Origin of the sequence: Natrinema hispanicum (genome assembly GCF_900111485.1) — an archaeon.
GTDB classification, from domain to species: Archaea; Halobacteriota; Halobacteria; order Halobacteriales; family Natrialbaceae; genus Natrinema; species Natrinema hispanicum_A.
Genome location: NZ_FOIC01000010.1, coordinates 1 through 56,692, shown reverse-complemented (window position 1 = coordinate 56,692; position 56,692 = coordinate 1). Strand labels below are relative to the sequence as shown.

The following is a 56,692-nucleotide window of genomic DNA, read 5'->3' as shown; positions in this document are numbered from 1 at the left end:
GGTGACCAGCCGTGCGACACGGCTCCCGATTCACCGGCCACTGCTGACGTGGGACAAAGCAGACATCGTCGCGAAAGCCCGCGAGATCGGGACGTTCACCGATTCGACGATCGATGCCGGCTGCAACCGTGTCACACCTGGCCGCGTCGAGACCAACGCCCGCCTCGAGCCGCTGCTCGCAGCCGAGCCCGACGACTTACTCGAGCGCGCCGCGGCAGCGGCCGCGGACGCGACGCTGGTCACTCTCTAACGCTGGTTCTGGCGGATGCGTCTTACATCCCGCTGATAAAAGAAACCGCGAGTGAAATCGCAATCAGCCGCCGATTGCGCGCGTTACGTGTACGACAGCTCGAGGTCGCGAGCGCGCTCGAGCAGGTCCTCGTCGTAGTATTCTTCAGTCTGTGCGGGGCGGGTCTCGTCGATCGCACGGACCTGCTGGACCGTGTTGCGGAAGACCTTGAACGTCGCTTCGTCGACCATCTGGCCGTCGAGCGTGACCGCGCCGGTCCCCTCGGCTTTGGCCTCGTTGAAGCGTTCGATCTTGCTCACGTCACGCTCGAGTTCCTCGGGCGTGGGCATGTGGACGGTGTTGGCCTGGATCGTCTGCTTTGGGTACAGCGACCAGGAGCCGTCGAGGCCGAGGTGGGCTTCGTGTTCGACCTGGTCGGCATAGGCGTCGGCGTTGTAGTAGGTCAGGCCGGCGCGTTCCTTGAACAGGTCGTCGAAGGGGCCGCCGATACAGAGCAGGTCGGCGGCGCTGGCTTCGTTCGAGAGTGCCTCGAGGAGGCCGTCCCAGCGCGGGCGGCCGTCACCGAGGTCACGCGCACCCAGTTCGGCCGCGTAGTCGACGGGGCCGAAGACGAGAGCGGTGAGCCGGGAGTCTTCACCGAATTTGGAGATTTCACGGAGGTCCGAGCGGGCGCGGCCGGTCTCGATGATGATCGAGAGTTTGATCGAGCCATCAGCGTAGCCGTGTTCGGACTCGGCTTCGGCAACGGCTTCGGCGGCGCGTTTGACGTCCTCGACGCGGCCGACCTTGGGGACAACGACGCCATCGATCTCGTCGCCGATTTCGCCGACGAGCTGGTCGATCTGTTCGCGACCGCGGTCGCGGAACGAGGCGTCCTCGTAGCTCCACTCGACGCGAGGCCAGATCTCGCCGGGGAAGTCGTAGTCCGGGACGAGATCGATCGTGTTCTCGAGGCCCTCGTCTTTCATGTTCGGCGCGGTGCCGTCTTCCATGTCGGGGACGAGCCAGTCGGGGGCCTGGAAGCCCTCGGCTTCAAGACCCGAGCGCAGATACTTCGCGGAGTCGTCTTTCGGAACGGCGGCCGGTGCAGTCTGGAACGTACGGCAGAGTCGAATGTCGTCAGTCATGATTTGAATTGGTAGTCGTCTGCGGTCGTTTGTAACGATCGATCGTGTTAGTTAGAACGCTTTCGAATCTCCGCGGTTCGCGTTCCCGAGTAGACAGGTTCGTCGTCCTGGTTGAACGCGATGTGTTCGAAGGTGACAGTACCGGCTTCGTCGCTCGAGGCGTCGTCTTCGGCCTCGAGGACGCGCGTAAACGCGTAGACGGTGTCGCCGACGGCGACGAACGTATGGAACGATTCGTCGTCGAAGCCGACTTCACGCCAGGTCTGCTCGTCCGAGCGAGCGTGGCCCAGCGCCGTCGAGCGGGTCACGTCGCCGTAGGTGACGATGTCACCGGAGGGAGAGTCGGACATCACGTCGACGTTGTGGTGTTGTTTGGCCGTGTTGAGCGTCGCCAGCGGCAAGGAGGCGACAGTCACGTCGTCCTGCGTGCGGCCGCGTTCGTGGCGATAGGCGACGGCGGCGTTTTCGTCATCGGCTTCCTCGAGCGCGGCGACGAAGTCCTCGAAGTAGCCGCCTTCGGGGGCGATGAACTCGTCGGGGAGCTCGGGTTCGTCGTCTTCCTCCTCGGCAGCGGCGGCTCCACTGCCGTCAGTCGCGACGGGCTCGCGACGCGGAATCATGTTCGTGCGCTCGTAGGAACACAGCACCTCGCCGGTTTCGGCGTCTTTCCCGCGGGTCCGCCACGAGACGATGCCGTACTCGGGTCGGGAACTCGAGGTAGCGCGGTTGACGACCTCGCTCTCGACGTGGAGTTCAGTACCCGTATAGACCGGCGTGCCGGGGAAGCGAACGTCGGTGCGACCGAGGAAGTACCCACCCTTCTCACTCAGGTCTTCGACGGTGATACCGAGCGTTGCCGCGGTCAGATAGTCGGGGTGGACTGGCGGCTCCTCGAAGCCCCGTTCCTCGGCGGCGTCGGTGCGCCAGTAGGCGGGGTCGTGGTTGAGCGTCTGGCCCATCCACTGTTCGTTGCCGAACTGGGTGAGGGTGAGCCCGGGGTCGTGCTCGATGACATCGCCTTCTTCGAAGTCCTCGAAACAACTGCCCTTCTCTTTGGTTTCGACTTGCTCGAGTGCCTGTGCGAACGTATCGGGATCTGTCCAATCAGTCATCTGCAGTCACCTCGTCAGTCTGTTGTGGCTGGTTGCGTGCTCGTCGCGCGATCGTTCGTCGCATCTCGTTTTCGACGATCATGTACCCCTCGTCGAAGCCCATCCCGGGCTTTGCGAGCACCTGCGCGGCGTTCGTCGCGAGTGCGACGTGGGCGCAGGCACGCGCAGAGGTTTCCGTTTCGTTGCAGGTCCCACCGAGGTAGGCCCGCGTGTCGGTGCCTTCACAGTAGCGAACTGCCTGTCCGCTGCGGTGGATGCCACCGAGGTCGGGCGTCTTCACCTGCACGAGGTCGGCCGCGCCGGCGTCGACGAACGCCTGCACGTCCTCGAAGGTGTTACACCACTCGTCGGCGACGATGTCGACGTCGACGCCGGCGTCGTCGAGTCCCTCGCGGAGTTCGACCATCGCCGCGATCTGGTCTTCGCGGTTGCCGACGTCCATCGGCCCCTCGATCTGGATCGGGTAGGGTGCGGCGGCTTCCTCGAGTGCGGCGAAGTAGTCGACCACTTCGTCGCGGTCGTACGGTGCGCCGAAGATCTCGCCGATCATCCCGTAGACGTCGATGTGGAAGCGCGGATCGTAGTCTTCTGGACCGAGTTCCTGCGAGCGCTCGACGAGCCACTCGACGTACTCGAGTAAGGTCTCGCCGTTCTCGCCGATCTTCTCGACGCTGTTGATGAGCGCGTGGGGCAGGACCGGCACGCCCTTGATGAACATCTTCTCGGTGTTGGTGTAGCGGTCGTCGCCGGACTGACCGAAGACGGGGACCGGCTCCGTCGCGGGCTCGGTACCCAAGGCATCGGCCATGACGTCCGTCTTCGTCGTGTTCTCGGCTTCGGCCGCCGCGCCGAGCAGCGCCTGTGAGACACCGTAGCGGATCGCCGTGTGGAGCCGATCGCCGTCGACTTCCATCTCCTCGAGCAGCTCCGCGTTGTCGAGGAAGTCAGTGGCGTCGCGGCCCTCGAGTTCGTCGGCGACGGGGCCTTCGATGACGGGGGCGTACTCCTCGGCTTTGAACAGCGGGTCACGCCCGCCGGCACCGGAGTACTGGACCGCGGCACAGTCGCCGCGGGCGACGGTCCCGTCTTCGAGTTCGACGTCGACGATGATCGATTCGCCGGCCTGGCGAATCTCGTCGAAGCCATTGGTGACCGGCTCACCCTCGTAGGTGAAGCCGTCGTGTTCTGCTCCCTGCTTGATCGCGCGCTGGTCGTCGAAGAAGAACCCGGAGTAGCCGGGCGTTGCGTATATGCCTGTAATATTCATAGTTTCACGTCGCCCTGGGGGCGACCGATGAGTTTGCCGTCGCTGATCGCGTCGACGTCGTCTGCAACCATCCGGAACGACTGTTTGCGCCCCTCGGTGTCGGCACGCTGGGACAGTCGCGCTTTGTGAATCTCTTTGATGTCGTCGTCCATCGCGAGGTCGGCCCACTCGAAGATGCGGACGCGACCGTCGTCGTCCCGTGCGGGCAAGATGGCACCCTTCGCACTGTCGCTGGGTGCGAAGGGCACGTCGAGTGCCCCGGAGTCGAACGCTTTGAGCGTTCCCTGGACGACGTCGCCGTCGCCGTGTTCGAAGATCGTATCCATCAGACAGCGGGTCTCGCGCTCGATGAGGTCCTGTTCCTCTTCGATGCCGTCGATGTCGATCTTCTGTTCAATGGCCATGTCGATGACCTGACGCGTGGTGCGCAGGCCCGAGGCGTTTGCCTCCTTGGTCGGAACCCCCTGGAACTCCTGGGGCGACTTGGTGATGACCTTATCGGGCTGGGCGATGGCAGCGGTCATGCCGCCGAGGCTGATGACACCGTTCGCACGGGCTTCGTCCGGCGGGAACCCGCCCATCCACTCGTGGAAGACGGTGGTGACGACGACCTCGTCGGGCAGGTACTCGTTTGCGAGTTTCCGAAGCGCCTGCAGGGCAGCGACGTCTTGGACGACGTTGCCGACCTGTCCGTAGCCGAGCGTGATCGACCGAACGCCCTGGGTCGCCGCTAGCTGCCCCTCGACGATCCCGATCGCGATCGCGATCGACGGCGGGACCAGCGTCCCGGTCAGCGGGCCGAACGGCTCGCGGTTGATCCGAATGCCGCGTTCGGTGTAGGCTCCTGCCAACCGGTCGACGAACTGCCAGCGCTTGATGGTCTCTTCGAGGCCGTGGCGTTTGGTGTACGGAATGTTGTAGGAGATCGGGCCACCCTCGAAGCTCTGGAAGCCGCCGGCGAAGGTGATTGCCGCCAGCAGCCGGGCGTCCGGCGTGCCGTGACGGACCTCGATCGGCGCGTCGATCGCGTCGATCAGTTTCCGGCAGCCCTCGACGCCGTGGTTGACGGCCGGGAAGCCGTTCAGGGTGTCATCGCCCGTCTCGCGGGCCTTCTCTAAGCCCTGCTGGGCCTTCTCGTACTCGTTGTCACGCGTGTACGAGTCGATCGTGGTCGGCAGCAGATCTGCCTGGCCCTCCTGGTGGAGGTATTCCAGCAGTTCGATCTGGTCGTCGAGCCGGGGCACACCGGCTCGAGGCTGTAAGAGCGGTTTGTCCGCCGACTCGAGGACGTCAGCGAATCGCTTGTGTTCGGGCAGCGATTCGTGGTACTCGATCGCTTCTTCGAAGTCGACATCGGCTCCCGTCGGCCAGTTCGACCGGATCTCTTCGTCGATACGCTGTAGCTCGTCGGATGGTATGCGTTCGTCTCGTATCATCTAGACATCTAAGAACTAATAGTTGCGCGTTCCGACTCGGTCGGAGTGATCTCGAGGTCTTCGCGCAGCGCAGCGATCGCGTCTTCGGGGTCGGTTTCAGAGTCGAAGACGCGATCGAAGCCGAGCTCCCGGAACGTCTTCCGAGTTTGCTCGAAGTCGTCCTGTCCGACAGCGAGGTTGCCGCCGATGTAGCTGACGGCATCGACACCCGCCGCTTCGAGGACGTCATGGAATCCCTGGCAGTCCTGCTCGGCGTGGCCGTAGAGCGAGGAAACGAGTACAGCCTGTGCGTCGTGGGCTACCGCGGCTTCGGCGAACTCCTCTTGGGAGGTTTGGACGCCGAGGTTCACGACATCGAAGCCGGCTGCACTGAAGGCTTGCTCTAAGATTGTGATGCCAACGACGTGGGCATCGGAGCCAATCACGCCGAGGACGACCGTTTGGGACATCGTATGCAGAACCATGAGGAACGTGGGTATAAACTTAATGATCTTCCATGATAATATTCTTTAAACATCCTATGAGTGTCCAAATGGTGAGTGTTGCCACTAACCGCGGTACAGCGAACCAACTTCATGATCGATGGTAAGGGTTTTGGGGATGGTTTCAGAAGAGAGCGTACAGACATGGGAGCACTTTCCAACCTTCGCGTGCTAGATCTGACCCAGGTGCTGGCTGGGCCGTACTGCACGATGTTACTTGCGGACCTCGGTGCGGACGTCGTCAAGATCGAACGGCCGGGCGGTGATATGATCCGCTCGAACCCGCCGTTCGTCGACGATCCCGAGGCGGAAGCCTACGGTGGCTACTTCCAGAGTGTTAACCGCGGCAAGAAGAGTATCGAGCTGAACTTCCGCGAGGAAGAAGACCGCGAAGATTTCCTCTCGCTCGTCGAGGAAGCCGACATCGTCGTCGAGAACTACCGCTCGGGCACGATGGAGAAGTACGGGCTGGGCTACGAAACGCTCACAGAGTACAACGAGGACATCATCTACTCCTCGATCCGTGGCTTTGGCGACCCGCGCACGGGCGAAACCGATCGACAGGGCCAACCCTCCTTCGACCTCATCGCGCAGGCGCTCGGTGGCGTCATGGAGACCACCGGCCAGCCCGACGGCCCGCCGACGAAGACCGGCCCCGGTGTCGGCGACCTCTTTACCGCCACGCTGAACTGTATCGGCATTCTGGCTGCGGTCAACCACCGCGAACAGACCGGCGAGGGCCAGTACGTCGACACCGGCATGTACGACTCGATGATCAGCTTCACCGAGCGCGCCATCTACCAGCAGTCCTACACCGGCGACGCCCCCACCCGCCGGGGCAACTCCCACCCGACGCTGTTCCCCTACAACGCCTTCGAGACCGACGACGGCTACGCCGTCATCGCCGCGTTCAACAACAACCACTGGGCGGAACTGTGCGACGTGATGGATCGCGAGGATCTCGCCGAGGACTACCCCACGACGCCCGAGCGCTTAGAGCACCGCGACGCGCTGCGCGAGGAGATCGCCGAGTGGACCCGCGCACAGACCAACGACGAACTCGTCGACAAACTCGAGGGTCGTGTGCCAGCCGCGCCGGTCCAGACCACCGAGGAGATCTTCGACGACCCGCACGTTCACACGCGGGACATGCTCGTGCCGGTCGAACAGCCCGGTGCCGACACGGACGTCGAGATCGCGGGCAACCCGATCAAGATGACTGAGACGAACCCCAAGCCCCGCGGTCGCGCGCCGCTGCTCGACGAACACCGCGAGGAAGTGCTGGGTGAGAAAGCGGATACAGAAACGGCCGACGACTAGTAACTGGTTGGACCTGAGTCTCGTCACACCGACAAGGGCTCGCGGGTGTGTCGTCGGTGGTGATCTGAACCGGTTTGTCCTGCAGTATTACTTTCCCGTCGTTTTCTCCTGTTTCGTGTCGAATCAGCTCGCCGAGTGTGCGTTCATCGGTCGAATACACAGTCACGGGACGCACACTCTATAACAATACTGCCGGTATATCTCCGAAAGCGCGCGTCCTGTCCACCAATACCGCCGATAGAATGAAATAAGTATAGAAGATAGCTATCGTTCCCACAATATTGGAATCGAAGTACGACCCATCAAGTGCTGGCCTAATAAGTCGGATAATGTCTGCGCAATCAACGGCGGCAGGACGAACCGACTCGCTGATCAGTCTCCCATCGAACCCGGTCGGGTATCTGGTGATACTCGCAGCAGTTGTGACAGGAATCCTTCATTTGGTACTCGCCCCCCGGGCCATGGGATTCAATCAGATGATGGGGATCCTGTTCATCCTGAACGGGCTTGGCTTCCTTGGTGGCGTCGTCATCTACCTGACTCCCTACTGGAACCAGACGCTCTATCTCGTTGCGGCGGCCTATTCGATCGCCACGATCATTGCCCTGTTCGTCTTCCAAGGGTTCAGCATCGACGCGTTCTACATGCAGGGGAGTCTCAACCCGATGGCCGTCATCACGAAAGTCACCGAAGCAATCGTCGCCATCGGTGCGGTGTATCTGTACACAACCGAATCGTAAGACGCGAGACACCGCTCTGATTACTCAGCGGTCTCGTGTTCCAGCGTCCCCACACGGCCGAGTGCGGGTACGCGACACTGACTGACTCCTTCGTATTAGACGATTTGTAATTTCTTTGCGACCGTCGAGCCAGTCAGTCCCAGAGGTCTGCAAGCAGGTCCGGCGGGACCGAACAGCCACAGGGACTGACCGAACCGGTGTAGGGACCGGTGGCCGCCGAGAACGCGACCGGCTTGCCACAACGGGGACAGTCGGGCAGCGCCGAACTGTCGCCGCCTGCAGTCGGATCGCTATCCATCGCGACCTCCGGTCCTGTGTGACTGGGTCGATCCTGCTTCCGTCCTGCGATTCTGCTGTCGTGCGGGTTGTTTATATCCCGGTAGAATCAACGCAATCATGGCAACTGAATCCCGGCTTGGGATTTGGAAGCCACATCTCGGGTGGGTCCAGCACCCGGGACATTTCGATGCGCCCCTGCTTCTCGAGTTCGACTTCCGTTCTAACTGTTGACCTATTGTAACTTATATCTACGGTTCTCGGCGTGAAGTGAACGCGCTCGAGCGTGTCCACGACCGACGAGATGACAGCGCCAAGGAGTAATCCTTTTGCGGGTCCCCTGCACACGTCGGGGTATGAGCAACGATTGGCCAGTCGATCCCGACGGAGAGGAAGGCAGCGAGGGGATGCGCAAGTTCGACATGCGGGTCATCGCGGACAAAGTCGACGAGCAGGAGGACTTCCCGCTTGACCGCGACGAGTTCGTCGGCGAGTACGGCGACTACCCGATTCGGATCAACCACGAGACGATCGTCGCGATGAGCGAGATTTTCGATTACATCGACGACGACGTGACCGAGTTCGAGACGATCCTCGACATGCACAAGGCCGTCGGCAAGGCCATGCGCGCCGGCAATTTCTGGAAGTACCACCCGCAGGGCAAAGACCCCGAAAAGGTTCCTGCATAACGCCGGTTTTCGCATCGCATCACGGAACTGGATTGCGTATCACTTATACGACGCCGTTCGAAAGAATCGCCTACAGTGACTAACACGCAGGTAACGCTCGTCCAGATCGACAACTACGGGCCGTGGACGGTGACCCCTGAACCGCGCCGGGAGGCCGATCTCCAGACCATGCAGTCCCGGCTGTACGCGGACATCTCCCAGTTTGTCGGCAACCGCGGCGGCTACACCTTCTTCACTCGCTTCGACAACATGATCGCCGTCACGAACGGCCTCGACCGCGAGGACCACGCGCTCTTACAGGAGTCGGTCGGCAATCGCTATCCCGTGACGCTCAGTCTCGGCATCGCGACCGGCACGAACCCCGTCCAAGCGCTGGCCGACGCGACTGCACGCCTCCAGGAGGCCGGCAGCGCACAGGACAAACACCGCCGCGAGTGTCTCGAGGGGCGGGTCATCGACGAGCCCTACCGGGCCGACGACGACATCCAGATCGCTCACTTCGACGTGATCAACGCCACCGGCAACTACACGGACGAGCTCAACGCCTTCGATACCTTCATCGAGATCGAGCAGGGGTATGCCGAACTCATGCGTCACATGCGGTATGCCCACGACAGCCTCTCGTTTTTCGTCGGCGGCGACAACGTCATCGTCGTCTGTCCCGACCTCGAGGCCGACGACTACGAGGAGGCACTCGGCCACGTCGAGGAGGCCGTCGACGTCGAGATGCAGGTCGGTGTCGGCCGCGGCAAAAGTGCCCACGAGGCTGGCTTCGCCGCCAAACACGCCCTCGAGACCTGTCGGGCAGACGGGACCCGGGTCGAACTCGAGTGGCAGACAGCCTGAGAAGCGGAATTACCGAACTTCGGTGCCGTGTTGCTTAAGTGTGCCGGAGGTAGCTTTTAGCCCGTTCGTGCGAATCATTCGCATATGGAATCGGAACTGTCCGTCAGAGACGTGTTGACGACCGACTACGTCGGCGTCAGTGAGTCCGACACCGTCCTCGATGTCGTGGGGCTCATGCGCGACGAGCAGACGAGTTGCGCGCTGGTCGTTCGCGGTCCGGAGCCGGTCGGCATCGTGACCGAGTGGGACGTCCTCGAGTTCGTCGCGGACGAGCACGATCCAGCCGACCTAACCGTCGAAGACGCGATGACGACGCCAGTCATTACGGTGGGACTCGACCGATCGCTCACCGACGTCGCGACGACGATGGCTCGCCAGAACATCCGCAACGTCGTCGTCGAGGGTGACGACGGCGTCGCCGGGGTCGTCACCCAGCGCGACGTCATCGCTGCCGCGAGTTCGTTCCAGGCGACGATGACGCCCCCGCGCTCGAGCGAGCCGCCGGTCGACCGCAACCGGCAGTCGGCTGCATCTGCCGCGACGCCGCCGACCGCGGAGGGCGAAACCCAGTTGCTCTCCAACGGTGGCGACGAGTACACCACCCAGGGCGTCTGCGAGGTCTGTGGCTCGCTCGCGGAGTCGCTGTGGGACGCCAACGGTCAGCTGGTCTGTGCGGACTGTCGATCGGTGTGAGGCTGGCGTCGCTCCGATCGTGCCGTGTGTAGTGTCAGCATATGCCGCTCCGATCTCTCCGATAGAAAGACCTTTCGGGGGCCGCGGTGGAGGGGTCGATAATGATCGCGACCCTCGACGACCTGGACGTCGAAGGGACTACCGTCGGTGTTCGCGTCGACGTCAATAGTCCGATCGACGACGATGGCACGCTCGCAGACGACGCTCGACTGCGCGCTCACGTCGATACGCTCTCGGAGCTCGTCGCACGTGGCGGTCGGGTCGCCGTTCTCGCCCATCAGGGTCGACCCGGCGGCGACGAGTTCGTCACGCTCGAGCCCCACGCCGATCGCCTCTCGGAACTGCTCGGCCAGCCCGTCGACTACGTGGACGCAACGTTTACGAACGCCGCTCGCGAGGCCGTCAGGAACCTCGACGATGGCGACTGTGTCGTCCTCGAGAACACCCGATTCTACAGCGAGGAGTACATGGAATTCGAGCCCGAACGGGCCGCCCAGACACACCTCGTGCAGGGTCTCGAGCCAGTGCTTGATGCCTACGTCAACGACGCCTTCGCCGCGGCCCACCGCTCACAGCCCTCGTTGGTCGGCCTCCCGACCGTTCTCCCGGGCTATGCCGGCCGCGTCATGGAGTCCGAACTCGACGTGCTTGGCTCGATCGAGGAGACCCCCGAACCACGCGTCTACGTTCTCGGCGGGGCGAAAGTCCCCGATTCGATCGACGTCGCCTGGTCGATCTTAGAGAAGGGACTGGCCGACCACGTCCTCACCGCGGGCGTCGTCGGCAACGTCTTCCTCATCGCTGACGGCGTCGACCTGGGCGACGCCAGTTCGGATTTCATCTACGATCAGGGCTACTGGGACGAGATCGACCGTGCCGCCGATCTGCTCGATGCCTACGGCGATCGAATCGCGCTTCCACGGGATGTCGCGGTCGCCCGCGACGGCGACCGTCACGAACTCGGCATCAACGCCTTACCGCCGGGCGACGGCGAGGCCGCCATGGACATCGGCTCGTCGACGCTCGAGTACTACAAGCGCATCCTCGCGGACGCGGAGACGGTGATCCTCAACGGCCCGGCCGGCGTCTTCGAGGACGAGTGCTTCGAGACAGGTACCAGACAGCTGTTCGGTGCCGCCACGGAACGGCCGATGAGTATCGTCGGCGGCGGCGACACCGCCTCCGCATTGCGGCAACTCGGCGTCGAGGGCTTTTCCCATGTCAGTACCGGCGGCGGCGCTGCCCTCCGGATGCTCACCGCCGAACCGCTGCCTGCCGTGACCGCACTCGAGAATGCCCCCGAACAACCCGCAGCCGACGATTGAGCTCGCCACTCGGGACGACCTCGAGACAGTCACCGACCTATGGGTGCAACTCGCTCGAGACCAGCGTCACCACGAGTCGGCCGTCCGTGCCGACCCGAACCGCGAGACCATGCGCGAGACGCTCGCGGCCTATCAGGTCGCCGACGGCCTCCTCGTCGCCCGGCTCGCGGGTGAGATCGTCGGCTTTGCAGCAGTCACGATCGAACGCGGCACCCTCGAACTCGACAGCACGCGTGGCCTGCTCTCGAATATCTACGTCGAACCAGCCTTCCGCGACCGCGGGATCGGGGCCGCGTTGCTCACAGCCGCCGAGGAGGCAGCCGCCGAGCGCGGTGCCGACGAGGTGTTACTCGAGGTGATGGCCAACAACGAGGCCGCCCGTCGCTTTTATCGGCGCGAGGGGTACGACGAGTTTCGGGTGACGATGTCACGGTCGCTCGAAAACCGGGACGAAAACGATACACATTCAAAGGAGGACGGCTAATCAACAGCCAGCGCCAGGGGAGCATGGGCGGTTCATGCACTCGACTTGTAATCGAGACTTCCGGGGTTCAAATCCCCGCCCTGGCTTTTCTTCGCGCGAACGGTGTTACCGAGACTCGAGACCGGAGGAACACCACTGTCAGAACGGCGAACTCGGTCCAGACTCACTCGAGAAACCGGGATCGAACGTCACCAGTTGACGGCAGACAGTGCCCTTGCTGCCCGACCCACCGATAGCGGCGGGCGGCGACGAAGTCATACGCACGGTCGCGAATTGGTCGCGGAAGTGTCGTAACGACGGCGTAAGCGTATATTCCCCGCCCAAGTGTGCGGCGATTCGTGCCACAGCACTTGACTAGACATAGCAGTCATCATACTGCCGGACAGAACTACGTGAAGATCGGTCGCTCTGCTGCGGCCGTCACCGGTGGAGACGGCCGCGAATCCGCGACCGACTTCGTATTGACTTCTGTCCGACAGTATCGCCTTCGATCAGCACGATCGACTCGAGGGTGTCCGTCGGCAGGCCGTGTGCCGCGAGCAGTTCGTGGCCGACGTCGGACTGGAGACGCGAAATGGATCTTTCCGTCCCCGGGATCTCGAGACCATCGAACGGCTTTCTACACGGAGGAATTGTAGTTCAGGGGTCCGATCAGTGTCCCAATCGCCACCCATCAGCGCGAAGACGGCTGGGTCGTTCAAAAATGTGTTTCACTATACACCAAGCTTATGCTGGTCTGCTCGGGATACCCGGACATCTAGCTCAGACGATGCAAGAACGACACAACTCTACTGATGGACGCCACCGTCTTTCGGCTGTCGCTGATCGGCTCTCGGCCGGGATCGCGAATCGGTTCGCGATCGATACGCGAGCGCTCGCCGTGTTCCGGATCGCGCTCGGCCTCCTGTTGCTTACTGATCTCGCACTCCGCTCGCGGGACCTCGAAGCGTTTTACACAGACGCTGGCGTTCTCCCACGAGCGGCCCTGTTCTCGGACTATTCGAACGTCTACTCACTCCACGCAATCTCGGGTGAGCTGTGGGCGATTGCGCTGTTGTTTGTCGTCGCCGCCGTCTTCGCCGCCGCGGTGACTATTGGGTACCGAACCCGGCTGGCAACGGTCTGCTCGTGGCTATTGCTCCTCTCACTGCACGCCCGGAACCCGATGGTCCTCAACGGTGGGGACACGTTCCTTCGTATCTTGCTGTTCTGGGCGATGTTCCTGCCGTTGGGCGAGCGATGGGCCGTCGATGCTCGCCGTACTGACGAGCCTCGAGCAACCGTCTCGAACGTGGCGACGATGGCGCTGTTGCTCCAGGTCACAGCCATGTACGTCGTGAACGCGATCCACAAGAGTCGGGGCGAGATGTGGTTCAACGGCGAGGCGGTCGTCTACGTCTTCAGTCTCGATTATAAATTCACGTTTTTGCTCGGCGATGTCCTCGCCAAGTATCCCGAGTTGCTGCGTATGATGACATACCTGTGGACTGGGCTACTGCTCAGTTCGCCGTTATTACTCTTGCTCACCGGCCGTCCGCGAGCGGTGCTTGCGACGGCGTTTGCCGGCATGCACCTCGGGATGCTCGTGACGATGCGGATCGGGATTTTCCCGCTGGTTGTCGTCACGGCGCTCGTCCCGTTTTACCCACCGGTCGTCTGGGACGGTCTGGGCGTGCTGGCGACCCGCGCCGGCCTCGCAAGACCGTTGCGCGCCGCGATGTCTCGACTCCGTGTGTCTCTCCCCGAGGGGCCGACGATCAGCGGTCTCCCGACCGCTGTGCCAGCGCCACAGCGACTTCTTACCGCAGGGGCCGCTCACGGGCGCACGCTATTTTCGACGGTGATTCCCTGGCTCTTTCTCGTCCTCGTGATCCTCTCGAACGCGCAGGCGGTCGGCTATACCCAGGTTCCCGAACCCGGTGAGGACGCACTTGAGGCGACCGAAACCGATCAAAACTGGCAGATGTTTGCACCAGAACCGCTCGGAACCGATGGCTGGTTCATTGCACCGGCCGAACTCGAGAACGGCTCCGAGATCGATGCGCTCCATCGGTCCGACGTCAGCTGGGACCCACCATCGAGCCACGAGGACGTGTATCCAACCTCTCGTTGGCGGAAGTACCTCGCGAACGTCTGGGGAGGCGACAACAAGAACCACGAGTCGTATCTGGCGAACCACCTCTGTGAACGTTGGAACGGCACTCACGAGACCGACATTGAGCAGGTCGACCTCTACTACATGGCACAGCCCTCGGAACCGTACAATGAAACCGAACCAGTAGACAGCACCAAGCTACAGGAATACCGCTGCGACGGCGAGTTCATCCAGGACTGAGCCCGCTCGAAGCGTTCGCTGCAGTCCGCTACAGACTTATTGCTCCGATCCTTTCGCGACTCGAGCTTCGCTCGTCACGGCGTCAACGTGGACGTGGAGCGGCCCTGCCCCCGTCTCGAGGGGGACGATCCAGGACGCGCTGGTTCGGTGTGGATCATCGCTGACAGTGATGTCGTCGTACCCCTCCGCATCAGCGGCTTTACGCGCGATTCGGGCGGCCTCATCGGTATCTTCGATCCGAATCTCGTCGTTCAGGCGGACGGTGACGACTGGAATGTCGGCCATCCGGACGATCCGTTCGGTGACGCTGCCAACGAGCACCCGATCGAGACCGGTTCGGCCCTGTGTTCCCATGACGATCATGTCGATATCATGGTCGTCGGCATACGCGATTATTTCCTCGTGTGGGACGCCCTGTTCGACCGCCGTCACGACATCGACGCCTTCACGCGTCGCTTCGACCTCGACGCGCTCGACTGCTCGCTCCGCAGCGGTGTGTCCCTCGTCGGACTGGAGCGTCCCCAGCGGCCCCTCGGGGACGACCGACAGCGCATGGATCGTCGCGTCGAATCGCTCCGCGAGTGTGAGTCCGTGCGTGAGCGACTGACGGGTCCCGTCACTCCCGTCCGTCGGAACGAGGATGTGCTGATACATCACTACCCGGGGCTAGGGAGCCAGACGGTAAATACGCTGTTGGACGGCGATATTCAGCGGTTAACCGTCACCGAACGCTGTGATTGTCGATACCCGCGCGTTTTCCTTGAGCCGGAGGCCGCCGTCGGCGACAGAAAGCGGCATCAACGGCAGATGATCGCGCACCAACATCGAGGGATGCGAGCCGCCACGGGCCAGCAGTTCGTTGCGCGGCTGGAGCTGTGCTGCGCTCTCGAGGCCGGTCAGGAACTCGTTGTGCTGGATCACGTACTGGCCGCCCTCGAGGTGCCACCAGCCGTACTCGTCGTCAGGAGCTTCGAGTTCGGTCGACACCGGCTCGAGGTCGGCGTCTGCGAGTTCGTCACCGCCGAAGTCGATACTGCCGGGAGCGGCGACCTCGTAGACGGCGGCGACCGTCAGGTCGATGCCGTGCTCGTGGACCTGTACCGGTTCGTACACCAGATTATCGACGTACTCGGCGAGGGCGTGGTCGGCAGACATGTCGGTCGAAAGGACGGTTCCGAGCGGCAAAAAGGATACTGTCGATCGCGTGGATGCGAGCGCTGGGCAGGCTGGCAAACAGTGTGGCGGCCCGCCGGATAGTCCGTACCGGAACCGCGCAGTGATGGCCGATAGTATTTGTGCTCGCGACCGTATGCCCTCGCATGACCGACGTTCTCACCGACGACATCGCCCGCTTCGTGCGTGCGGTCGGTCCGGACCCCGACGAGACGCTGCTCGAGATGGACGAGTACGCCACCGCGGAGGGCTTTCCCCATGTCGGCCCCGAGGTCGGCGCGTTTCTCCGGTTTGTCGCCCGACTGAACGGCGCTGAACGGATCTTCGAGTTCGGCTCGGGGTATGGCTACTCCGCCTACTGGTTTGCGGATGCCCTCCCACATGACGGCGAGATCGTCCTCACCGAAGTCGACGCGGATGAACTCGAACTTGCCCGCGAGTACATGGCTGCGGGTGGCTACGACGGGATCGCACGATACGAACACGGCGACGCGATGGCGACGATCGACCGCTACGATGGACCGTTTGACGTCGTCCTGATCGATCACGAAAAGGATCGGTACGCGGACGCGTTCGAGGCCGTCCGCTCGAAAATCCCTGTCGGCGGCGTCATCATCGCCGACAACGCGATCACGGCCGGCATCATCGACTTCGACGATCTCCTCGCGTGGGCCGAGGACAGCCCGGTGGACGAGACGAACGAGCACACGCAAGGAATCATCGACTACCTCGAGACGGTCCGTGCCGATCCGGCTTTCGAAACGGTAGTGCTCCCGCTTGGTGAAGGAATCGCGGTGAGTTACCGCGTCGAGTAATCGGAAGTCTCGCCGTCGATGACCTGCTCGTCCGCCGGGGCCGGCGAGCCGTACTCGCGGAAGCCGAGAAAGAGCGTCGCGCCGGCGGCTGCAAGCAGCGTTGCCCACGTGATCGCAGTGAGTGCAACGACCGTCGCCCCAGCGGGCCCCGGCATGGCGGCACCGACCGTCTCGAGGCCGACAGCGTGCGTGCCGGCGACCCCGATAAACGAAAGCCACAGGCCAAGCGCTGTCTGCGCGAGCGTACGCCGTGTGACGGACTGGGCATAGCGAGCGACGCCGTAGACGCCGACGATGGCGAGCGCGGTCGCTCCGAGCGTTAATTCGACCTCGTCGACAGCGACGTTCGCGACGCCGGCGATGGCGAAACAGGTGAGCGAGGCGGCGAGCAGGGTTCGATCCGAATCGGGTAGTGTCGGAATCACGTCGTGCACCGCTTTGCCGGGTTGAGTCGGTGCCGGGATATATAGCTGTTGGCTGACTGCAGTTACGCGGAGTCGATCGCCGAATTTCGAGCTGGTAGCGGACAGCGTCGTATCGCTGTTGTGTCGTCCGACGGCAGCCCATCAGTGGCACTGTTCTACGTGTTATCCCTCGTGCCCGGCTAGACTAACCAGACTGACCGGCTATCATCTCGATACTGCCCTCGACACTCCCTCTCGTATCCGGACGGTGACCATTCGTGTGCCGGGGTTTCCCACTACGCTATTGATGATCCACACATGAGAGAGTACGTATGTACCTCGCCGACGAAGCATGGCCGGACCTCGAGACCTACTTCGACTCGGAATCGCTCGCGCTCGTGCCACTCGGCTCGACGGAACAGCACGGCCCGCACTTGCCGGAGGCGACCGACCATCTGATCGCGGAGGCGTTGGCACGGGAAGCCGCCGACCGGACCGGCTATCTCTGTACGCCGACGATCAACGTCGGCGTCAGCGGCCATCATCGACAGTTCCACGGAACGATGTGGGTCGACCCGCCGGCGTTTCGCCAGTACATAGAGTCGCTGACGCGGAATCTGACCACCCACGGCATCGACCGCGTAATCTACGTCAACGCCCACGGCGGCAACGTCCAGCATCTCCGAGAGGTCGGTGCCCGTCTTCGGCAGGCGGAGGTCGCCTACGCGATCGAATGGATGTGGGACGAGTCGATTCCGGAACTGGTCGACGATCTCTTCGCCCAGAACGGCCCCCACGGCGGGCCAAAGGAGACCGCGATGATCCAGTACCTCGAGCCGGAGCTGGTCCACGACGAGCGTCTCGAGGACGCCCGTGACACCGGTGTGCCAAGCGTCGAGGCGGCCGGGACGGTCAAACACGGCTCGCGAACGTTCTACGATGCGGTCGACAACAGCGACAACGGCGTGTTCGGCGGCCAGACGGACGCGACGGCCGAAAAAGGCGCTCAGCTGTTCGAGGCAGCCAGCGACCAGCTCGTACAGCTCTGTGAGTGGCTCGCAGAACAGCCGTTCGAGGATCTGCTCCCTGCAGACCACGTATAGGCCGATCGCCGGCTCGAGTTGTGATGATAATCCTTAATAGTTTATGGCGGTTGGTTTATTATATGGCAGTCGTCAGTGTTTCGATGCCGGACGAACTCTTGGAGCGACTCGATCAGTTCGCCGACGAGCACGGCTACACCGGCCGGAGCGAAGTCGTCAGGGAAGCCTCGCGGAACCTGCTGGGCGAGTTCGAGGACACCCGGCTCGAGGAACGCGATCTGATGGGCATCGTGACGGTCTTGTTCGATTACGAGACGACGAAGGTCGAAGAACGGATGATGCACCTGCGTCACGAACACGAGGACCTCGTCGCGTCGAACTTCCACAGCCACGTCGGCGATCACTACTGCATGGAACTGTTCGTTCTCGAGGGTGAACTCGAGGACATTTCGACGTTCGTCGGGAAGATCCGGGCGACCAAAGACGCGCTGACCGTCGACTACTCGGTCATCCCGGTCGACAGCTTCGATCCGCTCGCACAGGACTAGCGCCGTGCAGTGACCGCGTATACTGTTGGCCACCGGCCCGCAAACACCTTGCACCTGCTCCCGACTCGAGTGCGGTCTGTGTGAGTCGTGGTGGCTAACAGTATAGTTTTACTGTCGCCCCCGCGAATGAGGAAATATGACATACCGGAAGGTCAACTACGAGGACGTCGAGCAAGTCTCGAGTGCGATGCATTTTCTCAGCGATCCGCTCGAGACCGAGCAGGTCGGGGTAACGATCGCTCGCTGTGATCCGGACTGGAAGAGCAAACCCCACGATCACACGGCCAACGACCACGAAGAAGTCTACGTGCTCATCGAGGGTGAGGCGACGGTCGTCGTCGACGACGAGCCGGTTGACATGGAGGCCGGCGACGCACTCTGGATCCCGCCCGAATCGACGCGCCAGATCCGCAACGGTGACGACGAGAGTGCGTTCGTGCTCGTCAGCGCCCCGAGTATCGTAGACGAGGAGGGTGACGACAATGAGTGGCTGTTGTCCGGATTCGCCGGCTAGCGCCGCTGTGGGCATCGGCGGGTAACTCCGGCCTGACGGTCCCATCGGCAGCGACTGACACGGATTGCACTGTTCGCCCCCGAATATTTGCATCGTGATGTCATCCACCATGGCATGGACCTACTCGACGAGCAGCTCGTTCCGGACCACGCACGTGAGATCAAAGCCGAAGCCCGCGCGTTCGCACGCGATCACATCGAACCGAACGCCCGGGAGTACTTTCAGGCCGGCGAGTATCCCGAGGCGATCCTCGAGGCGGGTCGGGACGCCGGTCTCGTGGCACAGGACATTCCCGAGGAGTGGGGCGGACGTGGATTCGATCTGGCGCAGTTGCTCGCACTCACGGAGGAGTTCTACCGGGCCGACGCAGGAATCGCGCTGACGTTACAGTTGGCGAGTTTCGGCTGTGAGATTACCTACGAGCACGGCACCGACGAGCAATGTGAGACGTACGTTCGACCGGTCGCGGAGGGCAAGCAGCGCTCAGGACTTGCAGTCTCGGAGCCAGACACCGGGAGTGATCTCGCAGGGATGCAGACGCGAGCGGAGCGGGACGGCGACGAGTACGTCATCAACGGCGAGAAGTACTGGGTCGGTAACGGCGTCGAGGCAGACTGGATCACTCTCTACGCTCGCACGGGTGATGACGAGGACAATCCCTACGGGAACCATTCGCTGTTCATCGTCCCGACCGACACGGATGGCTACGACGCCGAGCACATTCCCGAAAAGATGGCGATGCGCGCCTCCAAGCAGGCCCACATCGAGTTCGACGACTGCCGGATTCCCGCGGAGAACCTGATCGGCGCGGAGGGAGCCGGCTTCATGCTGCTCGCGGACTTTTTCAATCACGGCCGCATTGCTGTCGCCGGCCACGGCCTCGGCCTCGCTGCGGCCGCCATCGAGGAAGCCTGGGAGTTCACTCACGACCGCGAGGAATTCGGTCGGACGATCAGCGACTTCCAGTCGGTCCAGCACGGGCTCGCGGAGATGCTCCTCGAGTTCGAGAGCGCCCGGACGCTCACATGGCGTGCCTGCGACCACGTCGCAAACAGAGACCGTGCAGGCTACTGGGCAGCAATGGCGAAGACGAAAGCGACCGAAACAGCCGTCGACATCGCCGAGCAGGCCATGCAGTTCCACGGCGGACGATCAATCCTGGACGAACGCCGGATCGCACGCGTCTACCGCGACGCGCGGGTCCCGGTCATCTACGAGGGTGCAAACGAAATCCAGCGCAATCTGATCTATCGGCAGGCACCTTGATCTCTGTCGTCCGCGGCCACGGCCATAGCGAGGCCGTCTTCGTCCGCTCCTGTCAACGACGTCGCTACCGGAAGAGAGAACAGCAGTCACCGCAGCCGAACGCGAGGATGGAGGGGTCCATTCGAGTTCGAACTTGACGGCTATTCATCGGACTCCAGGTCCTGAAACGCGCCGACGAACTCGTCGTGCGTGGTCATCTCGGCGACCCTCTCGTCGGCGCGCGCCTCGAGTTCGTCGACGCGGTCACGGAGGCCCTGGTACTCCGCGTTGGTCGCGAGTTCGCGGTCGGTTTTCTCCGCCTCCAGCAGCGCTTTCTTCGACACGAGTGCGTAGTACTCCTGAATATCCGCCTCGTACTTCGAGCGGGCGACGACGTCGTCGACCATCTCGAGGAGGTCGTCCTTTGCGACTGGCTTGACGAGGTAGTCGTCGAAGCCCAACTCGATGATATCGAAGTCCGGGTCGACCGCCGTTACCATGACGACCCGCGAATCGTATCCCTGCTCGCGGATTCGCTCGAGGACGTCGTCGCCGGAGAGTCCGGGCATCCGCCGGTCGAGCAGGACGACCTCGACGGAGTCGGTCATCGCTGCAAGCGCTTCCTCGCCATCGTAGGCCGTCTCGACCGTCCAGTCGCTCTGGAGCCAGGCAGCGAACAGGTCGACGAGTCGGGCCTCATCGTCGACGACGAGCACCTCGATCCCGTCAGTCATTAAGTAACCCCTCCGTTCTCATCATCGGTTACAGCCACGCGTCATCAATGGTACCTCTGGGTGATAAATCTCGCGACGATTTCACCACCGAGCAGCCGCTCCGACCGCCTCCTCGACAGTCGGGCGGCTCCACGCCCGGATGCCACCGGTACTGGTCGAATCGCAGCCGGCAGCGGGACCGAGACCTGCTCTTATTGCCCTTCGAACTCGGGTTCGTCGTCGCCGAAGAAGGCGTTGATGCCCTCGTGAACGTCTTCAGAGTTGACGACGTGGCCAAAGCCCAGCGATTCGATCTCGAGTCCGGCTTCGTGGTTGTCCCAGCCTTTGTGCATCGCCCGTTTCGTATAGCGCATCGCAAGCGGCGGGCCGCCCGCGAGTTTTGCGGCGTAGTCGTGTGCAGCCGTCTCGAACTCGTCGGGGTCGACGACCTCGTTGACGAACCCGAACTCCGCCATCTCCTCGGCGGGGAATCGCTCTGCGGTGAAGATGATTTCCTTTGCACGGCCCATGCCGACGATACGCTGCAGACGCTGCGTGCCACCCCAGCCCGGGAGCAAGCCGAGATCGAACTCGGGTTGACCGAACTCCGAACGCGAGGTCGAAATCCGGATGTCGGCACACATCGCGAGTTCCATTCCGCCGCCGAGACAGTAGCCATCGATGGCGGCGACGACCGGCAACTCGAGTTCCTCGAGACGGCCAAACGTCTCCTGGCCGTCCTTCGAGAGTTCGATCGCCTCGTAGGGGTCGGCACCGCTGCCGGCGATACTCATGAAGTCCGCGCCCGCGGAGAACGCCTTCGAGCCGGCCCCTGTCAGCAAGAGTGCGCGAACGCTGTCGTCGCCATCGACGAGGTCGAGTGCGGTATCGAGTTCCTCGACGAGCGTGATGCTGATGGAGTTCATCTGCTGGGGCCGGTCGAGTTCGATCTGTGCAACCCCGTCTCTGGGATGGGTCAGCTCGATCGTCTCGAAGTCCGGCGCACCGGTCATTTCGCCCGCGCTCGTATCGTCGTAGAAGCCACCTTCTTCGGCGACAGTGGCGAGATAGTCGAACGGCTCGTACCGGGGATGGTCTGTTTCTGCGTCGGCATCCTCGAGCGCGTCGGCAAGCGTTTCAACGCCGTATTCGTCGGCGAATTTCGCGGGTCCGTTCGGCCAGCGCCCGCCGAGTTTGACCGCGGTGTCGATCTCTGTGGGCGATGCGACGTCATCACCGACGAGGTAGGCGACTTCGTTCGCGACGACGGCGAGCAGGCGCTCCTTGACGGTCTCGCTGAACAGCTCCTCGTCCATCGAGACGTCCGCACCGTCGCCGTCCTCGTAGTCGTAGAAGCCTTGCCCGGACTTCTGGCCGAACTCCTCGCTTTCGACCTTGGATTCCAGCAGCGGGCACGGCTCGTAGCGCTCGCCCGCGACCTCGTGCATGTACTCGAGGACGTGGTAGCCGACGTCGATACCGACGTAGTCTGCGAGTTCGAAACTGCCCATCGGCAGCCCGATGTCGAATTTCGTTGTCGCGTCGACCTCCTCGATCGTGGCGACATCGTCCTCGACGAGCCACGCGGCCTCGTTCATCAGGGGAACGAGGATGCGGTTGACGATGAACCCGGGGACGTCCTTGCGGACGCGCACCGGTGTCTTCCCGAGGTCGTCTGCGAGATCCTCGACGACGTCGAGCGTCTCGTCTGCGGTGTGTGCCCCGGAGATGACCTCGACGAGATCCATCCGGATCGGCGGATTGAAAAAGTGCATCCCACAGAACCGTTCGGGTCGCTCGGTGACCTCCGAGAGATCCGTAATCGAGAGGCTCGAGGTGTTCGTCGCGAAGATCGCCCGGTCGGGAGCAACCGCCTCGAGGTCGGTGTAGACCTCTTTTTTGATCTCCATCTGTTCGGGGACGGCCTCGATGACGACGTCGGCGTCGGCGACGGCTTCCTCCATGTCGACCAGCGGCGTGACGCGTTCTAAGGCTGCGTCAGCCGCTTCTTCGGTGAGCTGATCGTTTTCGGCGAGCTTGCCCAGCGACCACTCGATCTGCTCGTAGCCGTTTTGGACGAACTCGTCGTTGATGTCGCGCATCCGTACGTCGTAGCCCGCGATGGCAGCGACCTCCGCGATGCCGTGACCCATGTTGCCCGCTCCCAGAACTGCGATGGTGTTGATATCCTCGAGCTCCATGATCAGTAGTCCTATGTGAAGTCGTTTCAACGTTTCCCTCGTCAAAATTAGAAACTCTTATTCAGTTTACTTCAGGTTACAAAACCCTTTATCGGGTGCTATGTAACAGTGTCCCATGGAATTTGGGCTCACTGAGGAACACCAGCAGATCCGTGACGAAGTCCGCCGGTTCGCCGAAAACGAGATCGTTCCTAACGCCGAGGAGTACGACACTGCGGAGACGTTTCCACACGACATCGTCGACGAGGCCGCCGAGATGGGGCTGGTTGGTGCCTCGATTCCCATCGACTACGGCGGGGCCGGCTACTCAACGCTCGAGTCGGTCATCATCGCCGAGGAACTGTTCTCGCACGATCCGGGCATCGCGCTCTCGATCATGGCCTGTTCGTTCGGGACCGAAGCCATCCGCGAGTTCGGGACCGAAGACCAGAAGGAACGCTTCTTGGAGCCAGTCGCAGCCGGCGAGAAGATCTCCGGCGCGGCGATTTCGGAACCCGACACCGGCTCGGATGTCTCTTCGGTGTCGACCCGTGCCGAAAAAGACGGCGACGAATGGGTGATCAACGGCACCAAGATGTGGATCACCAACGGTTCGGTCGGTGACTTCTTCGTCGTCCTCTGTGAGACCGATCCCGACGCCGAGGGCCGCTATAACGGTTTCAGCCAGCTCGTCGTCGAGGCCGACCGCGACGGCTTCAGCTCGGAGAAGATCACCGGCAAGATGGGCATCCGTGCCTCCGATACTGCTGAACTCATCCTTGATGACGTCCGTGTCCCCGAGGAGAACCTCATCGGCACCCGCGACGCCGCGTTCATGCAACAGATGCACTTCTTCGACGAGACCCGCACCGGCGTCGCCGCACAGGGACTTGGCATCGCGAAGGGCGCGCTCGAGGCCGCCCTCGAGTACGCACAGGACCGCGAGCAGTTCGGCAAGTCAATTTCGGAGTTCCAGGCCATCCAGCACAAGCTTGCCGACATGGCCACGAAGACCGAGGCTGCGCGCAACCTGACCTACAAGGCTGCCTGGAACGTCGATCAGGGCAACGACATCACCAAACTCGCCTCGATGGCCAAGGAGTACGCCTCCCGCGTCGCCGTCGACGTCGCCGACGAGGCCGTCCAGATCCACGGCGGGGCCGGCTACGTCAACGACTTCCCCGTCGAGCGGTTCTATCGCGACTCGAAGATCACCCAGATCTACGAGGGCACCACCGAAATCCAGAAGAACATCATTGCACGCGAACTCTTAGACTGAGAACCAACCTTTTGCGCTGTCGTTCGAAAGGCGCTCCGCGCCTTTCGTGATCACGAGACGCCAAAGGCGTCTCGAACGACGCTCCCTCGCGTTGCTCGGTCGCTCGGCAAAATCTCGAGAGAGCGGATCTCTCTCGGACCTCGCGGGAGCGAAGCTCCCGCTTAGTGTTGATCAAAAGCCTCCTCCTTCCGTTCCGTAACGCTTCGCGTCATGCCACATCAGTCGTCGGCCCGCTCGCTCACCCGTCGGGTTCGCTCGCGATGGGGATCGGTGGACAGCCTTCCTTTCCCCGGATCGCGCGACTCTCACTGTCGTTCGAACCCCGCTCTCGGCCACTGCTGTCGCTCGCCAGCAGCCCTTTGTCGCGTCGACTCCTACCGTCGCGTAATGAGAGAGTTCGTCTTCGCCCTCGAGTACGATCCTGACACAAATCCGGTCGCGGACGTGCTCGAGGCCAACCCGGAGACGACGGTGCGGTCGCTCGCGTGTCACGTCACGCCCGAGAGCCTCTGGCGGGTCGACCATGCGACCGGCTCGCCCGCCGGGATCGAGGCACTCGAGGGAGCCTACCGCGAGCCGACCTACTGTGCGGACTGTCTGGTCAGGGACGACTGCGGGGCTGACTGCGAGACGCAACTCCTCGATCGCTCAAGCGACGAACTCGTCGTCTACACCTACTGGGATCGCACTGACGTCTGTACGTCGGTTCCCCACCTCGCACTCGAGTATCTCGGCGAAGGACTGCTCTTCGAGACCTATCGAGAGGGACGGCGCTACCGCTGGCGGATCGTTCTCGGGCGCGACGCGTCGGTCGGTGACTTCTTCGATGCGCTCGGCGACGAGGTCGGCGAGTGTGCCGGCATGGAGATACTCCGGCTGACCGATCTCGACCCGGGTCGCGAAGAAGACGACGCGGACAAATCACTGCCGGCCGAACAGCGGGCGGCACTGCAGGCCGCCGTCGAATACGGCTACTACGAGACCCCACGGCGGACCGACCTCTCGGAACTCGCAGAGAAACTGGACGTGCCACGCTCGACGCTCTCCTATCGGCTCCGGCGGGCTGAAGCGACCCTCGCGACTGCGTTCGTCGCCGACGACTCGCTCGAGTACGACGAGACGATCGCCGTCGGTCGGTGATCGCCTCGAGGAGGTCAGGACTGGTCTTCGATGAGCCGAATGTCCTGAAAGTCGTACGTTTGGCAATACTGGTCGCCGAAGCTATCGTTGGTATCGCCCCACACGTGGAGGACGTGTGTGGCAACGATCTGTGACCGAACGGTTCCCCACCCAAACCCCTGTGGTGGGCTCGCTGACTCGCCGTCGGATGTCCGTAGACAGTCCTCGTCGTCGACTGTGACCGAAACTGCAAAGACCGAGTCACAATCGAAGCATTCCGCCTCGGCAGTCACATCCGCTGCCAGGTGCTCGTTGTCGACCCCCATAAAGTCCGTCGCAGTCGTGAACTCCCACATTGCAGACTCACAAACGGGACACTGCGGCCCAAGGTCGATATTCGCAAACATGAGTGCCCGTCGCTAATCAGACGCATCCAATAAAGAGCCGTATTCCAAACGGCAGAGAGCAGCACGCGACAGCGACGACGCCACCTCCGCCGGTGCCGAGTTGGCGCACGCCGAATAACCCGTATGCGTGACGAGCGAGTAGGCGCGAGTAATGAGTGATGTTTCGCCGCCGGACGCGGGCGAGGGGCCGGACGCGACCCGCACCCTCGAACTCCGCGTCCCGGAGATGGACTGTTCGTCGTGTGCTGGCAAGGTGACCAACAGCGTCGACCGGCTCGAGGGAATCGACGAGCTGGACGCACGCGTAACCAGCGGCCGACTCGTCGTCGAATACGATCCGACGGAGACGAGCGACGGCGAGATCCGCGAGCGGGTCCGCGCGGCCGGCTACGAGATCGTCGGCGATGGCAGCCGCGACGCCGACGAGCTGACCGTGTCGGTCCCCAGCATGGACTGTGCCTCGTGTGCGAGCAAAGTCGAAACCGCCCTCGAGGGGGCCGACGGCGTCGGCGATATCGAGACCCGGCCCACGTCGGGCCGCGTAACCGTCGCGGTCGACGAAGGGACTGCTCCCGAGTCGATCGTCGACGCGATCGAGTCCGCCGGCTACGACGCGACGCCGCTCGACACCGACGGTGAGCCGATGGCAGACGCCGAGCCCGTCTGGAAGAGCCGACGGGCCGCTATCACGGGCATCGGTGCCATCGTCGTGGCCGTCGGGATGGCCCTCGAGTTCGTCCTCACTGGACTCGATCCAACCCTCTTTGCAGTCAGTGGCCGGAGCTACCAGCTCTCGACGCTGCTCTTTATTGTGACCGCGGCCGTCGTCGGCGCGCCGATCTTCCGGAGCGGCTACTACTCCGCGCGCAATCGGAGTCTCGACATCGACTTCCTGATGACCGTCGGCATCATCGCCGCCGTCGCGGCCCACCACCCCTTCGAGGGGGCCATGCTCGCCGTCCTGTTCAACATCGCCGAGTTGCTCGAGACGTACTCGATGGACCGCGCACGGGACTCCCTGCGAGAACTGATGGACCTCTCGCCGGACACCGCGACCGTCAAACGCGAGGACGGCTCCGAGGAGACGATCCCAGCCGACGACCTCGCGGTCGGCGATCGCGTCGTCGTGCGGCCAGGTGAGAAGATCCCCGCTGACGGGACCGTCCGCGAAGGCGAGAGCGCCGTCGACGAATCCCCGATTACAGGCGAGAGCGTCCCCGCTGACAAGACGCCGGGCGACGAGGTCTTCGCCGGTACCATCGCGGAGTCGGGCTACCTCGAGGTCGACGTCGAGCACGCGGCGAGCGACTCGACGATCGCCCGGATCGTCAAACTCGTCGAGGACGCCGAACGCGAACAGACCAAACGCGAGCAGTTCGTCGACCGTTTTGCGAGCGTCTATACGCCGGTCGTCGTCGCACTCGCGATCGCGGTCGCCGCCGGCCCGCCGCTGGTCGTCGGCGCGTCGTGGCACACCTGGTTCCTGCGCGGGCTGACGCTGCTGGTCATCGCTTGTCCCTGCGCATTCGTCATCTCGACGCCGGTCAGCGTCGTCTCGGGGATCACAAGCGCCGCGCGTAATGGCGTCCTGATCAAGGGTGGCCGCTACCTCGAGTCGGTCGCCGAGAGCGACGTGCTCGCGGTCGACAAAACGGGGACGCTGACGACCGGCGACCTGTCGGTGACAGATGTGATCCCGCTCGAGGGAGCCGACGAGGGAGACGTGCTCCGGCGGGCGAGCGCGGCCGAACGCCGCAGCGAACACCCGCTCGCGCAGGCGATCGTCGGCTACGCAAACGAGCAAGGAATCGATCCCGACGAGCCGGCCGTCTCGGGATTCGAAGCGCTGACCGGAAAGGGAATCCGCGCCGACATCGACGGGGAAACGCACTACGTCGGCAAACCTGATCTATTCGAGGGGCTGACCGACCTCGAACACGCCCACGTCACGACTGACGGCGGGACGGCGCTTGAGGCCACGTCGACAGCCAGCGAATCGCGGCCCGACTGCGACCGCGAGGGCTGTCTCGACGTGCTGAGCGAGATCGTCCCGCGACTCGAGGCCGAAGGCAAGACCGTCATCGTCGTCGGCACCGAGGACGGTCCGCTGGGTGTCGTCGCCGTCGCGGACCGAGTCCGTCCCGAAGCCTCGTGGGCGGTCTCACGACTGCAGGAACAAGGCGTCCGCGTCGTGATGCTCACCGGCGACAACGAGGGCACTGCCCGCGCGATCGCCGAACAGGTCGGTATCAACGAGTACCACGCCGAGTTGCTTCCCGACGAGAAACTCGAGTGGATCAGGCGGCTCGAGGGAGAAGGAACCGACGACACGAGCAGCAACGTCGCCATGATCGGCGATGGGATCAACGACGCGCCAGCGCTTGCGACTGCTGGCGTCGGCATCGCGATGGGCGCAGCGGGGACGGATACGGCCCTCGAGACGGCCGACGTGGCACTGATGGGCGACGATCTGACGCGGCTCCCGTATCTCTATCGACTCTCGCGGACGGCAAACGGCGTCATCCGCCAGAACATCTGGGCGAGTTTGGCCGTGAAGGCGGTGCTGGCCGCCGGCGCACCCATCGGCCTCGTGACGGTGATCCACGCGGTCGTCATCGGCGACATGGGAATGAGCCTCGGCGTGACCGGCAATGCAATGCGACTCGCGAACGTCGAACCGGACCTTCCAGAAGACGTCAGTCGCCGCCATCTCGAGGAGTGAGCTGTTACCGCCCGGTGATTCGTCGACCCAGGGCACCACCTGACTGGCCGCACCCGCCCGGAGTGTCTTGATCCGGGTAGAATTCTAAACGCGCGAGTTCTGGCCTCATTTCCTCGTTTTCGGCCGTTTGCATAGTTTGGTGAGCGAGCTATGTTCGACCAGCCCTTACATCAACTTGGTGACAAAAATACCGCCTGCGGACCACGGTGTATCGACGGCCGGCGATGCCGGTGGCGTCGACGGACGACTGCCGACTCAGGGCGGGGACGAAGCCGACGGTCGTGACCGCGAGGTCGCATACGACGTCATCACGACGCCGGTGCTCGTCATCGGGGCGGGCGCTGCCGGGGCTCGCGTCGCCATCGAACTGGCCGAATCGGGTCTCGAGCCGCTCGTCGTCGGTAAACGAGATTACGGCGATGCCCACACGACGTGGGCAGCCGGCGGGATCAACGCCGCCCTCGGCTCGCTCGATCCCGAGGACGACTGGCCGATCCACGCAGCGGACACGTTGAACGAAGGCCACCACCTGAACGATCCGGAGGCCGTCGAGCTGACGGCCAAACACATGCCCGACCGAATTCGCGAGCTCGACGAGTGGGGTATGTCGTTCGCCCGAACCGACGACGGGAAAATCAACCAGCGCTACTTCGGCGCGCAGTCGTACCGCCGGACCTGTTTCGTCGGCGATCGCACGGGCGAGGTCATGCTCGAGACGCTGATCGACCGGGCACAGGCCCTCGAGATTCCCTACCGCGAGAACGTGATGATCACGCGACTGCTCTCGGATGGCACCCGTGTCGACGGCGCGGTCGGGTTCGACATGGAGACTGGCGACGGGTTGCTGTTTCGGACGAACCACGTCGTGCTGGCGGCGGGTGGCTTCTCGGCGGCCTATCGACGCCACTCCTCGAGAGACGACGAGAACAACGGCGACGCCCAGGCGCTGGCGCTCGAGGCAGGAGCCCGACTCCTCGACACCGAATTCGTCCAGTTCCACCCCACCGGGATGGTTGGCGAACGCTACGGCGACGAGTGGGACGGCCGACTCGTGACGGAGGCCGTCCGCGGGGAGGGTGGCCGACTCTACAATGCGGAGGTCTCCGCAAGTGACGCGAGCGGAGGCTCGGAAGCGCTCAGCGCTTCCGGTGGCGAGCGCTTCATGGAACGGTACTCACCGGACCAGATGGAACTCGACGCCAGAGACGTGGTCGCACGAGCGATCGCCCAGGAGGTTCGCGAGGGGCGGGGGACCGAACACGGCGGTGTCTATCTCGACATCTCCCATCGCGATCCCGACTACATCCGCGAGCGACTGCCGACGATGGTCGAGCGATTCGAGGACCTCGGCATCGATATCACGATGGAACCGATGGAAGTCGGGCCGACGGCCCACTACACGATGGGTGGCGTCGACATCGACTTCCGGACGGGGGAAACCGGCGTCGAGGGACTGTACGCCGTCGGCGAGGCCGTCGCGGGCGTCCACGGGGCAAACCGCCTCGGCGGCAACTCGCTGGCTGAAACCGTCGCGATCGGCAAGCTCGTCGGCAGCCACGTCAGCGAGCAGGTCACTGCGGACGACGACGCGCCGACGGTCTCCGATGGCCAGCGAGCCCTGGCCGAACGCGAGTTCCGTGCGCTCGCGGATCTGGCCGCTTCGGATGGCGACGTCGCTCCCAGGGCGCTCCTCGAGGCTCTCGGCGAGCTACTGTGGACTCACGCCGGCATTCTCCGTGACGAAACGGGACTGCGCGACGGGCTAGACCGACTCGCGGAACTCCGCGCGCGAACGGCCGACCTCCGAGTCGACGGCGACCGCACCTCTCGGTCGTTCGAGTACGCCGTCAATCTCTCGATGAGTCTCGTCGTCGCCGAGGTGGTGCTCCGAACGGCTCTCGAGCGAACCGAGTCTCGCGGCGCACACTACCGGACGGATTACCCGGAAACGGATCCGGCCTGGCGGCAGAACCTCATCGTCACTGCCGACGAGAGCGGGCTCTCGCTTCACCGCCGGGGCGTCGCCGAACCGAGCGAGCCAGTCCGTGCGGCCCTCGAGGAAGGGTACGAACTCGACTATCACCACCTCGAGTGAGCGACTCGAGACGAACAGTCCGAACCGGTATCAGGCCTCGTATTCCGCCCAGATGTACCGCGTCGCGGTGCTCCGGTAGGGCCGCCACGGCTCGGCGATCTCACGCATTTCGGATCGCGGTAGCTCGTCGCCGTCGTTATACAACTGCTCGATCCCTCGTCGAACCGCGAGATCGCCAAGCGGGAGCACGTCCGGTCGCTCGAGGACGAAAATGAGATACATGTGGGCAGTCCACTTGCCGATCCCCGTAATCTCGGTGAGTTCGGCGATCACGTCCTCGTTAGTGTGATCGGCGAGTCCGGCACGTGTAAGATCACGCTCTTGAAACGCGCGGGCGGCGTTTTCGACGTAGTCGACTTTCGTCCGCGAGAGACCGGCCTCGCGGAGTGCGTCTCGAGACGCGTCGAGTACTGACGCTGGGGTAACAACACCCTCGAGGATATCGAAGACGCGGTCACGGACGGCCGCGGCGCTGGCCGTCGAGAGCTGCTGATTGATGATCGAGACGCAGAGGCGTTCGAACTCGTTTTCGACCGGCTCGAGCGGGTGGGGGTCGCGGCGATCGATGACGGCGGCCAGCACGGGATCCTCACGAAGGACGGATTCGGGGTCAGGCTCGGCCATCGTCGCCGATAGGTCGCACCGAGTAATGAAAAACGCGGTGCTCGATTGCGGTCGATCGGTAGACTGCGAGAATCCGGTCGGGAGTGCCGACCGAGTGACGCGTGCTCCCAGGAAAAGCGATGTGCGGTTAGTGTGTCGGTGCTATCGCGAGCGACCGATTACTCGAGGTCGAAGCGGTCGAGTTTCATGACCTTGCTCCATGTGTCGACGAAGTCCTGCACGAACTTCCCCTCGCCGTCTTCAGCGCCGTAGACTTCCGTGATGGCGCGAAGTCGGGAGTTCGACCCGAAGATGAGGTCGACGCGCGACCCTTTCCATTCGACCTCGCCCGTTTCGCGGTCGCGCAGCTCGAAGACCTCCCTGTCGTCCGAGACCGGTTCCCACTCGTAGTCCATGCCGAGGACGGTCTCGAAGAAGTCGTTGGTCAGCGTCTCCGTCTGGTCGGTGAAGACGCCGAGGTCCGTGTCCTGGTAGGTCACACCAAGCGTGCGCATGCCGCCGAGCAGGACTGTCATCTCGTCAGCCGAGAGATTCAGCAGATCTGCCTTGTCCACCAGCAACTCTTCGGCCTTGCGGTCGGCCTCGTCACTGCGGTAGTTCCGGAACCCGTCGGCCTTCGGCTTGAGCGCCTCGAAGGACTCGACGTCGGTCTGTTCCTGTGTGGCGTCGGTCCGGCCCGGCTCGAACGGAATCTCCACGTCGTAGCCGGCATCTGCCGCCGCCTGCTCGACGGCTGCGTTGCCGCCCAGCACGATCAGGTCGGCGAGCGAGACCCGCGTCCCGTCGGCTCGTGAGTCGTTGAACGCCGCTTGAATTCCTTCGAGGGTTTCCAGTACCGTCTCGAGTTCGTCGGGCTCGTTGACCTCCCAGCTCCGCTGGGGTTCGAGGCGAATCCGGGCCCCGTTTGCGCCACCGCGCTTGTCGCTGTCGCGGTAGGTCGATGCCGCCGCCCAGGCGGTTTTGACCAGTTGGGAGATCGAGAGGTCCGACTCGAGGAGTTCCGCTTTGAGGTCGGCGATTTCGTCCTCGCCGATCAACTCGTAGTCCGCGTCGGGGAGCGGGTCCTGCCAGATCATCGTCTCGTCAGGAACCTCCGGCCCGAGGAACCGCTCTGCCGGGCCCATGTCGCGGTGGATCAGCTTGTACCACGCCTTCGCGAAGGTCTGCTGGAACTCCCGTGGGTTCTCCTGGAAGCGCTCGAGGATCTCGCGGTAGTCCGGATCCCGTTTCAGCGCGACGTCCGTCGTGAGCATCATCACGTCTTCTTTCTCCGACGGGTCCTCGACGCCCGGTGCGGCGTCGTCCAGCTCGCCGTTTTGCGTGGTCCACTGCCAGGCACCGCCGGGACCCTTTTCGGGCCACCAGTTGTACTCGAGGAGGTTGGTGATGTACCCCATGTCCCACTGGGTCGGCGTGGTGTTCCACGGGCCCTCGATCCCGCTGGTGATCGTGTCGGCTCCCTTCCCGGAGCCGTGCTCGTTCGCCCAGCCCAGTCCCTGCTCCTCGATCGGGGCCGCTTCGGGCTCGGGGCCGACGTGGTCGTCGGGGTCGTCGGCACCGTGAACTTTCCCGAACGTGTGGCCGCCAGCGATGAGCGCGACCGTTTCCTCGTCGTTCATCGCCATCCGGCCGAACGACTCTCGGATGTTCTCGGCCGACGCTTCGGGGTCCGGCTCGCCGTCCGGCCCCTCCGGGTTCACGTAGATCAGTCCCATCACGGTCGCGCCGAGGGGATCCTCGAGCTCGCCCTCGTCGTCGAAGCGCTCGGAGGCTTCCATCTCGTCTTCGGGACCCCAGTCGACGGCCGCGTCGGGCGCGAAGTCGTCCTCGCGGCCGCCGGCGAAGCCGAACGTCTCGAAGCCCATCGACTCGAGGGCGACGTTGCCGGCAAGAACGATCAGGTCGGCCCACGAGAGTTTGCGGCCGTATTTCTGCTTGACCGGCCAGAGCAGCCGACGCGCCTTGTCTAAGTTCGCGTTGTCGGGCCAGCTGTTGAGCGGCGCGAGGCGTTGTCGACCGCCGGACGCACCGCCGCGACCGTCGGTAGTGCGATACGTGCCGGCGCTGTGCCACGCCATCCGAATGAAAAGTGGGCCGTAATGGCCGTAGTCCGCCGGCCACCACTCCTGCGAGGTCGTCATTACCGCTTCGATGTCTTCCTTTACGGCTTCGAAGTCGAGCGTCTCGAACTCCTCGGCGTAGTCGAACTCCTCGCCGTACGGCTCGAGGTCCTGAGCGTTCTGATCGAGAATATCCAGGTTCACCGTATTCGGCCACCACTCGCGGTCGGATCTAGCCATCATAATCCGATTACTGCTTTTGCATATTAAGATTTTCTACTTCAGTAACGAGACCTTCGTTAAGTGAAAAGAGATCTTATCGATCCGTGAGTTTTTATCACTGCCGGACGCAGGCCGGGGATCTAATGACTGTACCGACCGCCTTTGGATGGGCCGTTCATCGCGTCCAGTTGGGCTCTCGAGAGCACAGTCGTCGCTCACCGGCACCCCGTTCCGGCGGTATCCGGGTGTTCTGGGACGTCAACGAGGGATTACCGACGTGGTTGTTAGCCGCTCTCCGTTCTCCTCGAGTCCGGTGATAGACGGTATCCTGTCCTCGAGTTCGGGTGTTGAGCTGTCATCGCTGATAAATGGGGGATGTGCCTGAGACAGTTCCCACGAGAGAACAGGTCGTGTCGTAGACCGGACATAGCCTCCCTGTGGAACGGGACGCCTGGCCGTCGTCGGGCGTAGCCCGACTGCCTGAGAGATCTTCGATCCCTCTCCGTTTACCGCGAGGCGGATGTCACTCCTCTTCTTCGGGTGTGTCGGCAACGTCACTGTCGATCCGGCGGCTGACGTCGACCTGATAGTTCTCGAGGATATCTCGACCGAGCAGGACGGGGTAGTCCATGTGACCACGGTCCTCGACGCTCGCCGTGACGGTGTGTTGGTTGCCACCGACGCCGACGACGACGTCGACGACGGGCCGGCTCTTGGCTTGTTTGCTGCTGCCGGATCGAATCCGGGTGATGGACTTGATCGGCCCGGCACCGATATCAGCGGCGAGGCTCGTGTCGATGCTCGTCCGCGTCGCGCCGGTGTCGGATTTGGCCAGCACCGATTTCGAACCGCTCGTGCCAGAGAGGACGACCTCCTCGGTGTAGCCGATCACGGCCGGTTCGGTGTCCTGTGCGATCGCTTCCGTCGGCTGGGCCGTCGGCCGGGAGTCGTCGAGAACGTTCGAGAGATCGTGCACGCGGTCGTCGTCGACCGCGCCGCCGGCACGTTCGATCGCCAGTTTGGCGATGTAGGGTGCGGGGCTGACCTGTGTTGCCTCGTAGAGTCCCTTGAAGCCGGCCGTTGGGTTGACCTCGAGGACGAACCAGCCGTCGTCGCCCTCGACGAGATCGACGCCGGCGTAATCGAGATCGACGATGTCGGCAGCGCGGCGGGCCATCTCGGCAGCCTCCTCGGGGAGGTCATCGGTCGCGTTTTCGACGGAGCCGCCGAGGGCGACGTTGGTTCGCCAGTCGTTGTCCGGCGCGTAGCGATACATCGCGGCGACGACCTCGCCGCCGACGACGTAGACACGCAGGTCGCGGTGGCGGACGTCTTCCTGATCGACGAGTTGCTGCAGGAACGCATACCGGTTGCCGACCTTGGCGTTGATCGGATCGTCGGGGCCGACCTTCCAGGTCCCGCCGCCGTGGGTGCCAATCGCCGTCTTGTAGACTGCCTCCTCGCCGTACCGACTCCGTGCGGCATTCAATTGATCGCCGCTTAGCGCGAGTGTGACATCGGGTGTCCGGACGTCGTTCCCCGCGAGCGCGGTCGCCGTCGAGAGTTTGTGGATCGCGGTCAACACGGAATCTGGCTCGTTGAGCGTCGGCACCAGCTGGGAGAACGTGTTCGCGAGACCCAGTTCCTCGGCGGGCTGTTCGGTATTCGAGAGCAACATCCGGTTTGCGATCACGTCGACCTCGGGCTCGAGGACGGGACTCCCGTCGGCGACGCTGATCGACGTATTTTCCGCGCGAAGCCACTCGGTGTCATGTCCGAGATCCTCGACGGCGTTGAGAATTGCTTTCGTTTCCTTGCTCGTATGAAGACTCAATACCCCGACGGTCACGGGATCTGCACCGGCCATACAGCCTAGAGAGCAACCCGTCGGATAAGTATTGGTAGTTCAGGTGGCTCACACGGGACCAAACAGCATCGTGACTCATCTGACGATCAACTGATCACCGACCGAACCTGGCCCGGATCGACAAGCCCGCTTACGACCGCGAGCAGCGCCCAGGTGATGGCACCGAGTGCGATCGCACCGCCCAGCATGAACAGGCTCGAGACCAGCGGCGTCACGAGCAAGACGGTGACCGCCATTACACCCGTAATCGCACAAATCAGTCCCGTCGTGCGAGCGAGCCGCACGACGTTCAGGTCGAGTTCGGTGTGGACGACGTAGAGGTTCACCGCGACGTACACCGTGTGGGTCGCGACCGTCGCGATCGCCGCACCGACGACGCCGATCCACGGGATCAACAGGATGTTTAGCCCGAAATTAGCGACCGCCGTTGCGCCTTTGGCCATGGCACGCGCTCGAGCACGACCGAGATAGTCCAAACTGTCGCTGGTCAGATTCGTAATCGCTTGTAACACGACGAACCCCGCAAGCACCTGCAACACTGGCACCGCCGCCGCATAGTCGGTCCCGAAGATCATCGTCAGGAACGGCCCCGCGACGATCGCAAGGCCGACTGCCGCCGGAATGTAGAGCAACAACACGTTCGTCAGCGAGGTTTCGTAGATCCGTCTGGCCTTCTCGAGTTCGCCAGCGGCTTTCTGTTCGCCGAAGTTCGGTGAGATGGTGAAGCCAAGCGATTCGGCGGGTGCAAGGACGAAATCTGAAATCTGTTTCGAGAGGGTGTAGAACGCGACCGCGGCAGGATTTAAGAAGAGGCCGACCAGGACGATATCGATCTGCTTGTCGATCACGTTCGCGCTTTGTGTCGCCGTCAGCGGCACGCTGTACTCGAGGAGCCGCCGTGAGAGACCATCCTCGTACTCGTCGGCCGCATCGTACCGTCTGTAGAATCCATAGTAGAGGATTCCCATGCCGATGACGCCGGCGAGTGCGTAGCCGACGATGTACCCGAAGAACGCACCGAGCGCGCCGAGGCCGGCGAGGACGAACCCAACAGCGAATAGCAGCCGCCCCGCGCCGCTGATCGCCTGCACGATAGCGCTGTAGCCGAGGTGGTTGAATCCCTGAAACGCCACTTGCGAGAAGGTACTGAACGAAAAGGCGACGAGATAGAGGACGCCCGCCGCGAGAAAGGGGACCGCTTCCGGTTCACCGAGCACGGTTGCGATCCACTCATGATAGAGCAACAACACGTACGTGACGAACGAGATCAGAACGAGCTTGGTCGCGACCGTCGTCTTGAGGAGATACGGTACCTGTCCCGGATCCGTCTCACGATACTCGGAGAGATACCGGGCGACGGACCGCGAGAGGCCGAGATCGGCAAAGAGCTGGATGATAGCCAGTACCCCAATCGCCCAGTACAGTGTGCCGTATTCATTCGGATCGAGCAGGTACCGCGCCAGCACGAACATTAGCAGCGCGCTCGAGAGCATGTAGATCGCACGCGCAACGAGCGTTGCCTTGAAGCCGTGAACGATGTGATCTTCCCTGTTCATTCGACGTACTCACCCCGATGAGGCATCCGCAGTCATCCGACGGTGCAGCCGAGAGCGACCCACGTACTTCTCGCAGCGACGGCTCGGCCAATTGTAATGCGGAGACAACAGACAGCGCACAGTCGTTACGAGAGCAATGATAATCGGTTTTCCGGCACGGGATCCGTCTCAGACCGCGTTCCAACCTGCCCGGGAACGTGGCCGCTGGTAACGGGGTACAAACAGCTGCAAGACAACCGTACATATCGAATAGACACTCGTTACAGTGGCTCGCGACCGGTGTGACCGACCGGACACCACACGGGTGAGAACCAGTTCGAAGTCGCCTAGAGGTGCGCGGAGTCCCACCGGGTCGCTTTTCGCCGGTTCCCGCAGTTGTTACACTCGATCCGCCCCATCGCGTCCATCGCGTTATCGATCGACTCACAGTTCCCACAGAGCCAGGCGTAACGTTCCGCCCGCTCTTCGGTTCGGTAGGCCGTGTAAAACGGTGCCTTCGAACCACGAGCCGCTTCGCCGTAGCTCACGTAGACCGTCTCACCGTCGACCGTGACCTCGTCGATCGCACCCCACTCGCCGTCGTCCTCGAGATCGCTTTCGACGTAGACGTTCTCCGTGAACGTCTCCGACCCGATCTCGATCTCGCGCTGGTCGGCCTGTTCGAAGCCGTGGGCTCGGTAGAACTCGTTGCCGATCTCGTTGTCCTCGAGCACGAAACACTGGATCTCGTCGGCTCCCTTCTCGAGCAACGTTTCGCGGGTTCGAACGAGGAGTCGAACGCCGGTGCCGCTGTCGCGGTGGTCGGGATGGACGTGCAACCAGAGGAGGTGGCCGGCGTGGATCTGCTGGCCGACCAGTTCGCTCTGGGAGAACGCGACGAGTTCACCCTCGTCCTCGACGACCAGAAAGACCACACGGTCGTCCTCGAGGTCGTCGACGAACGAGTCACCGTACCACTGCTCGGTCGCATCGTCGATCGTCTCCTCGGCGAGGAACGACGTGTACGTGGAGTTGAGCGAGTCGTGTGCGATGGTGCGAATCGCCTCAGCATCCGATGCTGTCGCCTCTCGAATTTCCATGGGTTCTCATAGCATGGCCTGGTACAAAACGTATGCCCACAACTCCAGATTCTGCTATCCGTTGTTCGAACGAACCTGGCGTTCGCCGCGAAAGTGACACGAAACGGCTCGAGCACCGGCCAACGACGACGTTCTTGGTCGATTGACAGTCACCTCGAGCGATAGGGAAGGGGGAAGATTCACGGTGATGCCCCCGGAGAACCGTTTATGAGCGACGACACAGCGACCGAACCGCCCGACGACGGACGCGAAACCGACGAGATGAACGAGCCGTTTACGTACAACGGCGGGCGCGTCGATCCCGGCGAGTCGGCGAACATTCGGTACGGTATCAGCGAAACGTATCTCGGGGACCCTGTCAGGATTCCCGTCACGGTGATCAACGGTGAACACCCGGGGCCGACGGTCTTTCTCTCGGCGGCAGCCCACGGCGACGAACTCAACGGGATCGAGGTCGTCCGGGAAGTCGCCCACGACTGGGATCACTCGATCCTGCATGGAACGCTGGTTTGTCTGCCCGTGATGAACGTCCCCGGCTTCATCGCACAGGAACGGTATCTGCCGATCTACGATCGGGACCTGAACCGGTCGTTCCCCGGGCGCGAGGGGTCGACCAGTGCCAGACGGATGGCCCACCAGATCTTCACGAACTTTATCGAACCCTGTGATCTCGGCGTCGACTTCCATACGTCGACCCGCGGGCGGACGAACATGCTCCACGTTCGGGCCAACATGGAGCGATCGGACGTCGCCAGACTCGCTAACGCGTTCAGTTCGAACGTTATCATCGCAGGCGAAGGCCCATCTGGAACGCTGCGCCGCGAAGCCAGCGAAGCCGGCATTCCCACGATCACCGTCGAGATGGGCGAAGCCCATCGCTTCCAGCGCCGGCTGATCGATCGCGCGCTCACCGGCGTCGCAAGCGTGTTCGCCGAGTTCGGCCTCCACCGGGAGTCGTCGGTCCACTGGCCCGGCTGGCGCACCGTCATCGATACTGACGACGAGAAGACGTGGCTCCGCGCCGACGCCGGTGGCATCGTCGACATGAAACGCGGCCGGGGTGCGCTCGTCGAGGAAGGCGAAGTGATCTGTGCCATCACCAACCCGTTCAAAGAAGAGGAGGACATCGTCACCGTCGAAGCGCCGTTTACCGGTCTCATCGTCGGCGTCCTCGAGAACCCCGTCGTCTACCCGGGGAACCCGCTCTGCCATCTGGTTGGGCTCTCGCCGGATACACTCACCGCGCTCTCGCGCGAGCGGACGACCGAGAGTTCGCGATCGGAACTCTGATACGGACTCCTGTCAGTGAGTTCCGGTGCAACCGCGACCCGCACTGCGGTCCCACCGAGACATCGGGACAGCAGACCGTATGAGACCGCGCTGGCCGCTGTCGATGGCGATCCGACACAGCGCCAGCAGCGAGTCGACCGCACCGGCCCGAACGAGTTCGGCGCTCGGCGAAAGCTGTTATCGTCCCGTCATATATTGGGTGGACTGAAAGCGACGGTGACGAGATAAAAGTAACTTCTATACCCCCGCGGTCTAACGGACCATATGAGCGTATGAGTCAGTCTTACAATCGCGGTCTCGTCGAGGACTTCGGGCGCTGGAAGGAGTTCTCGGCCGGGATGTGGGCATGGATCTTCCACAAGTTCACCGGATGGATCCTGATCGGCTACCTGTTTACCCACATTTCCGTGCTGAGTACTTCTCTCGGCGCAGCCGGTAACGAAGCAGCAATCATGAACGAAGCGGACATCTACACCACGACGCTGCAGGGACTCGAGAGTCTGTTCCTCATCCGACTACTCGAGATCGGCCTGCTCGCGGTGGCCGTCTTCCACATCTTAAACGGCCTCCGCCTGCTGATGGTCGATCTGGGTGTCGGACTCGAGGCACAGGACAAGAGTTTCTATGCCTCGCTGGTGCTGACGGGTGCGATCACCGTCGCCAGCGTTCCGACCTTCCTGACGGGGGTGGGTCTCTAATGGCAGAACGATACTCCTCGTTTACGCCTGGCGGGACCGGCTGGTTCTTCCAGCGGGTCACAGCGGCGTTTCTCGTCGTCGTTCTCGCCTTCCACTTCTTCCTTCTGCACTTCGTCAACCACGCGTACGAGGTAACCTTCTTGGGAACGCAGGCCCGAATGGAGAATATCGGCTACCTCCTGACGATGGTCCTGTTCCTGGTCACTGCCGCGTTCCACGGCGTCAACGGCGTCTACAACGCGCTGGTCAACCAGGGCCTCAAGGGCACCCAGAAGAAGGTCATCCTGGCGGTGCTTACCCTCGCCGGCGTTGCACTCGTCGCACAGGGGACCTACGTCGCACTCGTCATGGGGGGAATGATCTAACATGAGCACGCAACAAGCCGAACCCGACACGCAAGAAGCACCGGAAGACCCGGCGATGAAAGGCGCGGAATCGCCGGCAGCTGAGAAACAGAAAGGCGGCGACATGGTCGACGAGCGTGACGAAAGTCAGGCCGAGTTCGATGGGGAGACGGTCCACATCAAGGTGTTCCGCTACGACCCCGAAGTCGCGGAAAAGCAGGAACCCCGGTTCGACGACTTCCACGTCCCCTTCGAGAAGGGGATGACCGTCCTCGACTCGGTCATGTACGCCCGCGACGAGTACGATTCGTCGCTAACCTTCCGCCACTCCTGTCGGCAGGCGGTCTGTGGCTCCGACGCCTTCTTCGTCAACGGCAAGCAACGACTTGGCTGTAAGACGCAGATCTCCGACTTAGAGCAGCCGATCCGCATCGAGCCGCTGCCACACCAGGAGGTCGTCAAGGACCTGGTCGTCGATATGGATCACTTCTACGACCAGATGCACGCCGTCGAGCCGTACTTCAAGAGCGAAGACACGCCTGACGCAAGCAAGCTCGAAGAACAGCGTCAGTCGCGTGAGAACCGCGAGAAGGTCAAGATGTCCACGCGCTGTATCTGGTGTGCATCCTGTATGTCCTCGTGTAACATCGCAGCCGGCGATAACGAGTATCTCGGCCCTGCGGCGATCAACAAGGCCTACAAGTTCGCGATGGACGACCGCGAGGAAGAAGACATCAAAGAGCACCGACTCCGCATCTTAGAACAGGAACACGGCGTCTGGCGGTGCCAGACCCAGTTCTCCTGTACCGAAGTGTGTCCGAAAGACATTCCGCTCACCGAGCACATTCAGGAGCTCAAGCGGGAAGCAGTCAAGAAAAACCTGAAGTTCTGGTAACCATGTACGAACACGACGTTATCGTGGTCGGCGCCGGCGGTGCCGGCCTCCGAGCCGCGGTCGCAGCGCACGAAGCGGGAGCCGACGTGGCGATGGTCACGAAGCTCCACCCCGTCCGCAGCCACACCGGCGCGGCGGAAGGTGGCATCAACGCCGCCTTACAGGAAGGCGACGACTGGGAACTCCACGCCTACGACACGATGAAGGGGTCGGACTACCTCGGCGACGCGCCGGCGGTCGAGACCCTCGCCCAGGACGCCCCCGAAGAGACGATCAATCTCGAGCACTGGGGGATGCCGTTCTCCCGCGAGGAAGACGGAACCGTCTCGCAGCGACCGTTCGGTGGTCTCTCGTACCCACGGACGACCTACGCGGGTGCCGAGACCGGCCATCACCTGCTGCACACGATGTACGAGCAGGTCGTCAAACGCGGCATTCAGGTCTACGACGAGTGGTACGTCATGGACCTGGCGACGACCGACGAAGACGACCCCAACGACCGCGAGTGTCACGGCGTCGTCGCCTACGACGTCCAGTCCGGCCAGATTGAAGGCTTCAAGGCCAACAACGGCGTCGTCCTCGCGACCGGTGGCCCCGGCCAGGCGTTCGACCACACGACTAACGCCGTCTCCTGTACCGGCGACGGACAGGCCATGGCCTACCGAGCAGGCGTGCCCCTCGAGGACATGGAGTTCATCCAGTTCCACCCAACGTCGCTGCCGTCGACGGGTGTCCTCATCTCCGAGGGTGTCCGTGGGGAAGGTGGTATCCTCTACAACAACGAGGGCGAACGCTTCATGTTCGAGCACGGCTACGCGAACAACTCCGGCGAACTCGCCAGCCGCGACGTCGTCGCCCGGGCCGAACTCACGGAAGTCAACGAAGGCCGTGGCGTCGACGACGAGTACGTCCACCTCGACATGCGCCACCTCGGCGAAGAGCGCATCATGGACCGCCTCGAGAACATTCTGCACCTCGCAGAGGACTTCGAGGGCGTCGACGGCCTCATCGAGCCGATGCCGGTCAAGCCCGGCCAGCACTACGCGATGGGCGGGATCGAAGTCGACGAGAACGGCCAGACCTGCATCGACGGCCTCTACGCGGCCGGCGAGTGTGCCTGTGTCTCCGTCCACGGCGGCAACCGACTGGGCGGGAACGCCCTGCCGGAACTGATCGTCTTCGGTCGGCGCGCCGGCTACCACGCTGCCGGTGGGGACCTCGGCGAAGCCGAGATCCGGACGGGCTACGGCGACGACGTCGAGGACGAGACCGACACCGAGTTCCCAGTCGCCCCCGGCGCAGCGGGACTCGAGACGAGCGGCGGCGTCGCCGCCGACGGTGGCGTCACGGCCGACGCCGAGGGCGTCCTCGAACGGAGAGTCGAGACGGCTCGCGAACGCGTCGATGGACTGATCGACAAAGACGACGGCATCCAGCACTCCGAGATCCGCGCGAAGCTCCAGCAGGCGATGACCGACTACGTGAACGTCTTCCGGACCGAAGACGGCGTCAAGAAAGCACTGGAAATCATCCGCGAGTGCCGCGAGGAGTATCAGGATGTCTACGTCGACGACCCGTCGCGGACGTTCAACACGGACCTCCAGCAGACCATCGAGACGCGGAACCTGATCGACGTCGCCGAGACGATCGCGCTCGGCGCGCTCGTCCGTGACGAGTTCCGTGGCGCTCACTGGCGCAAGGAACACCAGGAACGCAAAGACGACGAGTGGCTCAAGCACACGCTCGTCTCCTGGGACGACGGCGAACCCTCGATCTTCTACCGCCCGGTCATTCTCGAGGGAGAGAGCAAGACCTACGAGCCAAAAGAGCGCAGCTACTAACCTCGCGATTCGCGGTTCGATTTTCCACACGATCGACGCCTCGAGTAGAACCGTTTATACCTCCGACGTTCCATGTCAACACATGGACGACGATCGAACCGGTCAGCGGGCTCCTGTAGTTCTCGTCTTGCTTCTCGTCGGTATCGGTGTCCTCCTCTACAGCACCCTTCCATCGTCTCTGTTTCCGTTCGTTGCCACCGTATTCGCACCTGCGGCAATTCTGTTGTTGATCTGGGCAGCGATGCGGCTCTCGGTCGGCATCCGGTCAGCATAAGGCGACGGGACCTAACGCTACAGGCCGATCGTCTCGAGGAGATTAACGCCGACGCCGAGGTAGTCGATTAGCTTGTACCCGAGGTAGATCCCCACGATTCCCATGAGGCCGGGGAGTTCCGGCGGTGCAGGGATCGGAATGTTGAGGAATCGGAACAGCGCGCCGGTCGCTAACCCGGTCAGAAGCGCCAAAACAGCAAGCTGCGTCGACATTGCGTGTCCTATACGACTGGCTGTAAGTCAGTGTAGCGGTTCGTCGAGTCGACCTCGCGTCCGTTACAGCTCGATCCGTTCGACCAGCTGCTCGCGATTTTCGTTCGTGTTGACGGCGACGATCCGAATCTGGTCTGCAAGGCCGGAGTCTTTCAGCTTGGCTTTCAGCAGGTTGTCAACCTGATAGACGCCGGCAGCGTTGGTCATCTCGATTTCAACCATGACCGGCGTCGTATCGCCCTGCTGGAGCGAGACGCGGCTGATCGCCTGACTCGAGAGGGTGTTGATGCCTCGACCGCCGGACTCGTAGGGGATCCGGGAGCGGCCGTGTTCCATATCGAGAGCGTCGGCGACACGGATGACGCCGGCTTCAGTCGTCAGCGGCGTCTCGGCGGTATGATGGCAAAGAATGGCGTGGAGAATTTCGCCTTTCATTCGGACGGTCTCCGCGATGTCGTAGAATTCGGGGAGGACTCGATCGAGGATGTCTGCCGCCAGCGAAATCGAGTAGTAGGCGTGACGATCGCGGTGAACGACGTGGCCGACGTCGTGTAGCGTCGCCGCAAGGGCGATAATGACCGATTCGTCTTCCTCGGCCAGTCCCTGCTGGCGAGCCCCGTTGAAATCGACGTTACCGGTCTTGAGCAGGTCGTACAGACACAGTGCCCGGTTACGGACGATCTCGATATGTTTCGTCCCGTGATCGTTGTATCGCATCCGGTCGACCGCGTTGACGTTTTGTGCCTCGAGATAGGCTGCGATCTCCTCGTCGTCCTTGATGTACTCGAGGACCCGGTTTAGCTTCTCGTCGGGGAATGCGTGATCGTCGTCGGGGGAGTAAACACGGCGGGAATCCTCCTCGGCGGCAGAATCGCTCATACTGCCCCATCGGCGGCAGACTAAAAAAATTCTGCGACGGTTGTCGGGCTGGTCCGCAGACAGTCGTCAGGAAAGGTCTTCGACTGCGGCCTCAACCTCGTCGTAGTCGGGTTCGACACCGGGGTCGTCGCTGACCCACGAGTAGGCAACGTCGCCGTCACCGTCGATGACGAACACCGACCGCTTGGCGACGCCGTAGACGCCCAGATCGGCGAAATCCATTTCGATGTCGTAGTCGTCGATGAGCTCCTTGTTGTAGTCGCTGAGCAGGCCGAACTCGAGGTCGTTCTGTGCGCGGAATTCGTTGAGCGTAAACGGCGAGTCCCGGCTGACACCGTAGACGGTGGCATCGAGGTCGTTGAACGTGGCCAGTCGATCCTGGAACGTACACATTTCAGTCGTACAGACGCTCGTGAACGCGCCGGGGAAGAAGGCCAGAACGATCGGCTCCTCGTCTTCCAGCCGTTCCGAGAGTGTAAATTCCTCGATGTCGCCGTTCGCAAGCGGTGCGGTGAAATCGGGTGCGGCGTCTCCGGTCGTTACCATCGTCAGCCCGTTGCGTCCACGCGGGAAAGACAGTTTCGTTCGCGGAAGGGTTTCGACGAATGGCAGTCGACGGCAACCGATACGGAACGAGAGTATAGCCAAACTGTGTCGCTTCATTTTTCGGCGAATCTCGTTCGTAGACGGACTGTCGTGGCCGCTTGATTACCTGAGTGGTCCAAAAAGGTTATAATTGCCAGTGGACAAGCTGTGCGTAGAAATGCAAGCCGAACTAACACCGCTGTTCATCCCCGGCGGATTCGGACCGATGGAGCTGGGCGTCATCCTGCTCCTTGCCATCTTGCTCTTCGGGGCCAACAAGATTCCGAAGCTGGCACGGTCGACCGGCGAAGCCATGGGTGAGTTCCAGAAGGGGCGCGAAAAGGTCGAATCGGAGCTCGAGGAAATGCGCGAGTCCGGGGACTACGACGACAGTGCTGGCGGTGACGACGAGTTCGTCGACACGGAGCCAGTTACTAACGAAGACGAGACGGACGTCGAAACGGAAACCAACTAACGTTCTTTTCACGCCGGGGCGTGTGGCCTAGCGGAGAGGGCAGGAGGTTCCTAACCTTCTGATCGTGGGTTCGAATCCCGCCACGCCCGTTTTGCGAGAAGCGAACCGTCACCCCCGAATTTTCCCAGCAACCCACCACTCTCACAGTTGCTTCTCGAGCTGTGACCCATCTCGATTCCGTCGGTTCGAAGTGAACGCTGTCGCTAGACGATCGTTCCAATGTGGGTGACGACCCGCTGGGCTGTCTCACTGTTGTCAGCACGCTCGTTCGTGGGCCGTCGGTCGAGTAGTGAGTGGCTTGGCGAGCGACTGTCCCATTTAGCCGTCGGCCGCGCACATCGGTCCCGTGATATCCCGAAACATCAACTAGATGAATTGAACAGATTGCCAGCAAGTGGGTGGTAATCAGTCGAAAACAGCCAAAGAAAATTATCAGAACTGGTAATGGGCGGATGAATTTTTTGAGGGATGACTTTCAGTATGAATGTAATGGCTATTGACGAAGCCGACCAGTCGGATGCCGGGGGCTTTTCTGAGGGGGAGGCGTCCGAGGCTGCGTCGGAAGAAGCGCAATCCCACGAATCAGAGCCGAGCACGAACTCGGCTGTCCGTGTTGGGGAGTACACGTGGGAGGAGTTCATGACCGAGTACGGGTACGGCAACGAGGTAGCCGACCTCTATCCGGACGATCCCACCGGCGGGGACGAACAACTCGGCCTCGATACGGATGCGGGTGCCGGGACGACCGTTCCCAGCGGGGACGACTGGGACCAGGTCGAGTTCGATCCCGAAGCGTATCTGGGGTATCATCCCGACGACCTCGAGGATCAGCTGGTGCCGGTCGCCGGCGACAACGCGGGGACACTCCAGGAGCGCTTCCTCGAGTACGTCGACCCCGAGACCACGCCGGTCGTCAAAGACACCTGGTTCTGGGAACACTACAAGTGGGAATATTACTACGAAGACGATGGCAGTCGACCACGCGATAGCAACGGCGAGATCGTCCCCCACGATGCGGAAGGCGCTCTCGGATTCGATCCAGACACGATCGAGCAACGGCTTGCAGCCGCAAACGACGTCGCACTGGAACTCGACGACGTCGTCGAGGAGCGGACCGTCAACGTCCAGGAAGATCTCAACGAAGACGAGTTCTTCTCGACGGCCGCGGGCAACACCACCGTCACCAACCGCTACGACCTCGAGAAGGCCGTCTCGATGGAGAAGAAGACCCACTTCCGCGAGGTCGAGCGGTACTGGGTGAACAAACCCTACGCCTTCGTCATCATCTTCCATTCGGAGAAGGAAAACGAAAAGAAGTACTACATGATCGAGCCGTACCAGAACGAGATCGAGGCGGAACTCCAGGAGTTCCTCTCGGGCAAGCTCAGGACGGCCATCAAGTACGCCGAAGAAGGGATCAAAGAGAAGGCAACGGAGGACGGCCGTCGGACGGTCATCGAGGACGAAGCCCGACGACTCCTCGAGCGGTACGATCTCTTCGAGGCGACTGCAGACGACACGTCGAAAGGGGTTCTCGAGACGCTCCAGGGACTCCTCGACGACGAGGACGACGAGGCCGACGGCGACGATGACGACGGTCCGAGTCAACTCGAGGGCATGGAGGTCCGCCCCGAGCCGGCGGTTCTCGACGACGACCCGGACACCATAAGCGAGTATCAGGTCGAGAAGCTGCTCTACGTACTCAAACGCGACTTCATCGGCTACGAGCGCATCGACGGCATCAAACACGACATTAACGTCGAGGACATCTCCTGTGACGGCTACAACTCGCCGGTGTTCGTCTACCATTCCGAGTACGAACAGATCATCTCGAACATTTACCACGGCGAGGACGAACTCGACGATTTCGTCGTCAAACTCGCCCAGCGATCGGGCAAAGGGATCAGCAAACGGCTTCCACAGGTCGACGCGACGCTGCCCGACGGCTCGCGTGCCCAGCTGACCCTCGGCAAGGAAGTCTCCGACCACGGGACCAACTACACCATCCGGCAGTTCAAAGACGTCCCCTTCACACCGATCGACCTCATCAACTGGAACACCTTCAGCCTCGACGAGATGGCGTTTCTCTGGCTCGCCATCGAGAACCATAAGAGCCTGATCTTCGCCGGTGGTACCGCATCCGGGAAGACGACCTCGCTGAACGCGGTGTCGCTGTTTATCCCCTCGAGCGCGAAGATCGTCTCGATCGAGGACACCCGCGAGGTCGAACTCCCCCAGCGCAACTGGATCGCAAGCGTCACCCGGCCGTCGTTCGCCGACGACGAGCAGGGTGACGTCGACGAGTTCGACCTGCTGGAAGCCGCACTGCGACAGCGTCCCGACTACATCGTCATGGGTGAGATCCGTGGTGAGGAGGGCCGGACGCTGTTCCAGGTCATGTCGACAGGTCACACCACCTACACGACCTTCCACGCCGACTCCGTCGACGAGGTCCTCAAACGGTTCACGACGGACCCGATCAACGTCTCGAAGACGATGTTCACCGCGCTGGATCTGGTCTCGATCCAGACCCAGACACGAGTGCAAGGCCGGAAGGTCCGCCGGAACAAGTCGCTGACCGAGATCAACCACTACGACGCCGAACACGACGAGATCAACGTTCAAGACGTCTACCAGTGGCAGGCCGAAACCGACGAGTTCCTCAAGATGGGGGACTCGAACACCTTAGAGGAGATTCAGTTCGACCGCGGCTGGAGCAAAGAGAAACTCGAGGAGGAGCTGTTCAAACGCGAGGTCATCCTTGCGTACCTCATCAAGAACGGGCTGAACACGTATGCACAGGTCGCCGCGACGGTCCAGGCCTTTATCAACGACCCCGACACCATCCTCACACTGATCGCAAACGGCCAACTTGAGGACAGTCTCGAGGACCTCCGTGAGATGGAGAGTGTCCTGATCGACGTCGATCAGGAGAAAGAAGAACTCGTGCCACGGCCCGAGGCGACAAACGAGACGTACAACCTCTCGATGGACATCCTAGAGCGGGCCGAGGAATCGTTGTTCGAGGAGTACCGCGGACAGGTACCGAGTGGCCTCGCAAGCGCACTCGGTGATGTCGAAGCCGAGGATCCGATCGATGTCGACCGTGCTGACACCGACGAGTTCGACTTCGCCGGTGCCGTCGACGAGGACATCGACGAAGGCGAGTGGGAACTCGGCGACGACTCGACGGCGTTTGCCACCGGTGACGACGTCGGCGATGAGCCGGCGTGGCTCAGCGACGATGCCGGATTCGACATCGAGCCCGACGAAGAGACAGCGGCTTCCGGGTCGGCAGCCGAGGCGGAATCCGGCGCTGCGACGACCGGTGTCGATACTGAAGCCGACGCTGACGAGAGTCCGAGCGCGCTCGAGCCGGCACCAACTGCTGACGAGGGCGACACGGCTACCGACTCGAGCGGCGAGTTGCCCGCATCGCCGGAGACAGCTAGCGCGTCGACCGACAGCGCCAGTGACGCCGGGACCGAATCGCCGACCGGCGAGAGCCGAGCGGCGACGGTCGACGCCGCAGCTGACTCGAGTCAATCCGCGGAATCGGACGACGTGACGGCCGATAACGACGGTGCCGGCAGCGACACTGACGACGCAGACGACGAGGATCTGGTCGGGCTGTTCGATGACATGGGCGAGACGATCGACGAACTCGACGAGCCGAGCACCGAGCCGGCGACCGACAGCGAGGGTGCAGCCGGTCAACAGAACGATTCCGGATTCGATTCGATGTTCCCGGAAGACGACCTCGATTCGATCTTCGATCCGGACTCATCCGGCAGCTCGAGCAGCGACACCGGCGCACAACGCGACGGCGAATCGGCCGCGGATGCAGCGTCGGCAGGTGAACAGACGCCTGCCGCCGAGACGACAGCAACGGATACCGCAAGTGAGACGAGCGACGAGTCTGAACCGGAGCCGCCAACGATCGACAGCGGATTGACGACGGAGGAAGACGAGACAGACGACGAGGCCGAGCCGGAGCCCCCGACGATTGATCTCGGGGGCGACACGTCGGAGCCGCCGGACGACCCGGACGAATCGACCGAATCGACGGCAGCAGATGAGACTGATCGGTCAGCCGACGCGCCGGCGGCCGTTGATACTGCTACCGACACGGATGACACTACCGACGCTGACGCGTCGATATTCGACAACGACGATGATTCGGTCTTCAGCGACGACGGAGCGGACACGCCCAGCGATGACGACGGCTCACTGCTCGAGAGTAGCGAGCCGAGCGCTGACGGGTCGATCTTCAAAGACGACAGCACCGACAGTGGCGATGCGCTGGCCGACAGCAATACCGGCATCTTCGAGGCCGAGACCGAGACGAACGAGGACGACGACAACGACGAGGACGGAGACGCATGAGTCTGAAAACCGACAGCAGTGGCGGCTCGGGGATGTCGGCCAGTTCCGACGCACTGGGTGATTACTTCTACCCGCTATATGATCGGCTGTTCGGTGACGACAGCGAGTTCGTCGCTGACGTGGAGACGAAACTCGCCCAGGCGCGGATGACCGATACGGTCGAACTCTATCTCTCGCGGTCGCTTGGCATCGGCGCAATCAGCGGGTTGAGTCTCTGGCTGATCGGACTGCTGCTTGGCTACAGTCTCTTCGCGGTCGGCATCCTCTCGAACGAGCCAATCATCGGGATGCCGGTCGGCAACGGCCTGGTGCTGACGATCATCGAGATGCTTCGCGTGCCGGCGATCGTCTTTTTCAGCGGTCTGCTCTTTGGCTCGATCGGCTTCGCGATCGGGTTTGGCTCGATGGTCGCGATCCCCTACTCGCGTGCCTCGTCACGTAAACGTGAGATCAACATGCTGCTGACCGACTCCGTGTCGTTCATGTACGCGCTGTCGGTCGGCGGCCTAAACCAACTCGAGATCATCGAGGCGATGGCACAGGCAGACGACACCTACGGTGAGGTCGCAAAGGAGTTCCAGAGCATCGTCAAAGAAACCGAGTACTTCGACATCGACTACCGAACGGCGATCCGTAAACAGGCCCTCGAGACGCCCAGCGACGATCTCTCACAGTTCCTGACCGACATGCTTTCGATCGTCAACAGCGGCGGCGACATGGAGAGCTTCCTCGAGGACAAGAAAGAAAAGCACATGCGCACGGCAAAGCAGGAACAGGAGCTCACCCTCGAGACGCTCGAGTTGTTCGGCGAGATGTACATGACGCTGTCGCTGTTCCCGCTGTTGCTCATCATCATCATGGTCGTGATGAAGATGATTCCAAACGCCAGCGTGACTGATCAGATGCTCTATATGGTCGTCTACGCGCTGATTCCGATGATCGGGGTCGGCTTTCTCGTCCTCGTCTCGACGGTCAAACACGACGAACCCGGCGACGGCTACCTCTCGATGGGACCGACCGAGCAGCGGACCGAAACCGGGCAAAACGACGGGCTGTTGAGTCTCGGCCTCGTCGAGCAGTTTACCGGCGAATACAGCGTATTCGATCGGATCAAAAACCGCGAAGGAACCCACGAAACGATCGAAGTGCTGCGAAAGCCTCATTTCTTCTTCCGGGATCATCCGCTGATGACACTCGTCGTGACCCTTCCGATCGCCCTGCTTATCGTCGTGACGGCGATCGTAACCGGGTCGGCACCCACGTCCTGGGGACAGCTCTTGGCGAAGCCGATCTGGGGGACGGTCATCTACCTCTACTTGCCGCTGTATATCACCACCATCCCGCTTGCGATCTTTCGCGAGTGGAACGTCCGCCACAGAAACGCCGTCCTCAATCAGCTCTCCGAGGACCTTCGCAAACTCTCGAGTTCGAACGACACTGGACTCACCCTTCTCGAGTCGCTCAAGGCAGTCTCCGATACCACGAGCGGCAAGTTGGCACGCGAATTCGAGATGATGCACACGAAGGTCAACTTCGGGATGAGTCTGAAAGAGGCGCTCATCGAGTTCAACAACAAGTACCATATTCCGCGACTCGCCCGGACGACACGCCTGATTACCGAAGCACAGGAGGCATCAAACCAGATTTCGGCAGTGCTCCGGACGGCCGCACGTGCAAGCGAGAACCACGACGACATCGAACGCGAGCGCAAATCACGCACACGCATGCAGATCGTGATCATCATCATGACCTTCATGACGGTGCTTGCGGTGATCGCGATCCTCAAGACACAGTTCATCGACACGATGGCCGGACTGAGTACGGGGGGCGGCTCCGGAGCGAGCAGTGCCGGCGGTGCCGGTGGTGGCGCGATGAGCGGGGCAAACCTGAGCGAGAACATCGACGTCGATATGCTGTCGGTGTTGTTCTTCCATGCGGTGACGCTTCAGGCAATCATGTCGGGCTTTATCTGTGGCTACATGCGGGATGCCGATCTGCTGAGTGGCCTGAAATACGTCATCGGACTGTCGTCAGTCGCACTCATTGGCTGGACGCTGGTGGCCTAATATGAGCGGGAAACAGGCAGCAAACCGTGACCAAGACCGCACTCGAGCCCACCAGCCACGAACGATTTCGACGTCGCGGCTCGAGCGAGGCCAGACCACCCAGGACTTCGTCGTGGGGATCGGCGTCTTCCTGCTGGCGATCGCATTCGTCTTCTCGTTCTTCCCGGCGCTCGTGACGCCATATGACTCCTCGGTCGGCGGTGCTGAGACGGCACAGGCCGATCGGATCGCAGATCGGATCGTGAACGATACGTCGACGGGGACGCCGAACGAACTCGACGAGAACGGACTCGACCCGTACAACCAGACCGATCTCACCGCACACCTCGGACTTCGGTCAAGCGACGGAACTCCGATCGATAACGTGAATGTGACTGTCACGAATATCAGTGATGGGGAGACGGTCACACCAACGGCCAACTGGACCGGTGGCGAGAACTATGAGAACCAGTCGGCAGCCAGTTCAGCACGGATCGTCACGATCGAGAATAGCGACGACAAGTGTGACCCCGCCTGCAGACTTATCGTGAAGGTCTGGTGATACGATGTCTGACAAAAACTCACCGAACAATGATCGTGGGCAGGCCTACACCCTCGAGGGGTTCGTCAGCGCGATGGTCGTGTTGATGGCCGTACTGTTCGCCCTGCAATCGGTCGTGATCACGCCAACGTCGGGCGGGTTATCCGATCGCTCCGTACAGGCGCAAATACAACAAGAAGCCCAGGACGCGCTCGTGGTCAGCGATCAGGAGGGCAACCTGAACCTCTCGAATACCATCCGAAAATGGGATGCGACCGACGATTCCGGGGATAAAGAGCAGTTCTACAAGGCAAGCGTTCCCGGGCCTGATGGAAAGACGACATACAATACGACAGAATTCGCGAATCAGTCGCAACTTGGGTCGATACTAGAACAGCGGTTCGCAAACAACGGATATAGTTACAACGTCGAACTCATATATGAAAATGAGAGTGAGTTCAATACCACATATCTGGTCTATCAGGGTGCTCCGTCGCCGGATGCTGTGACTGCGAGTTACGTCGTTACGTTGTACAAGGAGGATACACTGACTGTCGACGAAGACGATGGAATCACGCTTCCAGCGGCTCACGGAGATCATAATCATAATTATCCGATCCCAGAAACGACCAATACCGACCTCGTCTACAACGTCGTGGAAGTGCGGGTGATCGTATGGTAACTCCAAACGCTCGCCGCAATCGAGGCCAAGTGATCCTCATCGGTGCGATCACGCTGGCGTTCATTCTGCTTGGCATCGTCGTCGTGTTCAATGGCGTCCTCTACACGGAGACGCTTTCCTCGAGTGCCACGAGTCAGAGCACGGCAGACGCAGAGGTGATTGAGCAGGGACTCGAGGACGATCTCATCGAAATCGCTCGCCGAGGAAATCAAAACGATGATTGGAAGTCAAGTAATGATTTTGAAGATGAGATCACAAATACTGGTAAATTTAATCATCAGTATCGAAATCTAACAGCGAACGGCCGATCAGCGTTCATGTCTCTAACCGATGTGACAGCTGAATACGGCCATATTGCAACGAATGTGCCGATCGATGGTTCGCCAGAACAGATCGATGTTGATGATAGTAAGATCGACTATCTCGTTCTTGATCTAAATGCTACTAATCATGAGAAGGTGAATGTGACGACAGATAAGGACTCAACTAACGTTACGATAGAATCGAATAGTAATTCTTTCGAAATAGATGGTTGTGAGATCGACTCGGCTGATGTCCGATTCGATCTGGTGAACGGAGAAACTGATGACCCATCCGCAGTAGACTGTGATTCTGATGAACTTCAAAATAAACTCTCACTAATCGATGAAGGGGTTTCATATGATGAAGTTGAAATTACTGAAGATAATCTGGGTACGTACGACATTGTTGCGCGCGATGGATTCGATGGAAACCCAGACAGTTCTCACGAAGGCGTATGGAAAATAGAAGGCAACATAACGTATCAATCGGACAAAGTTTCGTACGAGCGGTCGATCTCGACGATCCTAATCGACGGTGATGGCGAATGAAGATCAATCCACGGCGCACCGATCGCGGGACGTCGATCACGATTACACACGTCCTCACGATTGGGATCACCACGCTATTGATCGCTGCACTGCTGACCAGTTCTGGAACCCTCCTCGAGACCGAAACAGAACGGTCCGCTGAGTCGTCACTCGAGACGATCGGTGAACGCCTCGCCGGCGAAATCGAGAGCGTCGACAGAATGGCGACCGATGATGAGACCGTGAATGTCACTGCTGACCATCCGCGGACGGTCGCGAACTCGAGATACAACATCGAATTGTTAGATAAAGACAAATGCCGGGATGCAGAGTTGCTGAATGATTCGACTGAGAACGACTGCCTCCGGCTGACAGCATCGAACGCCGACGCGGAAGTATACGTTCCAGTCGCTATCGACAATCTCGAGCCTAACGACTCAGCATTCGGCGGTTCCCTCGAGATTTCCAAGGAAAGCGGTAAGATCACGATCGAGAGGGCCGGCTAATGAGACGAACGACTGATTCACCCCGGCCGGATGGGCGAACCAACGACCGTGGGGTATCGGAGGTCCTCGGATTCATCCTCGTCTTCGCGATCATCCTCGGGTCGGTTACACTGCTATCGATGACTGGCTTTCAGGCGATGCAAAACTACCAAGAGGGCGAGCAACTCCGAAACGCAGAGCGGGCGATGGAGGCGTTCGCGGAGAATGCCAACGACGTCATGCGATACGATGGGATCGACACGCGGCGCGGCGAGCTGTCACTTCAAGAGGGGACAGTTAGAACGAGCGGTTCCGGAACGGAACTCAACATCACGATAGAAAAAACTGGATCCACAGTCGACATACCGGAAGATGAGTTTTCCAGCTATGGAACGGGAGACACAGTCAACATAGGCGAGTTCACGTATACCGTCGACAACGACCGAATCGCATACGAGGGCGGTGGCGTCGTGCGGGGCGACGATTCCGGCAGTGTCTTTCTTAAGCGGCCACAGCTTCGGTGCGATGCTGAGACAGCAGTAATATCTCTCGTCACTATCTCGGCGGACGATCGGTCGATACAGAGTAGTGGTCAGGTCGGTTTCACAGTATCCGAGGAAAACCGGACCAGCAGGGTCTACACTGAGGTCAATAAGATTTCCATCTATGAGAAGCCTGCTACCTGAATTAACCACGTTTGCGTAGATATTCGTTAGGGTTCGTCTCAGATGTGAGAGACTTTCCTCATCAACCGCCTGCGAAAGCCCGCGCAGCGAAGCGAGCAGGACCGTGGAGGTGGGCGGGACGGCGGAGGGATGGGCATTAGATAGGCGGGAGGTTAGCGGAGCGACGCGACGCAGAGCGACGCTTTTCTTGGCGGAGCGTTTCTTTTCAGAGCAGTCGCTCTTTGAGACGGGTTAGCCGCGGGATCAAATCCCGCGGCGATCCCTCTAGCGAGCAGTCTTAGTGGGTTGTTGCATCAGGTGGGTTGTATTCCTCCTTCCGTGAGAGCATCGCGTAGATCGAGACGAGCAGCTTGCGAGCTGTCGCTACCAATGCTTTCTGACTGTTTTTCCTGCGTTTCATTCTCGTGTGATAATTCCCCAGATACGAGTCGTACTTCACGACATTGAGTGCTGCTTGACCGAGGGCCCACCGTAGCACCGGTGGGCCCTCTTTCGTAATTGCGTCAGTCGTCTCTTTCTCACCAGACTGTCGCACACGCGGATCTAATCCTGCATAGCTTACAACCTGCTTCTTATTGTTGAACCGGTCAATCTCACCAAGTTCCGCAGTAATCGTTACGGAGAGGACCGGACCGACACCAGGAATCGTCATCAGCAGTTGTGTTTCTTCCCACGTCGCAGCGATCTCGTCAATCTCGCACTGGAGACGCTCGATTTGGTCATCGAGCGTCTCAATAACAGCAAGATCGGCTTCAATGATGTGCCGATCGGCAGGTGACAGCGGGAGTTCCTCGTCGGCGAGGAACTCCCTTCCCTCTTGTCCGAAGAGGTCACCGTTGTAGGTAACGCCTCTATCGGCGAGGGCGGATCGAACACGGTTTTTCGCTGCTGTGCGATCATCGACAAGCGCCTTGCGCCGACGGACGAGTTTCCGCGCTTCGCGGAACTCGTCCGGTGGAATGTAGCTCGTCGAGAGTGCGTCAACCCGCAAGAGAACAGCGAGTCGTTTAGCGTCAAGACGATCGCTTTTGACTTTTTGATCGCCGATCAGCCCTGTTTTGTGCGGGTTGGAAACAGAGACATCAAGTTCTGGTTCGAGACAGTCGTAGACAAACCAGTAGTTGCGTGTGGCTTCAATAGCAGCCTTTGCGCCTTGGTGCTCGCGCGCGAACTCTTCGAGTTCGGCGCGCTCGGTTCGAATCCGACGTTCTTCAGGGTTGTTCGTATCGTCGTCCAAGATCGCTACTTGGCAGTAGCGATCGTGGACATCCATTCCGATGTATTCCATAGGTTGGTTGTTGCGTGATACTGTTGGGAAGAGAGTGAACAGGATACGCATCTATTCGTGCTCGAAGCACATTTCTCCGCATCCTTGGGGTGAGGCCGTTCATAGGTACGTGTTCGTGACACTGGAAATCCTTCGGCTTTCCTCTCTTCCCGGTTCCTTGTTCACTCTGCAGCACCTACAGCATTAGCAGGCTTCTCATGGAGTCATAG

At 61.7% G+C, this 56,692-nt stretch carries 53 protein-coding genes, 2 tRNA genes and 1 pseudogene (1 of these 56 cut by a window edge); 34 read left to right on the top strand and 22 right to left on the bottom strand.

From position 1 onward, the window contains the following. On the top strand, nt 1-250 hold the 3' end of the coding sequence (locus BSG09_RS11005) for a tRNA sulfurtransferase (RefSeq protein WP_092933050.1). Its footprint begins 929 nt before the window's first position; 250 of the gene's 1,179 nt are visible here — the last part of the coding sequence; its start codon lies off the left edge, out of view; the stop codon is at nt 248-250. Nucleotides 251-333: 83 nt separating this feature from the next. Here the strand turns inward: BSG09_RS11005 and citE are convergent, their stop codons facing one another. Genes citE through glmS form a run of 5 tightly spaced genes read right to left on the bottom strand, consistent with a single transcriptional unit; the run spans nt 334 to nt 5,656 of the window. Next, nucleotides 334-1,377: an L-malyl-CoA/beta-methylmalyl-CoA lyase gene (gene citE / locus BSG09_RS11000; protein ID WP_092933048.1), complete on the bottom strand. Its 1,044-nt coding sequence runs from the start codon at nt 1,375-1,377 to the stop codon at nt 334-336. Between the two features lie 47 nt (nt 1,378-1,424). Next, complete coding sequence (gene mch / locus BSG09_RS10995; RefSeq protein ID WP_092933046.1) at nt 1,425-2,489, bottom strand: 2-methylfumaryl-CoA hydratase; 1,065 nt, start codon at nt 2,487-2,489, stop codon at nt 1,425-1,427. Beyond that, complete coding sequence (locus BSG09_RS10990; RefSeq protein ID WP_092933043.1) at nt 2,482-3,756, bottom strand: methylaspartate ammonia-lyase; 1,275 nt, start codon at nt 3,754-3,756, stop codon at nt 2,482-2,484. The genes mch and BSG09_RS10990 overlap by 8 nt, the downstream gene beginning before the upstream one ends. Continuing rightward, nucleotides 3,753-5,192, bottom strand: a complete 1,440-nt coding sequence (locus BSG09_RS10985; RefSeq protein WP_092933041.1) for a methylaspartate mutase subunit E — start codon at nt 5,190-5,192, stop codon at nt 3,753-3,755. Before BSG09_RS10985 ends, BSG09_RS10990 begins: the two co-directional genes overlap by 4 nt. Nucleotides 5,193-5,200: 8 nt before the next feature. Next, the gene (gene glmS / locus BSG09_RS10980; protein ID WP_092933039.1) at nt 5,201-5,656 is read right to left on the bottom strand and encodes a methylaspartate mutase subunit S; all 456 of its coding nucleotides are present in this window, start codon (nt 5,654-5,656) and stop codon (nt 5,201-5,203) included. A 162-nt stretch (nt 5,657-5,818) separates the two neighbouring features. On the opposite strand from glmS, the gene mct reads away from it, so the two are divergent. Together mct and BSG09_RS21285 are read left to right on the top strand one after the other, a co-directional pair. Next, the gene (gene mct / locus BSG09_RS10975; RefSeq protein WP_092933037.1) at nt 5,819-6,994 is read left to right on the top strand and encodes a succinyl-CoA:mesaconate CoA-transferase; all 1,176 of its coding nucleotides are present in this window, start codon (nt 5,819-5,821) and stop codon (nt 6,992-6,994) included. Between the two features lie 329 nt (nt 6,995-7,323). Beyond that, complete coding sequence (locus tag BSG09_RS21285) at nt 7,324-7,734, top strand: DUF7475 family protein (RefSeq protein ID WP_092933035.1); 411 nt, start codon at nt 7,324-7,326, stop codon at nt 7,732-7,734. Between the two features lie 133 nt (nt 7,735-7,867). Here the strand turns inward: BSG09_RS21285 and BSG09_RS20820 are convergent, their stop codons facing one another. Continuing rightward, nucleotides 7,868-8,032 (bottom strand): hypothetical protein, encoded by a 165-nt coding sequence (locus BSG09_RS20820; protein ID WP_175542192.1) that lies wholly within the window; start codon nt 8,030-8,032, stop codon nt 7,868-7,870. A gap of 334 nt (nt 8,033-8,366) precedes the next feature. Between BSG09_RS20820 and BSG09_RS10965 the strand changes: the two genes are divergently transcribed. From BSG09_RS10965 to BSG09_RS10940, 6 genes are all read left to right on the top strand, one after another. Continuing rightward, complete coding sequence (locus BSG09_RS10965; RefSeq protein ID WP_092933033.1) at nt 8,367-8,699, top strand: DUF5785 family protein; 333 nt, start codon at nt 8,367-8,369, stop codon at nt 8,697-8,699. A 75-nt stretch (nt 8,700-8,774) separates the two neighbouring features. Further along, nucleotides 8,775-9,545, top strand: coding sequence for a GTP cyclohydrolase III (locus BSG09_RS10960; protein ID WP_092933031.1), 771 nt, complete (start codon nt 8,775-8,777; stop codon nt 9,543-9,545). Between the two features lie 84 nt (nt 9,546-9,629). Then, entirely contained in the window at nt 9,630-10,238 is a 609-nt protein-coding gene (locus BSG09_RS10955) for a CBS domain-containing protein (RefSeq protein ID WP_092933029.1), read from the top strand. A gap of 101 nt (nt 10,239-10,339) precedes the next feature. Then, nucleotides 10,340-11,563 carry a phosphoglycerate kinase gene (locus BSG09_RS10950; RefSeq protein ID WP_092933027.1) on the top strand — a complete coding sequence of 408 codons (1,224 nt, stop codon included), beginning with the start codon at nt 10,340-10,342 and terminating at the stop codon, nt 11,561-11,563. Continuing rightward, nucleotides 11,532-12,047 (top strand): GNAT family N-acetyltransferase, encoded by a 516-nt coding sequence (locus tag BSG09_RS10945; protein ID WP_092933025.1) that lies wholly within the window; start codon nt 11,532-11,534, stop codon nt 12,045-12,047. The genes BSG09_RS10950 and BSG09_RS10945 overlap by 32 nt, the downstream gene beginning before the upstream one ends. Before the next feature lie 12 nt (nt 12,048-12,059). Continuing rightward, nucleotides 12,060-12,133, top strand: a tRNA-Thr gene (locus BSG09_RS10940). Nucleotides 12,134-12,530: 397 nt separating this feature from the next. On the opposite strand, the pseudogene BSG09_RS21280 reads toward BSG09_RS10940, so the two are convergent. Next, nucleotides 12,531-12,614, bottom strand: a pseudogene (locus tag BSG09_RS21280) (thiol-disulfide oxidoreductase DCC family protein); the annotation flags it as partial. 202 nt (nt 12,615-12,816) lie between these two features. On the opposite strand from BSG09_RS21280, the gene BSG09_RS10930 reads away from it, so the two are divergent. Further along, nucleotides 12,817-14,382 (top strand): HTTM domain-containing protein, encoded by a 1,566-nt coding sequence (locus tag BSG09_RS10930; RefSeq protein WP_092933023.1) that lies wholly within the window; start codon nt 12,817-12,819, stop codon nt 14,380-14,382. A gap of 36 nt (nt 14,383-14,418) precedes the next feature. Here BSG09_RS10930 and BSG09_RS10925 read toward each other — a convergent pair whose 3' ends face one another. After that, complete coding sequence (locus BSG09_RS10925; protein WP_092933021.1) at nt 14,419-15,036, bottom strand: universal stress protein; 618 nt, start codon at nt 15,034-15,036, stop codon at nt 14,419-14,421. A 60-nt stretch (nt 15,037-15,096) separates the two neighbouring features. Next, nucleotides 15,097-15,537 carry a dCTP deaminase/dUTPase family protein gene (locus tag BSG09_RS10920; RefSeq protein ID WP_092933183.1) on the bottom strand — a complete coding sequence of 147 codons (441 nt, stop codon included), beginning with the start codon at nt 15,535-15,537 and terminating at the stop codon, nt 15,097-15,099. 164 nt (nt 15,538-15,701) lie between these two features. Between BSG09_RS10920 and BSG09_RS10915 the strand changes: the two genes are divergently transcribed. Then, nucleotides 15,702-16,370, top strand: a complete 669-nt coding sequence (locus BSG09_RS10915) for an O-methyltransferase (protein ID WP_092933019.1) — start codon at nt 15,702-15,704, stop codon at nt 16,368-16,370. On the opposite strand, the gene BSG09_RS10910 is transcribed toward BSG09_RS10915, so the two are convergent. Next, nucleotides 16,355-16,804, bottom strand: coding sequence for a hypothetical protein (locus BSG09_RS10910; RefSeq protein ID WP_092933017.1), 450 nt, complete (start codon nt 16,802-16,804; stop codon nt 16,355-16,357). The two genes, BSG09_RS10915 and BSG09_RS10910, sit on opposite strands and share 16 nt — an antisense overlap. A 302-nt stretch (nt 16,805-17,106) precedes the next feature. Between BSG09_RS10910 and BSG09_RS10905 the strand changes: the two genes are divergently transcribed. From BSG09_RS10905 to BSG09_RS10890, 4 genes are all read left to right on the top strand, one after another. Further along, a complete protein-coding gene (locus BSG09_RS10905) occupies nt 17,107-17,877 on the top strand; it encodes a creatininase family protein (protein WP_092933015.1) in 771 nt (256 codons plus the stop codon). A gap of 62 nt (nt 17,878-17,939) precedes the next feature. Then, nucleotides 17,940-18,365 (top strand): nickel-responsive transcriptional regulator NikR, encoded by a 426-nt coding sequence (gene nikR / locus BSG09_RS10900; protein ID WP_092933013.1) that lies wholly within the window; start codon nt 17,940-17,942, stop codon nt 18,363-18,365. A 136-nt stretch (nt 18,366-18,501) separates the two neighbouring features. Then, nucleotides 18,502-18,879 (top strand): cupin domain-containing protein, encoded by a 378-nt coding sequence (locus BSG09_RS10895; protein ID WP_092933011.1) that lies wholly within the window; start codon nt 18,502-18,504, stop codon nt 18,877-18,879. A gap of 114 nt (nt 18,880-18,993) precedes the next feature. Further along, nucleotides 18,994-20,145: an acyl-CoA dehydrogenase family protein gene (locus tag BSG09_RS10890; RefSeq protein WP_092933009.1), complete on the top strand. Its 1,152-nt coding sequence runs from the start codon at nt 18,994-18,996 to the stop codon at nt 20,143-20,145. Between the two features lie 140 nt (nt 20,146-20,285). Here the strand turns inward: BSG09_RS10890 and BSG09_RS10885 are convergent, their stop codons facing one another. Further along, the gene (locus BSG09_RS10885) at nt 20,286-20,858 is read right to left on the bottom strand and encodes a HalX domain-containing protein (RefSeq protein WP_092933007.1); all 573 of its coding nucleotides are present in this window, start codon (nt 20,856-20,858) and stop codon (nt 20,286-20,288) included. 191 nt (nt 20,859-21,049) lie between these two features. Then, nucleotides 21,050-23,038 (bottom strand): 3-hydroxyacyl-CoA dehydrogenase/enoyl-CoA hydratase family protein, encoded by a 1,989-nt coding sequence (locus tag BSG09_RS10880; RefSeq protein WP_092933005.1) that lies wholly within the window; start codon nt 23,036-23,038, stop codon nt 21,050-21,052. A gap of 115 nt (nt 23,039-23,153) precedes the next feature. Between BSG09_RS10880 and BSG09_RS10875 the strand changes: the two genes are divergently transcribed. After that, nucleotides 23,154-24,296, top strand: coding sequence for an acyl-CoA dehydrogenase family protein (locus BSG09_RS10875; protein ID WP_092933003.1), 1,143 nt, complete (start codon nt 23,154-23,156; stop codon nt 24,294-24,296). Nucleotides 24,297-24,683: 387 nt separating this feature from the next. Continuing rightward, nucleotides 24,684-25,436: a helix-turn-helix domain-containing protein gene (locus tag BSG09_RS10870; RefSeq protein WP_092933001.1), complete on the top strand. Its 753-nt coding sequence runs from the start codon at nt 24,684-24,686 to the stop codon at nt 25,434-25,436. A 14-nt stretch (nt 25,437-25,450) separates the two neighbouring features. Here BSG09_RS10870 and BSG09_RS10865 read toward each other — a convergent pair whose 3' ends face one another. Continuing rightward, nucleotides 25,451-25,822 carry a hypothetical protein gene (locus BSG09_RS10865; RefSeq protein WP_139246209.1) on the bottom strand — a complete coding sequence of 124 codons (372 nt, stop codon included), beginning with the start codon at nt 25,820-25,822 and terminating at the stop codon, nt 25,451-25,453. 151 nt (nt 25,823-25,973) lie between these two features. Between BSG09_RS10865 and BSG09_RS10860 the strand changes: the two genes are divergently transcribed. Beyond that, on the top strand, nt 25,974-28,544 hold the full coding sequence (locus BSG09_RS10860) for a heavy metal translocating P-type ATPase (protein WP_092932997.1): 2,571 nt from the start codon (nt 25,974-25,976) through the stop codon (nt 28,542-28,544). 178 nt (nt 28,545-28,722) lie between these two features. After that, nucleotides 28,723-30,639, top strand: a complete 1,917-nt coding sequence (locus BSG09_RS10855) for an L-aspartate oxidase (RefSeq protein ID WP_092932995.1) — start codon at nt 28,723-28,725, stop codon at nt 30,637-30,639. 30 nt (nt 30,640-30,669) lie between these two features. On the opposite strand, the gene BSG09_RS10850 is transcribed toward BSG09_RS10855, so the two are convergent. The 5 genes from BSG09_RS10850 to BSG09_RS10830 form a co-directional block, all read right to left on the bottom strand. Beyond that, nucleotides 30,670-31,263: a DNA-3-methyladenine glycosylase family protein gene (locus BSG09_RS10850; RefSeq protein WP_092932993.1), complete on the bottom strand. Its 594-nt coding sequence runs from the start codon at nt 31,261-31,263 to the stop codon at nt 30,670-30,672. 158 nt (nt 31,264-31,421) lie between these two features. Then, complete coding sequence (katG, locus tag BSG09_RS10845) at nt 31,422-33,563, bottom strand: catalase/peroxidase HPI (RefSeq protein WP_092933181.1); 2,142 nt, start codon at nt 33,561-33,563, stop codon at nt 31,422-31,424. Between the two features lie 505 nt (nt 33,564-34,068). Then, the gene (locus BSG09_RS10840; protein ID WP_092932991.1) at nt 34,069-35,412 is read right to left on the bottom strand and encodes a RimK family alpha-L-glutamate ligase; all 1,344 of its coding nucleotides are present in this window, start codon (nt 35,410-35,412) and stop codon (nt 34,069-34,071) included. Nucleotides 35,413-35,498: 86 nt separating this feature from the next. Beyond that, nucleotides 35,499-36,968, bottom strand: a complete 1,470-nt coding sequence (locus BSG09_RS10835) for a flippase (RefSeq protein ID WP_092932989.1) — start codon at nt 36,966-36,968, stop codon at nt 35,499-35,501. Nucleotides 36,969-37,294: 326 nt separating this feature from the next. After that, nucleotides 37,295-38,047 carry a GNAT family N-acetyltransferase gene (locus BSG09_RS10830; protein WP_092932987.1) on the bottom strand — a complete coding sequence of 251 codons (753 nt, stop codon included), beginning with the start codon at nt 38,045-38,047 and terminating at the stop codon, nt 37,295-37,297. Between the two features lie 207 nt (nt 38,048-38,254). Here BSG09_RS10830 and BSG09_RS10825 point away from each other — a divergent pair, with 207 nt between their 5' ends. The 6 genes from BSG09_RS10825 (at nt 38,255) to BSG09_RS10800 (ending at nt 43,389) form a co-directional block, all read left to right on the top strand. Then, nucleotides 38,255-39,337, top strand: coding sequence for a succinylglutamate desuccinylase/aspartoacylase family protein (locus BSG09_RS10825; RefSeq protein WP_092932985.1), 1,083 nt, complete (start codon nt 38,255-38,257; stop codon nt 39,335-39,337). A 272-nt stretch (nt 39,338-39,609) separates the two neighbouring features. Continuing rightward, entirely contained in the window at nt 39,610-40,035 is a 426-nt protein-coding gene (gene sdhC, locus BSG09_RS10820) for a succinate dehydrogenase, cytochrome b556 subunit (RefSeq protein WP_092932983.1), read from the top strand. Beyond that, entirely contained in the window at nt 40,035-40,400 is a 366-nt protein-coding gene (locus tag BSG09_RS10815) for a succinate dehydrogenase hydrophobic membrane anchor subunit (protein WP_092932981.1), read from the top strand. The genes sdhC and BSG09_RS10815 overlap by 1 nt, the downstream gene beginning before the upstream one ends. Before the next feature lies 1 nt (nt 40,401). Next, a complete protein-coding gene (locus tag BSG09_RS10810) occupies nt 40,402-41,274 on the top strand; it encodes a succinate dehydrogenase/fumarate reductase iron-sulfur subunit (protein ID WP_092932979.1) in 873 nt (290 codons plus the stop codon). A 2-nt stretch (nt 41,275-41,276) separates the two neighbouring features. Beyond that, on the top strand, nt 41,277-43,115 hold the full coding sequence (locus tag BSG09_RS10805) for an FAD-binding protein (protein ID WP_092932977.1): 1,839 nt from the start codon (nt 41,277-41,279) through the stop codon (nt 43,113-43,115). A gap of 82 nt (nt 43,116-43,197) precedes the next feature. Next, on the top strand, nt 43,198-43,389 hold the full coding sequence (locus BSG09_RS10800) for a hypothetical protein (protein WP_092932975.1): 192 nt from the start codon (nt 43,198-43,200) through the stop codon (nt 43,387-43,389). Between the two features lie 17 nt (nt 43,390-43,406). On the opposite strand, the gene BSG09_RS10795 is transcribed toward BSG09_RS10800, so the two are convergent. From BSG09_RS10795 to BSG09_RS10785, 3 genes are all read right to left on the bottom strand, one after another. Then, nucleotides 43,407-43,601, bottom strand: coding sequence for a XapX domain-containing protein (locus tag BSG09_RS10795; protein WP_092932973.1), 195 nt, complete (start codon nt 43,599-43,601; stop codon nt 43,407-43,409). A 63-nt stretch (nt 43,602-43,664) separates the two neighbouring features. Continuing rightward, entirely contained in the window at nt 43,665-44,480 is an 816-nt protein-coding gene (locus BSG09_RS10790) for an HD domain-containing protein (RefSeq protein ID WP_092932971.1), read from the bottom strand. 66 nt (nt 44,481-44,546) lie between these two features. Beyond that, nucleotides 44,547-45,026 carry a redoxin domain-containing protein gene (locus BSG09_RS10785; protein ID WP_092932969.1) on the bottom strand — a complete coding sequence of 160 codons (480 nt, stop codon included), beginning with the start codon at nt 45,024-45,026 and terminating at the stop codon, nt 44,547-44,549. Between the two features lie 217 nt (nt 45,027-45,243). On the opposite strand from BSG09_RS10785, the gene BSG09_RS10780 reads away from it, so the two are divergent. From BSG09_RS10780 to BSG09_RS10740, 9 genes are all read left to right on the top strand, one after another. Continuing rightward, complete coding sequence (locus BSG09_RS10780) at nt 45,244-45,540, top strand: Sec-independent protein translocase subunit TatA/TatB (RefSeq protein ID WP_092932967.1); 297 nt, start codon at nt 45,244-45,246, stop codon at nt 45,538-45,540. A gap of 16 nt (nt 45,541-45,556) precedes the next feature. Continuing rightward, a tRNA-Arg gene (locus BSG09_RS10775) sits at nt 45,557-45,629 on the top strand. Between the two features lie 400 nt (nt 45,630-46,029). Beyond that, a complete protein-coding gene (locus tag BSG09_RS10770) occupies nt 46,030-49,926 on the top strand; it encodes an ATPase, T2SS/T4P/T4SS family (RefSeq protein ID WP_092932965.1) in 3,897 nt (1,298 codons plus the stop codon). Continuing rightward, nucleotides 49,923-51,992 carry a type II secretion system F family protein gene (locus BSG09_RS10765; protein ID WP_092932963.1) on the top strand — a complete coding sequence of 690 codons (2,070 nt, stop codon included), beginning with the start codon at nt 49,923-49,925 and terminating at the stop codon, nt 51,990-51,992. The genes BSG09_RS10770 and BSG09_RS10765 overlap by 4 nt, the downstream gene beginning before the upstream one ends. A 1-nt stretch (nt 51,993) precedes the next feature. Beyond that, nucleotides 51,994-52,533: a DUF7287 family protein gene (locus BSG09_RS10760; RefSeq protein WP_092932961.1), complete on the top strand. Its 540-nt coding sequence runs from the start codon at nt 51,994-51,996 to the stop codon at nt 52,531-52,533. Nucleotides 52,534-52,537: 4 nt separating this feature from the next. Next, on the top strand, nt 52,538-53,194 hold the full coding sequence (locus BSG09_RS10755; protein ID WP_092932959.1) for a DUF7288 family protein: 657 nt from the start codon (nt 52,538-52,540) through the stop codon (nt 53,192-53,194). Beyond that, nucleotides 53,188-54,045, top strand: a complete 858-nt coding sequence (locus tag BSG09_RS10750) for a DUF7261 family protein (protein WP_092932957.1) — start codon at nt 53,188-53,190, stop codon at nt 54,043-54,045. The genes BSG09_RS10755 and BSG09_RS10750 overlap by 7 nt, the downstream gene beginning before the upstream one ends. Continuing rightward, a complete protein-coding gene (locus BSG09_RS10745) occupies nt 54,042-54,530 on the top strand; it encodes a DUF7266 family protein (protein WP_092932955.1) in 489 nt (162 codons plus the stop codon). The genes BSG09_RS10750 and BSG09_RS10745 overlap by 4 nt, the downstream gene beginning before the upstream one ends. Beyond that, on the top strand, nt 54,530-55,195 hold the full coding sequence (locus BSG09_RS10740) for a type IV pilus modification PilV family protein (RefSeq protein WP_463508439.1): 666 nt from the start codon (nt 54,530-54,532) through the stop codon (nt 55,193-55,195). The genes BSG09_RS10745 and BSG09_RS10740 overlap by 1 nt, the downstream gene beginning before the upstream one ends. 277 nt (nt 55,196-55,472) lie before the next feature. On the opposite strand, the gene BSG09_RS10735 is transcribed toward BSG09_RS10740, so the two are convergent. After that, the gene (locus tag BSG09_RS10735; RefSeq protein WP_092932953.1) at nt 55,473-56,483 is read right to left on the bottom strand and encodes an IS110 family RNA-guided transposase; all 1,011 of its coding nucleotides are present in this window, start codon (nt 56,481-56,483) and stop codon (nt 55,473-55,475) included. Nucleotides 56,484-56,692 lie beyond the last annotated feature (209 nt).

What these genes read in the sequence shown, in the direction of transcription:
- BSG09_RS10890 (WP_092933009.1), top strand. Translation starts at nt 18,994, where the DNA reads ATGGACCTACTCGACGAGCAGCTCGTTCCGGACCACGCACGTGAGATC.
- BSG09_RS10825 (WP_092932985.1), top strand. Translation starts at nt 38,255, where the DNA reads ATGAGCGACGACACAGCGACCGAACCGCCCGACGACGGACGCGAAACC.
- BSG09_RS10815 (WP_092932981.1), top strand. Translation starts at nt 40,035, where the DNA reads ATGGCAGAACGATACTCCTCGTTTACGCCTGGCGGGACCGGCTGGTTC.
- nikR (WP_092933013.1), top strand. Translation starts at nt 17,940, where the DNA reads ATGGCAGTCGTCAGTGTTTCGATGCCGGACGAACTCTTGGAGCGACTC.
- BSG09_RS10920 (WP_092933183.1), bottom strand. Translation starts at nt 15,537, where the DNA reads ATGTCTGCCGACCACGCCCTCGCCGAGTACGTCGATAATCTGGTGTAC.
- BSG09_RS10880 (WP_092933005.1), bottom strand. Translation starts at nt 23,038, where the DNA reads ATGGAGCTCGAGGATATCAACACCATCGCAGTTCTGGGAGCGGGCAAC.
- BSG09_RS10780 (WP_092932967.1), top strand. Translation starts at nt 45,244, where the DNA reads ATGCAAGCCGAACTAACACCGCTGTTCATCCCCGGCGGATTCGGACCG.
- BSG09_RS10915 (WP_092933019.1), top strand. Translation starts at nt 15,702, where the DNA reads ATGACCGACGTTCTCACCGACGACATCGCCCGCTTCGTGCGTGCGGTC.
- BSG09_RS10790 (WP_092932971.1), bottom strand. Translation starts at nt 44,480, where the DNA reads ATGAGCGATTCTGCCGCCGAGGAGGATTCCCGCCGTGTTTACTCCCCC.
- BSG09_RS10810 (WP_092932979.1), top strand. Translation starts at nt 40,402, where the DNA reads ATGAGCACGCAACAAGCCGAACCCGACACGCAAGAAGCACCGGAAGAC.
- BSG09_RS10930 (WP_092933023.1), top strand. Translation starts at nt 12,817, where the DNA reads ATGCAAGAACGACACAACTCTACTGATGGACGCCACCGTCTTTCGGCT.
- BSG09_RS10860 (WP_092932997.1), top strand. Translation starts at nt 25,974, where the DNA reads ATGAGTGATGTTTCGCCGCCGGACGCGGGCGAGGGGCCGGACGCGACC.
- BSG09_RS10955 (WP_092933029.1), top strand. Translation starts at nt 9,630, where the DNA reads ATGGAATCGGAACTGTCCGTCAGAGACGTGTTGACGACCGACTACGTC.
- BSG09_RS10760 (WP_092932961.1), top strand. Translation starts at nt 51,994, where the DNA reads ATGAGCGGGAAACAGGCAGCAAACCGTGACCAAGACCGCACTCGAGCC.
- BSG09_RS10925 (WP_092933021.1), bottom strand. Translation starts at nt 15,036, where the DNA reads ATGTATCAGCACATCCTCGTTCCGACGGACGGGAGTGACGGGACCCGT.
- BSG09_RS10945 (WP_092933025.1), top strand. Translation starts at nt 11,532, where the DNA reads ATGCCCCCGAACAACCCGCAGCCGACGATTGAGCTCGCCACTCGGGAC.
- sdhC (WP_092932983.1), top strand. Translation starts at nt 39,610, where the DNA reads ATGAGTCAGTCTTACAATCGCGGTCTCGTCGAGGACTTCGGGCGCTGG.
- BSG09_RS10835 (WP_092932989.1), bottom strand. Translation starts at nt 36,968, where the DNA reads ATGAACAGGGAAGATCACATCGTTCACGGCTTCAAGGCAACGCTCGTT.
- citE (WP_092933048.1), bottom strand. Translation starts at nt 1,377, where the DNA reads ATGACTGACGACATTCGACTCTGCCGTACGTTCCAGACTGCACCGGCC.
- BSG09_RS10800 (WP_092932975.1), top strand. Translation starts at nt 43,198, where the DNA reads ATGGACGACGATCGAACCGGTCAGCGGGCTCCTGTAGTTCTCGTCTTG.
- BSG09_RS10895 (WP_092933011.1), top strand. Translation starts at nt 18,502, where the DNA reads ATGACATACCGGAAGGTCAACTACGAGGACGTCGAGCAAGTCTCGAGT.
- BSG09_RS10740 (WP_463508439.1), top strand. Translation starts at nt 54,530, where the DNA reads ATGAGACGAACGACTGATTCACCCCGGCCGGATGGGCGAACCAACGAC.
- BSG09_RS10735 (WP_092932953.1), bottom strand. Translation starts at nt 56,483, where the DNA reads ATGGAATACATCGGAATGGATGTCCACGATCGCTACTGCCAAGTAGCG.
- BSG09_RS10750 (WP_092932957.1), top strand. Translation starts at nt 53,188, where the DNA reads ATGGTAACTCCAAACGCTCGCCGCAATCGAGGCCAAGTGATCCTCATC.
- BSG09_RS10990 (WP_092933043.1), bottom strand. Translation starts at nt 3,756, where the DNA reads ATGAATATTACAGGCATATACGCAACGCCCGGCTACTCCGGGTTCTTC.
- BSG09_RS10765 (WP_092932963.1), top strand. Translation starts at nt 49,923, where the DNA reads ATGAGTCTGAAAACCGACAGCAGTGGCGGCTCGGGGATGTCGGCCAGT.
- BSG09_RS10865 (WP_139246209.1), bottom strand. Translation starts at nt 25,822, where the DNA reads ATGTTTGCGAATATCGACCTTGGGCCGCAGTGTCCCGTTTGTGAGTCT.
- BSG09_RS10875 (WP_092933003.1), top strand. Translation starts at nt 23,154, where the DNA reads ATGGAATTTGGGCTCACTGAGGAACACCAGCAGATCCGTGACGAAGTC.
- BSG09_RS10755 (WP_092932959.1), top strand. Translation starts at nt 52,538, where the DNA reads ATGTCTGACAAAAACTCACCGAACAATGATCGTGGGCAGGCCTACACC.
- BSG09_RS10950 (WP_092933027.1), top strand. Translation starts at nt 10,340, where the DNA reads ATGATCGCGACCCTCGACGACCTGGACGTCGAAGGGACTACCGTCGGT.
- BSG09_RS10870 (WP_092933001.1), top strand. Translation starts at nt 24,684, where the DNA reads ATGAGAGAGTTCGTCTTCGCCCTCGAGTACGATCCTGACACAAATCCG.
- BSG09_RS10785 (WP_092932969.1), bottom strand. Translation starts at nt 45,026, where the DNA reads ATGGTAACGACCGGAGACGCCGCACCCGATTTCACCGCACCGCTTGCG.
- glmS (WP_092933039.1), bottom strand. Translation starts at nt 5,656, where the DNA reads ATGGTTCTGCATACGATGTCCCAAACGGTCGTCCTCGGCGTGATTGGC.
- BSG09_RS21285 (WP_092933035.1), top strand. Translation starts at nt 7,324, where the DNA reads ATGTCTGCGCAATCAACGGCGGCAGGACGAACCGACTCGCTGATCAGT.
- BSG09_RS10905 (WP_092933015.1), top strand. Translation starts at nt 17,107, where the DNA reads ATGTACCTCGCCGACGAAGCATGGCCGGACCTCGAGACCTACTTCGAC.
- BSG09_RS20820 (WP_175542192.1), bottom strand. Translation starts at nt 8,032, where the DNA reads ATGGATAGCGATCCGACTGCAGGCGGCGACAGTTCGGCGCTGCCCGAC.
- BSG09_RS10830 (WP_092932987.1), bottom strand. Translation starts at nt 38,047, where the DNA reads ATGGAAATTCGAGAGGCGACAGCATCGGATGCTGAGGCGATTCGCACC.
- mch (WP_092933046.1), bottom strand. Translation starts at nt 2,489, where the DNA reads ATGACTGATTGGACAGATCCCGATACGTTCGCACAGGCACTCGAGCAA.
- BSG09_RS10840 (WP_092932991.1), bottom strand. Translation starts at nt 35,412, where the DNA reads ATGGCCGGTGCAGATCCCGTGACCGTCGGGGTATTGAGTCTTCATACG.
- katG (WP_092933181.1), bottom strand. Translation starts at nt 33,563, where the DNA reads ATGGCTAGATCCGACCGCGAGTGGTGGCCGAATACGGTGAACCTGGAT.
- BSG09_RS10745 (WP_092932955.1), top strand. Translation starts at nt 54,042, where the DNA reads ATGAAGATCAATCCACGGCGCACCGATCGCGGGACGTCGATCACGATT.
- BSG09_RS10770 (WP_092932965.1), top strand. Translation starts at nt 46,030, where the DNA reads ATGGCTATTGACGAAGCCGACCAGTCGGATGCCGGGGGCTTTTCTGAG.
- BSG09_RS10885 (WP_092933007.1), bottom strand. Translation starts at nt 20,858, where the DNA reads ATGACTGACGGGATCGAGGTGCTCGTCGTCGACGATGAGGCCCGACTC.
- BSG09_RS10805 (WP_092932977.1), top strand. Translation starts at nt 41,277, where the DNA reads ATGTACGAACACGACGTTATCGTGGTCGGCGCCGGCGGTGCCGGCCTC.
- BSG09_RS10850 (WP_092932993.1), bottom strand. Translation starts at nt 31,263, where the DNA reads ATGGCCGAGCCTGACCCCGAATCCGTCCTTCGTGAGGATCCCGTGCTG.
- BSG09_RS10965 (WP_092933033.1), top strand. Translation starts at nt 8,367, where the DNA reads ATGAGCAACGATTGGCCAGTCGATCCCGACGGAGAGGAAGGCAGCGAG.
- BSG09_RS10985 (WP_092933041.1), bottom strand. Translation starts at nt 5,192, where the DNA reads ATGATACGAGACGAACGCATACCATCCGACGAGCTACAGCGTATCGAC.
- BSG09_RS10795 (WP_092932973.1), bottom strand. Translation starts at nt 43,601, where the DNA reads ATGTCGACGCAGCTTGCTGTTTTGGCGCTTCTGACCGGGTTAGCGACC.
- mct (WP_092933037.1), top strand. Translation starts at nt 5,819, where the DNA reads ATGGGAGCACTTTCCAACCTTCGCGTGCTAGATCTGACCCAGGTGCTG.